The sequence below is a fragment of the Algihabitans albus genome, assembly GCF_003572205.1.
Lineage (GTDB): Bacteria > Pseudomonadota > Alphaproteobacteria > Kiloniellales > DSM-21159 > Algihabitans > Algihabitans albus.
The window spans coordinates 731530-787681 of record NZ_QXNY01000002.1 but is presented as its reverse complement, the minus strand read 5'-3'; the positions used below and the strand labels follow the sequence as shown (position 1 = coordinate 787681).

General features: G+C 65.5%; 53 protein-coding genes (2 of these 53 running past the window's edge). 38 read left to right on the top strand and 15 right to left on the bottom strand.

Translation table 11 applies throughout. The features are described from left to right. The 3 genes from DBZ32_RS05330 to DBZ32_RS05320 all read right to left on the bottom strand — a co-directional run. On the bottom strand, positions 1-1205 hold the 5' portion of the coding sequence (locus DBZ32_RS05330) for an MFS transporter (RefSeq protein WP_119166034.1). Its footprint begins 361 nt before the window's first position; only the first 1205 of its 1566 coding nucleotides appear in the window; the start codon lies at positions 1203-1205; its stop codon lies off the left edge, out of view. 121 nt (positions 1206-1326) lie between these two features. Then, positions 1327-1950, bottom strand: a complete 624-nt coding sequence (locus tag DBZ32_RS05325; RefSeq protein ID WP_119166033.1) for an NADPH-dependent F420 reductase — start codon at positions 1948-1950, stop codon at positions 1327-1329. A 27-nt stretch (positions 1951-1977) separates the two neighbouring features. Further along, a complete protein-coding gene (locus DBZ32_RS05320) occupies positions 1978-2691 on the bottom strand; it encodes an SDR family oxidoreductase (RefSeq protein ID WP_162906576.1) in 714 nt (237 codons plus the stop codon). Between the two features lie 87 nt (positions 2692-2778). Between DBZ32_RS05320 and DBZ32_RS05315 the strand changes: the two genes are divergently transcribed. Continuing rightward, complete coding sequence (locus tag DBZ32_RS05315; RefSeq protein WP_119166031.1) at positions 2779-3684, top strand: LysR family transcriptional regulator; 906 nt, start codon at positions 2779-2781, stop codon at positions 3682-3684. A gap of 27 nt (positions 3685-3711) precedes the next feature. On the opposite strand, the gene DBZ32_RS05310 is transcribed toward DBZ32_RS05315, so the two are convergent. After that, complete coding sequence (locus DBZ32_RS05310; protein WP_119166030.1) at positions 3712-4461, bottom strand: GntR family transcriptional regulator; 750 nt, start codon at positions 4459-4461, stop codon at positions 3712-3714. Beyond that, positions 4458-7418, bottom strand: a complete 2961-nt coding sequence (locus DBZ32_RS05305) for an FAD-binding and (Fe-S)-binding domain-containing protein (protein WP_119166029.1) — start codon at positions 7416-7418, stop codon at positions 4458-4460. Before DBZ32_RS05305 ends, DBZ32_RS05310 begins: the two co-directional genes overlap by 4 nt. Positions 7419-7657: 239 nt before the next feature. Here DBZ32_RS05305 and DBZ32_RS05300 point away from each other — a divergent pair, with 239 nt between their 5' ends. The 23 genes from DBZ32_RS05300 (at position 7658) to DBZ32_RS05195 (ending at position 33223) form a co-directional block, all read left to right on the top strand. After that, positions 7658-8866, top strand: a complete 1209-nt coding sequence (locus DBZ32_RS05300) for a pyridoxal-phosphate-dependent aminotransferase family protein (RefSeq protein WP_119166028.1) — start codon at positions 7658-7660, stop codon at positions 8864-8866. A 127-nt stretch (positions 8867-8993) separates the two neighbouring features. Then, positions 8994-9971, top strand: coding sequence for a TRAP transporter substrate-binding protein (locus DBZ32_RS05295; RefSeq protein ID WP_119166027.1), 978 nt, complete (start codon positions 8994-8996; stop codon positions 9969-9971). A 133-nt stretch (positions 9972-10104) separates the two neighbouring features. Then, the gene (locus DBZ32_RS05290) at positions 10105-10743 is read left to right on the top strand and encodes a TRAP transporter small permease (RefSeq protein WP_119166026.1); all 639 of its coding nucleotides are present in this window, start codon (positions 10105-10107) and stop codon (positions 10741-10743) included. Next, positions 10740-12023 carry a TRAP transporter large permease gene (locus tag DBZ32_RS05285; protein ID WP_119166025.1) on the top strand — a complete coding sequence of 428 codons (1284 nt, stop codon included), beginning with the start codon at positions 10740-10742 and terminating at the stop codon, positions 12021-12023. Before DBZ32_RS05290 ends, DBZ32_RS05285 begins: the two co-directional genes overlap by 4 nt. 8 nt (positions 12024-12031) lie before the next feature. Then, complete coding sequence (locus DBZ32_RS05280; RefSeq protein ID WP_119166024.1) at positions 12032-12820, top strand: enoyl-CoA hydratase/isomerase family protein; 789 nt, start codon at positions 12032-12034, stop codon at positions 12818-12820. 5 nt (positions 12821-12825) lie between these two features. Beyond that, entirely contained in the window at positions 12826-14049 is a 1224-nt protein-coding gene (locus DBZ32_RS05275; RefSeq protein WP_119166023.1) for a CaiB/BaiF CoA transferase family protein, read from the top strand. 78 nt (positions 14050-14127) lie between these two features. After that, a complete protein-coding gene (locus DBZ32_RS05270; RefSeq protein WP_119166022.1) occupies positions 14128-15378 on the top strand; it encodes a cytochrome P450 in 1251 nt (416 codons plus the stop codon). 39 nt (positions 15379-15417) lie between these two features. Further along, positions 15418-16440, top strand: a complete 1023-nt coding sequence (locus tag DBZ32_RS05265; protein WP_119166021.1) for a TRAP transporter substrate-binding protein — start codon at positions 15418-15420, stop codon at positions 16438-16440. After that, the gene (locus DBZ32_RS05260; protein WP_119166020.1) at positions 16437-16976 is read left to right on the top strand and encodes a TRAP transporter small permease; all 540 of its coding nucleotides are present in this window, start codon (positions 16437-16439) and stop codon (positions 16974-16976) included. Before DBZ32_RS05265 ends, DBZ32_RS05260 begins: the two co-directional genes overlap by 4 nt. Then, positions 16973-18271: a TRAP transporter large permease gene (locus DBZ32_RS05255; protein ID WP_119166019.1), complete on the top strand. Its 1299-nt coding sequence runs from the start codon at positions 16973-16975 to the stop codon at positions 18269-18271. The genes DBZ32_RS05260 and DBZ32_RS05255 overlap by 4 nt, the downstream gene beginning before the upstream one ends. 176 nt (positions 18272-18447) lie before the next feature. Next, positions 18448-19509: a substrate-binding domain-containing protein gene (locus DBZ32_RS05250; protein ID WP_119166018.1), complete on the top strand. Its 1062-nt coding sequence runs from the start codon at positions 18448-18450 to the stop codon at positions 19507-19509. A gap of 63 nt (positions 19510-19572) precedes the next feature. After that, on the top strand, positions 19573-20577 hold the full coding sequence (locus tag DBZ32_RS05245; protein ID WP_119166017.1) for an ABC transporter substrate-binding protein: 1005 nt from the start codon (positions 19573-19575) through the stop codon (positions 20575-20577). Positions 20578-20674: 97 nt separating this feature from the next. Beyond that, positions 20675-21493: an ABC transporter permease gene (locus tag DBZ32_RS05240; protein WP_119166016.1), complete on the top strand. Its 819-nt coding sequence runs from the start codon at positions 20675-20677 to the stop codon at positions 21491-21493. A gap of 4 nt (positions 21494-21497) precedes the next feature. Beyond that, a complete protein-coding gene (locus DBZ32_RS05235; RefSeq protein ID WP_119166015.1) occupies positions 21498-22397 on the top strand; it encodes an ABC transporter permease in 900 nt (299 codons plus the stop codon). Continuing rightward, positions 22394-23458, top strand: coding sequence for an ABC transporter ATP-binding protein (locus DBZ32_RS05230; RefSeq protein ID WP_119166014.1), 1065 nt, complete (start codon positions 22394-22396; stop codon positions 23456-23458). The genes DBZ32_RS05235 and DBZ32_RS05230 overlap by 4 nt, the downstream gene beginning before the upstream one ends. Positions 23459-23717: 259 nt before the next feature. Then, on the top strand, positions 23718-24590 hold the full coding sequence (locus DBZ32_RS05225; RefSeq protein ID WP_119166013.1) for a methylenetetrahydrofolate reductase: 873 nt from the start codon (positions 23718-23720) through the stop codon (positions 24588-24590). Continuing rightward, positions 24590-25321, top strand: a complete 732-nt coding sequence (locus DBZ32_RS05220; protein WP_119166012.1) for a hypothetical protein — start codon at positions 24590-24592, stop codon at positions 25319-25321. The genes DBZ32_RS05225 and DBZ32_RS05220 overlap by 1 nt, the downstream gene beginning before the upstream one ends. A gap of 36 nt (positions 25322-25357) precedes the next feature. Further along, on the top strand, positions 25358-26458 hold the full coding sequence (locus DBZ32_RS22925; protein WP_208539104.1) for a homocysteine S-methyltransferase family protein: 1101 nt from the start codon (positions 25358-25360) through the stop codon (positions 26456-26458). Then, positions 26455-29115, top strand: coding sequence for a methionine synthase (gene metH / locus DBZ32_RS05215; RefSeq protein ID WP_208539103.1), 2661 nt, complete (start codon positions 26455-26457; stop codon positions 29113-29115). The genes DBZ32_RS22925 and metH overlap by 4 nt, the downstream gene beginning before the upstream one ends. Positions 29116-29312: 197 nt before the next feature. Next, a complete protein-coding gene (gene argC, locus DBZ32_RS05210) occupies positions 29313-30260 on the top strand; it encodes an N-acetyl-gamma-glutamyl-phosphate reductase (RefSeq protein ID WP_119166011.1) in 948 nt (315 codons plus the stop codon). 202 nt (positions 30261-30462) lie between these two features. Continuing rightward, a complete protein-coding gene (locus DBZ32_RS05205; protein WP_119166010.1) occupies positions 30463-30777 on the top strand; it encodes a hypothetical protein in 315 nt (104 codons plus the stop codon). A 206-nt stretch (positions 30778-30983) separates the two neighbouring features. Continuing rightward, complete coding sequence (locus DBZ32_RS05200; RefSeq protein ID WP_119166009.1) at positions 30984-32369, top strand: tetratricopeptide repeat protein; 1386 nt, start codon at positions 30984-30986, stop codon at positions 32367-32369. 110 nt (positions 32370-32479) lie between these two features. Continuing rightward, entirely contained in the window at positions 32480-33223 is a 744-nt protein-coding gene (locus DBZ32_RS05195; protein ID WP_119166008.1) for a Crp/Fnr family transcriptional regulator, read from the top strand. Positions 33224-33325: 102 nt separating this feature from the next. On the opposite strand, the gene DBZ32_RS05190 is transcribed toward DBZ32_RS05195, so the two are convergent. Further along, positions 33326-33877 carry a phosphoribosyl-AMP cyclohydrolase gene (locus DBZ32_RS05190; RefSeq protein ID WP_119166007.1) on the bottom strand — a complete coding sequence of 184 codons (552 nt, stop codon included), beginning with the start codon at positions 33875-33877 and terminating at the stop codon, positions 33326-33328. Between the two features lie 149 nt (positions 33878-34026). Here DBZ32_RS05190 and DBZ32_RS05185 point away from each other — a divergent pair, with 149 nt between their 5' ends. Together DBZ32_RS05185 and DBZ32_RS05180 are read left to right on the top strand one after the other, a co-directional pair. Beyond that, positions 34027-34932 (top strand): LysR family transcriptional regulator, encoded by a 906-nt coding sequence (locus DBZ32_RS05185; RefSeq protein ID WP_162906575.1) that lies wholly within the window; start codon positions 34027-34029, stop codon positions 34930-34932. A 125-nt stretch (positions 34933-35057) separates the two neighbouring features. Further along, entirely contained in the window at positions 35058-35273 is a 216-nt protein-coding gene (locus tag DBZ32_RS05180; protein WP_119166005.1) for a helix-turn-helix domain-containing protein, read from the top strand. A gap of 210 nt (positions 35274-35483) precedes the next feature. Here DBZ32_RS05180 and DBZ32_RS22015 read toward each other — a convergent pair whose 3' ends face one another. From DBZ32_RS22015 to DBZ32_RS05150, 7 genes are all read right to left on the bottom strand, one after another. Beyond that, on the bottom strand, positions 35484-36197 hold the full coding sequence (locus tag DBZ32_RS22015; protein WP_162906574.1) for a hypothetical protein: 714 nt from the start codon (positions 36195-36197) through the stop codon (positions 35484-35486). Between the two features lie 214 nt (positions 36198-36411). Beyond that, a complete protein-coding gene (maiA, locus tag DBZ32_RS05175) occupies positions 36412-37065 on the bottom strand; it encodes a maleylacetoacetate isomerase (protein WP_328587474.1) in 654 nt (217 codons plus the stop codon). Then, a complete protein-coding gene (locus DBZ32_RS05170; RefSeq protein ID WP_119166004.1) occupies positions 37062-37274 on the bottom strand; it encodes a DUF2783 domain-containing protein in 213 nt (70 codons plus the stop codon). The genes maiA and DBZ32_RS05170 overlap by 4 nt, the downstream gene beginning before the upstream one ends. A 4-nt stretch (positions 37275-37278) precedes the next feature. Beyond that, complete coding sequence (locus DBZ32_RS05165) at positions 37279-38934, bottom strand: FAD-dependent oxidoreductase (RefSeq protein WP_119166003.1); 1656 nt, start codon at positions 38932-38934, stop codon at positions 37279-37281. Positions 38935-39000: 66 nt separating this feature from the next. Beyond that, positions 39001-39990, bottom strand: a complete 990-nt coding sequence (locus tag DBZ32_RS05160; RefSeq protein ID WP_119166002.1) for an MBL fold metallo-hydrolase — start codon at positions 39988-39990, stop codon at positions 39001-39003. A 44-nt stretch (positions 39991-40034) separates the two neighbouring features. Beyond that, positions 40035-41051, bottom strand: a complete 1017-nt coding sequence (locus DBZ32_RS05155; RefSeq protein ID WP_119166001.1) for a fumarylacetoacetate hydrolase family protein — start codon at positions 41049-41051, stop codon at positions 40035-40037. A 4-nt stretch (positions 41052-41055) separates the two neighbouring features. After that, entirely contained in the window at positions 41056-42204 is a 1149-nt protein-coding gene (locus tag DBZ32_RS05150) for a homogentisate 1,2-dioxygenase (RefSeq protein WP_119166000.1), read from the bottom strand. Between the two features lie 170 nt (positions 42205-42374). On the opposite strand from DBZ32_RS05150, the gene DBZ32_RS05145 reads away from it, so the two are divergent. From DBZ32_RS05145 to paaE, 7 genes are all read left to right on the top strand, one after another. After that, entirely contained in the window at positions 42375-42857 is a 483-nt protein-coding gene (locus DBZ32_RS05145) for a MarR family winged helix-turn-helix transcriptional regulator (protein WP_119165999.1), read from the top strand. Beyond that, positions 42854-43834 (top strand): phenylacetic acid degradation operon negative regulatory protein PaaX, encoded by a 981-nt coding sequence (paaX, locus tag DBZ32_RS05140; protein WP_119165998.1) that lies wholly within the window; start codon positions 42854-42856, stop codon positions 43832-43834. The genes DBZ32_RS05145 and paaX overlap by 4 nt, the downstream gene beginning before the upstream one ends. A gap of 120 nt (positions 43835-43954) precedes the next feature. Next, positions 43955-44974: a 1,2-phenylacetyl-CoA epoxidase subunit PaaA gene (paaA, locus tag DBZ32_RS05135; protein ID WP_119165997.1), complete on the top strand. Its 1020-nt coding sequence runs from the start codon at positions 43955-43957 to the stop codon at positions 44972-44974. Positions 44975-45026: 52 nt separating this feature from the next. Further along, positions 45027-45314 (top strand): 1,2-phenylacetyl-CoA epoxidase subunit PaaB, encoded by a 288-nt coding sequence (gene paaB / locus DBZ32_RS05130; protein WP_119165996.1) that lies wholly within the window; start codon positions 45027-45029, stop codon positions 45312-45314. 15 nt (positions 45315-45329) lie between these two features. Continuing rightward, on the top strand, positions 45330-46115 hold the full coding sequence (gene paaC / locus DBZ32_RS05125) for a 1,2-phenylacetyl-CoA epoxidase subunit PaaC (RefSeq protein WP_235830051.1): 786 nt from the start codon (positions 45330-45332) through the stop codon (positions 46113-46115). Positions 46116-46129: 14 nt separating this feature from the next. Beyond that, positions 46130-46645, top strand: a complete 516-nt coding sequence (gene paaD, locus DBZ32_RS05120; protein WP_119165995.1) for a 1,2-phenylacetyl-CoA epoxidase subunit PaaD — start codon at positions 46130-46132, stop codon at positions 46643-46645. A gap of 20 nt (positions 46646-46665) precedes the next feature. Further along, positions 46666-47751: a 1,2-phenylacetyl-CoA epoxidase subunit PaaE gene (gene paaE, locus DBZ32_RS05115; protein WP_119165994.1), complete on the top strand. Its 1086-nt coding sequence runs from the start codon at positions 46666-46668 to the stop codon at positions 47749-47751. A gap of 28 nt (positions 47752-47779) precedes the next feature. Here paaE and lipB read toward each other — a convergent pair whose 3' ends face one another. Next, positions 47780-48481, bottom strand: coding sequence for a lipoyl(octanoyl) transferase LipB (lipB, locus tag DBZ32_RS05110; RefSeq protein ID WP_119165993.1), 702 nt, complete (start codon positions 48479-48481; stop codon positions 47780-47782). 22 nt (positions 48482-48503) lie between these two features. On the opposite strand from lipB, the gene DBZ32_RS05105 reads away from it, so the two are divergent. The 4 genes from DBZ32_RS05105 to DBZ32_RS05090 all read left to right on the top strand — a co-directional run bounded on the left by DBZ32_RS05105 (position 48504) and on the right by DBZ32_RS05090 (position 54767). Further along, a complete protein-coding gene (locus tag DBZ32_RS05105) occupies positions 48504-50804 on the top strand; it encodes an NADP-dependent malic enzyme (RefSeq protein WP_119165992.1) in 2301 nt (766 codons plus the stop codon). 135 nt (positions 50805-50939) lie between these two features. Further along, positions 50940-52349, top strand: coding sequence for a magnesium transporter (gene mgtE, locus DBZ32_RS05100; RefSeq protein ID WP_119165991.1), 1410 nt, complete (start codon positions 50940-50942; stop codon positions 52347-52349). A 131-nt stretch (positions 52350-52480) separates the two neighbouring features. Further along, the gene (locus tag DBZ32_RS05095; RefSeq protein WP_119165990.1) at positions 52481-53173 is read left to right on the top strand and encodes an SDR family oxidoreductase; all 693 of its coding nucleotides are present in this window, start codon (positions 52481-52483) and stop codon (positions 53171-53173) included. 460 nt (positions 53174-53633) lie between these two features. Next, positions 53634-54767 (top strand): acyl-CoA dehydrogenase family protein, encoded by a 1134-nt coding sequence (locus tag DBZ32_RS05090; RefSeq protein WP_119166366.1) that lies wholly within the window; start codon positions 53634-53636, stop codon positions 54765-54767. A gap of 156 nt (positions 54768-54923) precedes the next feature. Here DBZ32_RS05090 and DBZ32_RS05085 read toward each other — a convergent pair whose 3' ends face one another. Continuing rightward, a complete protein-coding gene (locus DBZ32_RS05085; protein WP_162906573.1) occupies positions 54924-55886 on the bottom strand; it encodes a LysR substrate-binding domain-containing protein in 963 nt (320 codons plus the stop codon). 148 nt (positions 55887-56034) lie between these two features. Here DBZ32_RS05085 and DBZ32_RS22010 point away from each other — a divergent pair, with 148 nt between their 5' ends. Further along, a protein-coding gene (locus DBZ32_RS22010; RefSeq protein WP_162906572.1) for a hypothetical protein crosses the window boundary here: on the top strand, positions 56035-56152 show its 5' end (the start). Its footprint extends 674 nt past the window's final position; the window shows 118 of its 792 coding nt (coding positions 1-118); the start codon lies at positions 56035-56037; its stop codon lies off the right edge, out of view.

Here is a 56152-nt window from a genome sequence, read left to right as displayed (position 1 = left end):
ACCGCGTTCATCACCGTCGTGGTCAGAGGCGAGACGCAGGCGGCCATGCCGAGCCCCATCAGCACCATGGCCGGGAAGAAGGTCGTCCAGTAGCTGCCGTCCTGTCCCGGCAGGGCCAGCAGAGCGTAGCCGGCGCCCGCGATCAGCGGCCCCAGGGTCAGGAGGCGCCGGGTCCCGAAGCGTTCCACCAGAGTGCCGCTGGCGCGCGACAGCAGCCCGATCAGCAGGGCGAAGGGCAGGAAGGCGGCGCCGGCCTCCGTCGCGCTGTAGCCCTGCACCTGGATCAGGTTGAAGGGCAGCAGGAAGAGCGCGCCGCCCAGGGCGAAGTAGAGAAAGAGCGTCAGGCCGTTGGCGCCGCTGAAGTCGGCGGAGCGGAAGAGATGCAGCGGCATCATGGCGTTGCTCCGCTTCGCCTCGACCGCCAGGAAGACCGCCAGTACCGCGAGCCCGGCCAGCAGCAGGCCGCCCGACTGGAGGGCCGCGAAGCCCTGTTCGCCGACGGCGATCAGGCCGTAGGTCATGAGGCCGAGACCGAGCACAGCCAGCGCGGCGCCCCAGCCGTCCAGGCGCGCCGCCGCCTGCAGATCGCGGCTCTCCGGGATGTGGCGCCAGCTGATCGCCAAGACGGCCAGGGAGAGCGGAACGTTGATGTAGAAGATCGCCCGCCAGGAGAAGTTGTCGATCATCCAGCCGCCGATCAGCGGCCCGGCCGCCGTGGTGATGGCTGCCGCGCCGGCCCAGGTGCCGAAGGCCCGGCCGCGCAGCTCGCGGGGGAAGCTGGCGCTGATGATCGCCAGGCTGCCGGGGGTCAGCAGCGCGCTGCCGACGCCTTGCGCCGCCCGCGCCGCGATCAGGGTCTCGGTATTGGGGGCGAGGGCGCAAGCGACCGAGGTGACCGCGAAGATCACGACCCCCAGGTCGAACATGCGCCGCCGGCCGAAACGGTCGCCCAGCGCGCCGCCGGTCAGTACCAGCGACCCCATCATCAGGGTGTAGCCGGTCAGGATCCACTGGAGCTGGGCCATGCCGGCGCCGAACTCCTGCTGCATGATCGGCAGGGCCACGATCACGACGGAGCCGTCGATGAAGGCCATCGCCGAGGCCAGGATGGTCGCCGCCAGCACGTAGGGCCGCGCCCGCTCGGCGCAGTGCGCGGCCTTGGTCGGCGGCGGCTGCGCGGCCGCGCCTGCACAGGCTTCCGTCATGGGGCCTCGTCAGAAAGGGAATCGACCTGAAGCGCCAGCTTGCCACAAGCGGGCCGCCGATTGCATAGCCAGGATCTGTGACGTTTACAGTGCGGCGGCGCTTCCGGTCGTTTGCTCTGGCTTACGCCTTGGCCTTCAGCGCCGCCAATTCCGCCTTGGCGGTCTCGGCGTCCCAGAGTTTCGCGTAGAGCGGCGCCCCGTTCTCGAAATAGCGGCCGTTGCGCAGCGGGCCGGCGTCGATGGGAACGAAGTGGGCGGCCTCGATCAGTCGCGCGGCGATCGACTTGGCGTCCGCATCGTCGCCCGCGAGGAAGATGGCGCGTCCGGGCGTGCCCTGGCCGTTCGCCAGAGCCTCCATCTCGGTCGCGAACATCATGTTGAAGGCCTTGACCAGCGTCGTCCGGGGCAGGTGGCGGGCCAATGCTTCCGTCTGCGACAGCCCGCCGAGATCGACCTGCCCGTCTCGTGGGGGATAGTAGTTGGCGGCGCTGATCACCATCTTGTCCGCCAGCGCCTCGGCGGGCAGGTTCATCGTCGTGCTGAAGGGCAGCGCTTCGAGGATCACGTCGGCGAAGGCCATCGCCTCCTCCAGCGATCCGGCCCGGGCTCCCGCGCCGGCTTGCGCGACCAAGGGCGCCAGGCTGTCCGGGCTGCGCGAGGCGAAGCAGATCTCGTGCCCCGCTTTCGCCCAGAGCCGCCCGAGCGACCCGCCGATGTTTCCGCTTCCGAGGATGCCGATCTTCATAAGTCCGCTCCCGATGCTGGTTTCGCGTCAAAGATGCGCGCCGCCGTCGACCTCGATTTCGGCGCCGGTGATATAGCCGTTCCGCACGACCGCGACGATGGCGGCGGCGATGTCCTCCGCTTGCCCGACCCGTCCGACCGGCAAGGTGTCGGCGGTAGCCCGCAGCATGGCGGCGCGCGCCTCCGCCGGCATACCGGCATAGGCTGGCGTGTCGACCAGGCCGGGGGCGATCAGGTTGACCCGGAGAGGCGCCAGCTCCTTTGCCAAGGCCGACGCCAGGGCTTGCAGGCCCAGATTGGCGACGCCGACCGCGATCATTCCGGGGAGCGGCCGGCGCCCCGCGACACCGCCGAGGAAGGTGATGGTGCCGTCGTCACTCAAATGTTCCAGCGCAGCGTGGGCGAGGCGCGCCTGCGCCATCAGCTTCGTCTCCAGGGTCTGCGCGATGGCCGAGACCCCGACGGTCTCGAATGGCCCCATCGCCGCGCCGGCACCGACGGTCAGGACCAGATCGTGGAGCGGACCGAGACGCCCGAAGAGCTCGGCGACCGAGGCGTCCGACAGGGCATCGACCCGTTCGGCCGTAACGCCAATCGGCAAGCTCTTCTGCGCCGCCGCCAGCTTGTCCGGCGAGCGGCCCGCGATGGTGACATCGTCGCCGGCCTCGGCGAAGGCGCGGGCCGTGGCCAGACCGATCCCCGAGCTGCCGCCGGCAACCAGAACTCTGCGTTTGCGATCCATCCTCACCCTCCCGAACGGCCTGTCCGGTATCTGGGTGGCCCGCATGAATTGTTGAAATAGATTGTCGTTATATGCGTCATTGACCGCATGAATTTGGCAACGGTCGACCTCAATCTGCTCAAGGCCTTCGATGCGCTCTACCGGGAAGGCAGCGTCACCCGGGCCGGGACCCGGATCGGTCTCGCGCAGCCCTCCATGAGCAACGCGCTTGCCCGCCTGCGCCAACTCTTCGGCGACGCGCTCTTCATCCGGACGCCCCAGGGCATGGCGCCGACGGAGCAGGCCCAACGCCTCGCGCCGAAGATCGCGGCGGCCCTGGCCCTGATCCGGGAGGCGGTCGAGCCGCCCGCGCCCTTCGACCCGACAAGCGCGGCGGCCGAGATCGTGATCGCCACGAGCGACGACATCAATCTGACCTTGAGCCCGCGGCTCGCCCAGCGACTCGGCGCGGCGGCGCCGAACTTCAATCTCCATCTGAGACCGCTGGACAAGGACCGGATCTTCGCGGAGCTGGACGCGGGAGGCGTCGACATGGCCATCGGCCGGTTTCCCGACCTTCCCCCGCGCTTCCTTCAGCAGACCCTGCGGCAGGACGACTTCGTCTGCATCGCCCGCAAGGACCACCCGGCGCCGGTCGCGGATCTGTCGCCGCGGCAGTTCGCGGAGCTGCCCCAGATCCTGATGACTCTGCGCGCCGACGAACGCGGTGTCGTCGACGCGGCGCTGCAGAAACTGGGATTGAGACGACGCGTCGCCCTGACCGTCGGGCAGTTCATCGTCATCCCCGACATTGTCGGTCGAACCGACTACATCGCCGCGATCCCGCGCAGCGTCGCGGAAGCTCTGGCGGAGCGGGCCGGCTGCAGCCTTCACCCTTTGCCGATCGCGATGGAGCCCTGGACCGTCTCCCTGATCTGGTCGCGGGCGACGGAGACGGCGCCGGCGAAGCGCTTCGCTGTCGGCGAGGTCGCCCGGATCGGACAGGAGCCGTAGCGCGGAAAGACGCGCGTCAGGGCAGCCTCAGCCTGCCACGCTCTCCGCAGGCGTGTGGGTTTCCGTCTCGGTTTCCGTCTCGGCGGCGGTCATGTTGGCGATCACCACCTCGGCCTTGTGGGCCAGGTGCCGGCGCAGGATGTCGGCGAGGCCCGCGCCGTCGCGGGCGGTCAGCGCCGCCAGGATCTGCTCGTGCTCCTCGACCGCCTGCTGCCAGCGTGGCGGACTCATGTTGGCCATGAAGCGCGCGCGCCGCACCCGGCCGGCGAGTCCGCCGTGCAGGGCCGTGAGGGTGGCGTTGCCCGCCGCCTCAAGGATGCGCTCGTGGATCTGCTGATTGAGCCGAAAGTACTCGGCCCGCTCCTTACGGTGATAGTGCGCGACCATCTGGTGGTGCAGGGCGGTGATTTCGGCGACGCCGGCGGCGTCGATGTTGGCGCAGGCTAGCTCGCCGGCGAGCGCCTCCAGCGCGCCCATGACCGGAAACATCTCCTCGACATCGCCGCGGGAGATCTGCACCACCGTCGCGCCGCGGTGCGGCGAGATTTCCACCAGACCGTCGGAGGCCAGCACCTTCAACGCCTCGCGCAGCGGGGTCCGGGAGACGCCGAACTGGCTGCAGAGTTCCTTCTCCGGCAGCCGCGCGCCGGGCCGCAGCTCGCCCTCGACGATCATGTTGCGCAGCCGCGCCACCAGTTCGTCGTGCAGGGAGCGCCGGGCGATCGGTGTCACGGCCCGCAGCTCGGTCGTTTGTTCTCCGGCGGTCGGCTCACTCATGCATCCAGCGCCTCTTCCAGGATCAGGGCGACATGCCGGGCCTGCCGTCCGGCTCCATCCGCGATCTGATGACGGCAGGAGGTGCCGTCGGCCACCAGAATCGCATCGGCCGGCGCCGCGCGCATCGCAGGCAGAAGAGCAAGCTCGCCCATCGCGCGGGAGGAGTCCAGGGTCTCCGCCTGATAGCCGAAGCTGCCGGCCATGCCGCAGCAGGAGGACTCCACGGTCGTCACTTCGAGATCCGGAATCAGCCTCAGGACGCGTTCGACCGGCTTGACGGCGCCGAAGGCCTTCTGGTGACAGTGGCCGTGCAGCAGGGCGCTCTTGCCGAGCGGCTTGAGCTTGGGCGCGAAGTGCCCGGCCTCGGCCTCGCTGTCGAGAAACTCCTCCAGCAGCAGCGCCTTGTCGGCCAGTGCGGCGGCCTCCTCGCCCGGAAGCAGCGACAGAAACTCGTCGCGCAGGGTGAGCAGGCAGGAGGGCTCGAGCCCAACCACCGGCAGGCCCTGGCGCACCAGCGGCAGCAGCGCATCCAGGGTGCGCCGCGCCTCGGCCCGTGCCTGCTCGACAAGGCCGGCCGACAGGAAGGTGCGCCCGCAGCAGAGCGGGCGATTCGGTTGGTTCGCCGCACGGGGCAGGTGCACCCGATAGCCGGCGGCGGTCAGCACCTTGACGGCGGCGCGCGCGTTCTCCGGCTCGAAGTGGCGGTTGAAGGTATCGGCGAAGAGCACGACGGGACGGCCGTCCTCCGGCCCGACGGCCGTTTCGCTCGGGTAGTAGGCGTCGTCGCGCCATTCCGGCAGCGGGCGCTCCGCCGCCAAGCCGAGCCAGGCTTCGCCGAGACGGCGCAGCAGGCCGACCCGATTGCGCAGGTTGGCGAGGCCGGCGATGTGCCGCAGCCTGGGCGCGTAGCGGGGCAGGTAGGCGACCAGTCGCTCGCGCAAGGGTACGCCCCTGGTCCTGGCGCGCTGGTGCAGCACCTCGATCTTCATCTTGGCCATATCGACACCGGTCGGGCACTCGCGCTTGCAGCCCTTGCAGGAGACGCAGAGTTTCAGGGTCTCCAGCATCTCGTCGCTGGCCAGAGCCTCGGGTCCCAATTGGCCGGAGACGGCGAGACGGAGTGTGTTGGCCCGTCCACGCGTCAGGTCCTGTTCATTCCGGGTGACCCGGAAGCTGGGACACATCACGCCCGCGTCGAACTTACGGCAGGCGCCGTTGTTGTTGCACATCTCGATGGCACCGCCGAAGCCGCCCCAGTCCGACCAGTCGAGACCGGTTTCGATGGGTTCGACTTCGTAGCCCGGCTTAAAACGGAAGAGGTTGCGGTCGTCCATCTTGGCGGGGCGGACGATCTTGCCGGGGTTCATCCGCCAGTCCGGATCAACCAGCGTCTTCACCTCCTCGAAGCTCTTCACCATGCGTGGGCCGAACATGGCCTCGTGGAACTCACTGCGCACGAGACCGTCGCCATGCTCGCCCGAGTGCGAGCCCTTGTAGTCGCGCACCATCTCGAAAGCTTCCTCGGCGATGGCGCGCATGGTCTTGACGTCTTCGTCGAGTTTCATGTTGAGGACCGGGCGGACGTGCAGGCAGCCGACCGAGGCGTGGGCGTACCAGGTACCCCGCGTCCCGTGCTTTTCGAACACCTGGGTGAGGCGGTCGGTGTATTCGGCCAGGTCCTCCAGCCGCACGGCGCAGTCTTCGACGAAAGAGATCGGCTTCCCGCTGCCCTTCATCGACATCATGATGTTGAGCGCCTGCTTGCGCACCTCCCAGATCGCCTGCTGGAAAGCCGGCTCGGTCGCCTCCACGACCGCGTCCGGGAAGCCGAGATCGCCCATCAGGTCGACCAGGTTCTTGAGTCGGCGCAGATTCTTCTCCGCGTCGTCGCCGGCGAACTCGACCAGCAGCAGGGCATCGGGCTCGCCGCGCAGGAACCGCACCATGGTATCGCGGAACAGCGGATTTTTCAGACCCAGCTCGATCATCGTGCGATCGACCAGCTCGACGGCGGTCGGCCCCAGTTCGACGATGTGCCGGGTGTTGTCCATCGCCTCATAGAAGGTCGGGAAGTGGACCACGCCCAACACCTTGTGGCGGGGCAGGGGAGACAGCTTCAACTCGATGCGGTTCGAGTAGGCCAGGGTGCCCTCGGAACCGACCAGCAGGTGCGCGAGGTTGATCTCCCGATCCGCCGTAGCGGGGGGCATCAGGGCATCGATGTTGTAGCCGCCGACCCGCCGCATCAGGTCGGGAAAGCGCGCCTTTATCTCCTCCGCCTCACGTGCGCCCAGGTTCAGCAGGCTGGCGGTGAGGTCGCGGATGCGGTCGGGTTCGTTGGAGACGAGCTTGGCCGGATCGACGCTGCCGAAACGCATGGGTGTGCCGTCGGGCAGCAAGGCCTCGATGGCCGCGACGTTGTCGCGCATCGGGCCGTAGTAGAGGGAGCGTGCGCCGCAGGAATTGTTGCCGGTCATGCCGCCGAGCGTCGCGCGGCTGGAGGTCGAGACGTCCACCGGGAACCAGAGGCCGTGGGGTTTGAGCTGCCGGTTCAGACGGTCCAGGGTGAGCCCCGGCTGAACGACGGCGCGGCGCGCCCCGACATCGAGGTCGATGAGTCCGGTGAGGTGTTTGGACAGATCGAGGACCAGCGACTCGCCCACCGTCTGACCGCACTGCGAGGTCCCGCCGCCGCGCGGCAGGACCGGAAGGCCTTCCTCCGCCGCGATCTCGAGAACCGAACGGACATCGGCTTCGGTCTTCGGCACCACGACGCCCAGTGGATCGATCTGATAGATCGAGGCGTCGGTGGCGTAGCGCCCGCGGCTGAAGGCATCGAAAAGTACTTCGCCCTCGACCGCGTTCCGCAACCTGCCGCCAAGGGCGGAACTGCCGCGCGCGGGCCGCTTCGGCTGGGACGCGGACTCTGCGGGCCTGGGGTCTGTCGCGACGGGCATGGCGCTTCCTCGTTACCATCGAATGTCACCAGGATACGGCAGATTGCATGCAAGATGCAACTCGACCGCGGAAAGGGGAGTATCCCATATCATGCTGATAATAATCGATCATTATCAGAAGCATTGGTTTGTTATGGATAAAAAGAACCTTGCCGCTTTGCATCTTGCATGCATAATGACAAGATCAAGTGCGCATTAAACGCGCACCGACAACGACAAGAGGGAGGCTCGCCGCGATCATGGCTCTGCACACCGGCCGTCATTTTCTACAGATCCCGGGACCGACCAACGTACCCGACCGGGTGCTGCGGGCCATGGATCATCCGACCATGGATCATCGCGGCCTGGAGTTCGCGGACCTGGGAGCCGAGGTCCTGGCGGGGACGAAGCGGGTGTTCCAGACCGAGGGCACGGTGGTGATCTACCCGGCTTCCGGGACCGGTGCCTGGGAAGCGGCGTTGGTGAACACGCTGTCGCCCGGCGACAAGGTGCTGATGTTCGAGACGGGTCACTTCGCCACGCTCTGGATGAAGATGGCCGGCAGTCTGGGCATCGACGCCGAGTTCGTGCCCGGCGACTGGCGCCGCGGCGTCGACCCGGCCTTGGTCGAGGAAAAGCTGCGCGCCGACAAAGGCCATGCCGTCAAGGCGGTCTGCGTCGTGCACAACGAGACCTCGACGGGTGTCACGAGCCGTATCGCCGAGGTGCGCAAGGCTATCGACGCAGCGGGACATCCGGCCTTGCTGCTGGTCGATACGATCTCCTCGCTCGCCTCCATCGACTATCGTCACGACGACTGGGGTGTCGACGTCACCGTTTCGGGGTCTCAGAAGGGCCTGATGCTGCCGCCGGGGCTGAGCTTCAACGCGGTCAGCGACAAGGCCTTGGCCGCCGGCAAGACGGCGAAGCTGCCCCGGTCCTACTGGGCCTGGGACGACATGCTCGGCCCCAACGCCAAGGGTTTCTTCCCCTACACACCGGCCACCAACCTGCTCTACGGCCTGCGCGAAGCGCTGAAGATGCTGCTGGAGGAAGAGGGGCTGGAGAATGTCTTCGCCCGCCACGACCGCCACGCCGAAGCGACGCGCAGGGCCGTGCGCGCCTGGGGACTGGAACTGCTGTGCCAGGAACCGCGCGAGTATTCCTCCGCGCTCACGGCCGTGGTGATGCCCGAGGGCAGCGACGCGGACGCTCTGCGCAAGGTGATTCTCGACCGCTTCGACATGTCGCTCGGCGCCGGTCTCTCCAGGCTCGCGGGCAAGGTTTTCCGGATCGGTCACCTTGGCGCCTTTAACGACCTGATGCTGGCCGGGACCTTGGCCGGAGTGGAGATGGGACTCGCGGCGGCCCGCGTTCCCTACAAGGCGGGCGGCGTGCTGGCCGCGATGGACTACCTGGCCGGCGCCGAAGAGGTCGCCGCGCCAAAAATGGCTGCAGCCGGCGACTAGAAGTGCCGGTTACGATCCTGCGGCCGCGGAGTGGACGCCGCAGCCCAGTCAAGACGCAACCTTGCGAAGACAAAGAAGGCCGAAGCACGGCTCGAGACGAAAAGACGAAACCACGGGAGGAATTGCCATGAAGATGTTGAAATTCGCCGGTGCCTTGCTGGTGTCCGCCAGCCTCGTTGCGCCGGCGGCGGCCAAGGAACTGAAATTCGGTCACGTCGGAGCGCCGGGATCTCTCTTCGCCGTCTCCGCCGAGCACTTCGCCGAGCAGGCCAACGGGCGGCTGCCGGACGGCTGGTCCGTCGCCGTTTTCGGCTCCAGCCAGCTCGGCAAGGACCGCGAGATGCTGCAGAAGCTGAAGCTCGGCACGATCGACTTCGCGCTGCCCTCGACGGTGATGTCGTCCGTTACGCCCGAGTTCGGGTTGTTCGAGATGCCCTACCTGGTGAAAGACCGCGATCACATGCGGCTGATCGAGGCGGAGGTCGTGCAGCCGACCCTGCTTCCGGCCGCCGAGCGCGAGGGCTACAAGATCCTGGCGCTTTGGGAAAACGGCTTCCGCAACATCACCAACAACGCCAAGCCGATCAATACCCCGGACGACCTGCAGGGCGTCAAGCTGCGTACCCCGAACGGCGAGTGGCGGGTGAACATGTTCCGTTCCTACGGCGCCAATCCGACGCCGATGGCATTCTCGGAGGTCTTCGTCGCCCTGCAGACCGGTGTGATCGACGGCCAGGAAAACCCCCTGGCGCAGATCGCCTCGGCGAAGTTCAACGAAGTTCAGGATTATCTCTCCATGACCGGCCACGTCTACACGCCGGCCTATGTGACCGTCAGCGCAAATCACTTTACGAAGTTGCCGGAAGACGTTCAGTCGGTGCTCATGGAAGTGGCGCAAGAGACTCAGGACTTCGTTTATGAGACGGCGGCACAGATGGATATCGATCTGCTCGATCAGCTCAAGGCGGGCGGCATGCAGGTGAACGAGCCTGACAAGCAGGCCTTTATCGATGCCAGTGCCTCGATCTACGAGGCCTTCGCCGAGCAGGTCGATGGCGGCGCAGAAATGGTGGAAACGTCCATCAGCCTGGGCGCCGGCTCCTAACGGCGGTTCCGCGCGCCCGGGCCCGACGGCTCGGCGCGGAGCGTGAGACGGACGGTCGCGGCGGAAGTCCTTTGCCGCCGTGACCGTTCCGCACCGCCGTCCCTGACAATCCGCTTTCGAAGAGTGCTGCGCCATGTCGTCTGTCCTGGCTTCGTCTCCGAGTCTGCTCGAGCGGATCTCGAAAGTCGTCGAACGCTTCCTCGAGATCGTGGTGATCGGCCTGATGGTCATTCTGACGGCCCTGATCATCGTCTCGGTGGTCTATCGCAAGCTCGATGCTTCGCTCAGCTTCGCCGACGAGGTTGCTTCCATCCTGCTGGCCTGGCTGACCTACTATGGTGCGGCCCTGGCGGCCCTGAAGCGGGGGCATATAGGCTTCGATGGGCTTCTGCTCTCGCTGCCGCCGTCGATCCGCTTGCCCCTTGCCGCTGTTTCGGAAGCACTGGTGATCTTTTTCTTCGGCCTGATGGCCTGGATGGGTTGGAAGGTCTTGGTCGTCCTGGAGGGCATGACGCTGGTCAGCCTGAACTGGGTGCCCGTGCAGCTGACGCAGTCGGTCATTCCGATCGGCGGCGCGCTGTTCATTCTCTGCGAGCTCTTGAGCCTTCCGGCGCACTGGCAGCGCGTCAAGGCCGGCGTCAGTCACGAGCGTGAGGAAATCGAGGAGATCGCGCGCCATCACATGGATGAGAACAGCGCTTTGCCGGCGGCGGACGGCCCGTTGGGACAGGGCGAGGCCGCTACGGCAGCGCTACGGAGGGCGCAGTCATGATCCTCGGCGTCATGCTCTCGGGGCTCTTCGCCCTGATCCTCATGGGAATTCCCATCGCCGTCGCCCTCGGCCTCGTGGCGGTCGGCGCCATCTGGTATTCGGACGGCTTCGATGCCCTGGTGAACGTGGCGCTCGTCATGTACGACGGCGCCACCAAGTTCCCGCTGCTCGCCATTCCCATGTTCGTGCTGGCCGGCGCCATCATGAACGCCTCCGGCATTTCCCGCCGTCTCATCGCCTTCGCCTCGGCCCTGCTCGGGTTCATCCGGGGCGGCCTGGCGATGATCAACATCGGCGTGTCGATGTTCTTTGCCGAGATCTCTGGTTCCGCCGTGGCCGACGTGGCGGCGACGGGCTCGATCCTGATTCCGGCGATGAAGAAGCGCGGCTACCCGAAGGCCTTCGCGGCTGCCGTCACCTCCTCCTCGGCCTCGCTGGCGATCATCATCCCGCCGTCGATCCCGATGATCCTCTACGGGGTGATGGCCGACGCCTCGATCGTTCAACTGTTCGTCGCCGGGATCGTACCGGGCGTGCTCGGCGGTTTCTCGCTCATGCTGATCTCCTACCTGCTGGCGCGGCATTATGGCTGGCCGGTCGAGGAGATCTTCAATCTCCGCCGGGTCTGGGTCACCTTCAAGGAGGCTCTGGCCGCGCTGTTCCTGCCGATCATCATCCTGGGCTCGATCTTCGGCGGTGTGGTCACGGCCACGGAGGGGGCGGGTCTGGCGGTGGCCGCCGCGCTCTTCATCGGCGGCGTGATCTACCGCGACCTCAACCTGACCTTCCTGCGGGCCGCGTTGCTGGACGGCGCGATGCAGACGGCGGTCGTGATGCTGTTGGTCGCGTCTTCCGCCCTGGTGGGTGTCTACCTGACCGAACAGCAATTGCCGCAGCAGCTTGCCGCCTGGGTACTCTCGATCACGGAGAACCCCACCGCGATCCTGGCCATGATGAACGTCTTCTTCCTCATCATCGGCCTGTTCCTGCACTCCGCCGCCGCCATCATCCTGGTGGTGCCGGTGGTCGTTCCTTTGATCTCCATGGTCGGCATCGATCCGGTTCACTTCGGACTGATCGTCTGTCTTAATCTGGCCATCGGCCAGCAGACGCCGCCCGTCGCGTCGGTGTTGATCACCGCCTGCTCGATCGCCCGCGCCAACGTCTGGGAGGTCAGCAAGGCCAACATCTGGTTCATCGGTGTGCTGCTGGCGGTCTTGATGCTGGTGACTTACGTACCCGCCGTGCCCATGACCCTGGTCGAAGTTCTGTACCGCTAAGGAGAGACATGTCCGCACCAGAGGAGACCGTTCTGGTTCAGCGCGACGGCGCCATCGCTACCGTCGTGCTGAACCGCCCGCACAAGCTCAATGCCATGACCAAGCCCATGTGGGGCCGTCTGGGCGAGGTGCTGCGGGAGCTGGAGGCCGACGACAGCCTCCGCTGCGTGATCCTGCGCGGTGCCGGGGAGAAGGCCTTTTCGCCGGGCAACGACATCTCCGAATTCGAGACGGAGCGCTCCAACCCCGAGCAGGCCAAGGACTACGGACGGCTGATGCACGGCACCCTCACGGCGCTGCGGGAGATGCGTCATCCCACCCTCGCGCAGATTCACGGGATCTGCGTCGGCGGTGGGATGGAGATCGCCGGCCTCTGCGATCTGCGCATCTGCGGTGAGTCGAGCCGCTTCGGCGCGCCGATCGCCAAGCTCGGTCTGGTCATGGCCTACCCGGAAATCCAGGCCTTGCGGGATCTGGTCGGAAAACAGACGGCGCTGGAGATCCTGTTGGAGGCGCGCATCTTCGACGCGGCCGAAGCGAAGGAGAAGGGTGTGGTGACGCGCGTCCTGCCAGACGCGCGTGTCGCCGAGGAGGTGGCCGAGACGGCGGCGCGCATCGCGGCGGGGGCGCCCTTGGTTGCACGTTGGCACAAGGCCTTCCTGAAGCGCCTCGAGGACCCGACACCCTTGAGCGAAACGGAGTTCGACGAGGGCTTCGCCTGCTACGGCACGAAAGATTTCGAGATCGGCTACAAGGCCTTCCTCGCCAAAACCGAGCCCGACTTCGAAGGCCGGTGACGGACATGACAGGGCAGGATAGGGCAGCGCAGGGGCCGCTGGCCGGCGTCAAGGTGATCGAGCTGGCACACATCATGGCCGGTCCGGTCTGCGGCCTGATGCTGGCCGACCTGGGCGCCGAGGTGATCAAGGTCGAGAAGGTGCCGGGCGGCGACGATACGCGCCGGATGACGCCGCCCGAGCAGGCGGGAGAGTCCTCGGCTTTCATGATGGTCAACCGCAACAAGCGCGCCATCGCCCTGAATCTCAAGGAACCGGAGGGTCTGGCGGTCCTGCGGCGGTTGTTGGCCGACGCCGATATCGTGATCGAGAACTACCGCCAGGGCACGATGGAACGGCTAGGTCTCGGCTACGAAGCGCTACGCCAGGACAATCCCGGGCTGATCTACGTCGAACTCTCCGGCTTCGGACGCAGCGGTCCCTATGCCGAACGCGGCGGCTTCGACCTGATCGCGCAGGGCATGAGCGGCCTGATGTCGATCACGGGCGAGGGCCATGGCCGGCCGCCGGTCAAGGTCGGCGCGCCGGTGTCCGACGTTGTCGCCGGCATCCTGGGTGCCTTGGGCGCCGTCTCGGCGCTGCAGGCGCGAAGCGGGACGGGGCGGGGACAGCGGGTCGATACCTCGCTGTTCGAGGCCGGAATCGTTCAGACCTACTGGCAATCGGCCATCGCCTTCGCGACAGGCAACTCGCCGGGCCCGCTCGGCTCGGCGCATCCGCTGAACGCGCCCTATCAGGCCTTCGCGACCGCGGACGGCTATATCAACGTGGGTGCGGCGAACCAGGCGAACTGGCTGCGCCTGCTGGAGGCTCTCGGCGCGCAGCCCTTGGCGGAGGATCCCCGCTTCGCCGAGAATAAGGCGCGCATGGCGCATCTGGACGAACTGGTGGCCGCGCTGGAGACCTATTTCAAGGCAAAGACGACGGCCGAATGGCTGGCGATCTTCGAGCAGGCTGGCTTCCCGGCCGGACCGGTCCTGAGCGTCGGCGAAATGCACAGGGACCCCCAGGCCCTCGCGCGCGAGATGGTGGTGGAGCTAGAGCATCCGACCGTCGGCCCGATGAAGACGCTCGGCCTGCCGATCAAGCTGTCCGAAACGCCGGGCGGCGTGACCCGACCGGCGCCGCTTTACGGCCAGCACAGCCGGGAGGTCCTGCGTGAGGCCGGCTACGACGCCGAGCAGATCGCCGCGCTGCTGACGAGCGGCGTGCTGATTGCCGAAGATTGAACACCCAGGATTGACCGCAAACGATCCTCTGCCGAGAATGGCGCCAACGAAAAAGGATAAATACCGGGAGGAGGCGGCATGGTCGCGCTGGCGGCCGAGCTGAGCGAGCGGGAGGCGCGCGCACGGGCGCTCGCCTTCGATCTGCGCGAGATCGACAGAGCCTTTCTGGACGATCCCTATCCGACCTATCGTCTGTTGCGGGCCTTCGACCCGGTCCACCGCCAGCCCGACGGCGGTGTCTTTCTGACCCGTTACGACGACGTGGCGGCGGTCTATCGCGACCGGCGCTTCAGTTCCGACAAGAAAATCGAGTTCGCCCCGAAGTACGGCGACTCTCCGCTTTTCCTGCACCACACCACTAGCCTCGTCTTCAACGATCCGCCGCTCCACACCCGGGTGCGGCGGCTTCTGGCGCCGGCCTTCACGCCGCGTGCCTTGAATCTGCTGGAGCCCCGCTTCGTCGAGATGGTCGAGGAGATGCTGGACGAAGCCGAGGTACGGGGCGGCATGGACGTGGTGACCGACTACGCCGCCGGCCTGCCGGTGCAGATCATCGGCGACATGCTCGGGATTCCCAAGAGCGAGAGAGGCCCTCTGCGCGACTGGTCGCTTGCCATTCTGGGCGCGCTCGAGCCGGTGCCGAGCGCGGCGGCGCTGGAGTGGGGCAACCGCTCGGTCACCGCGTTCAGCGACTACCTGGCCTTCCACATCGACCGCTACCGCAAGGGAAAGCTGGCCGAGGGGGGCGAGGTGCTGGGCATGCTGCTGGCCGAGACGACCGATGCCGGCGAGCGGTTGAGTGAGGTGGAGCTGGTGCAGAACTGCATCTTTCTGCTGAACGCCGGCCATGAGACCACCACCAACCTGATCGGCAACGGCATCGCCGCCTTGCTGGAATACCCCGACCAGATGGTGCGCCTGCGCGCCGAGCCGGACCTGATCGTCACGGCCGTCGAGGAGTTCCTGCGCTTCGAAAGTTCCAATCAACTGGGCAACCGCCGTCTGCTGGAACCTGCCGAGATCGACGGTGTCGCCCTGGAGGCCGGGACACTGGTCACGCTCGGCATCGGCGCCGCCAACCGGGACCCAGCGCAGTTTCCCGAACCGGACCGACTCGATATCGGGCGTACCCCCAACCGTCACCTGGCTTTCGGCGGCGGCATTCACGCCTGCGCCGGCATGACCCTGGCGCGACTGGAGGGCAAGATCGCCATTGGGCGGCTGCTGGCCCGCATGCCGGAGATCCGCCGCGCCGGAGCCTATCGGCGCGGCGGACGCGCCCGCTTCCGAGGCTTCCTGTCCTATCCGATCGCCTTCGGCCGCGCCTAGACCGCGACAAACTGAACAAGAGGGAGGTTCGATAACACCATGCGGATCGCACAGCTTCTGGTGGGGACCGTCTTCGCGGTCGGCTTGACCGTGAGTACGCTCCAGGCCGCCGAGTACGAGCTCAAGCTCAGCCACTTCCTGCCGCCGGTGCACGGTATTCACACCGATTTCCTCCAGCCTTGGGCCGAGGACCTGGCGACCTGCAGCAACGGTCAGGTCGCCGTCGAGATCTTTCCCGGCGGCACCCAGCTCGGCAATGTCGCCAAGCAGCAGGAACAGGTTCTGGCCGGTGTGGTCGATATCGCCCATGGCCTGCACGGCATCCCGCGCGGGCGCTTTCCGCGGACTTCGGTGATCGATCTGCCCTTCCTGACGGAGTCCGCCGATGCCGCGTCCCGCACCCTCTGGGCGCTCTTCCCGGACTATCTGGCCGAGGAGTACGAAGGCCTGAAGGTCCTGGCGCTGCACGCGCACAACGGCGGCCTGATCCACACGCGTGGAACGCAGGTCGGGACGATGGAGGACATGCGGGGTTTGCGCATCCGGACACCCAGCCCGGCGATCTCCATGATGCTCGAATCCCTGGGCGCGATTCCCCAGGGCATGCCGCCGGGTCAGGTTTACGAGAATCTCGAAAAGGGTGTGATCGACGGAACCGTCTTCCCGTGGGATCCGGTCCGTTCTTTCCGGCTCGCGGAGGTGTTGGAGCACCATCTCGACGCGCGCGCCTACACGGTTTCCTTCTTTCTCGTGATGAACCAGCGCAGCTACGACCGCCTGCCGGCCGATGTGCAGGCCTGTATCGATGGTGCCTCCGGTGACGCCTTGACGGCCAAGTTCGGCGACTGGTGGAATGCCTGGGACGCGCCGGGACTGGCCGCGGCCAAGGAGAAGGGCAATGGCGTCACGACCCTCGGCGACGCCGAGCGCGCCCGCTGGCGCGAAGCGCTCGCGCCGATGATCGAGGCCTACCTGGACGAGTTGGAGGGGCAGGGCGTCGAGAACGCTCGTGAGATCTTCGCAAAGGCCCAGGACTACGTCGCACAGTTCGAAGCGAAGTGACCGGAGATCGGCCGAGCGGGGCTACGCTCGCGCGTCTGGACGATCTGCTCACCCGCTTCGCCCGCATCGTCGCTCTGCTCGGGATGCTGGGGCTGGGCGGGGCGATGGCCGTGACCGTTGTCGACGTGGCGCTCCGTCCGACCGATAGCGCCATCTTCGGCGTGGTCGATCTTGTGCAGCTTGGCGTCATGGCGGCGGCCTGGTTGGCGATTCCCTATGCCTTCCTGACCGACTCTCATGTGTCCGTCGACCTGCTGGCGCAGAGCCTGCCGTCCCGGTTGTCGGCCTTGCTGAGGGCACTGGGGGCGGGGCTTGCCGCAGGGTTGATGGCGCTGATCCTGATTTACGGCTGGCAGGCGGCGGCGCAGCAGGCTCAGTTCGGCGATGTCTCCCAAACTCTCGGCCTGCCGAAGACCTGGTATTGGGCGCCGCTGCTGTTCGGGGCCGCCCTCTCGCTGCTGGCGACCTTGCTGATTGCGATCACGGCCTTGCTTGCGGCCCTGCAGGGGGCGGATCGGGGGAGGGAGCAGGCGTGAGTGATCCCTTTTTCGGTCTCGTCGCCTTTCTCGGTGCCTTGCTTCTGGTGCTGTTGCGCGTGCCTGTCGCAATTGCCATGGGCGTCGTTGGCGTCGGTGGCTTCGCGCTGCTGAACGGCTGGTTCGGCGCCGGCTTCGTGCTCGGTGCCGCGCCCTTCGAAGCGGTCTTTCCCTACAGCCTGTCTGTAGTGCCGCTGTTCGTCGCGATGGGTGTCTTCGCGGCGCGTGCGGGCCTGTCCCGGAGTCTCTATCAGGCGGCGGGTGCCTTCGTGGGCCGGGCGCGGGGCGGTCTCGCCATGGCGACCATCGGGGCCTGCGCGGCCTTCGGGGCGATCTGCGGGTCCAGCCTTGCCACCGCTGCCACCATGGGCAAGGTTTCCCTGCCGGAGATGCGCCGTTTCGGCTATGCCGATTCCCTGGCGGCGGCCTCCATCGCCGCCGGCGGCACGCTCGGCGTCCTGATCCCGCCCTCGATTCTGCTGGTGATCTACGGACTGCTGACGGAGACCTCGATCGGGCAGCTTTTCGTCGGCGCGCTGATCCCCGGTCTGCTCGCCACGCTGCTCTACATGGCGGCCGTCTTCGTGCAAACCCGGATCGATCCGAAGCTGGCGCCGGCGACCGGGAAGCCGGAACGCGGCCATCGCCGGGCATCGCTCAAGCGGGTTTGGGCCGTGGCACTGCTGTTCTTCCTGGTGATCGGCGGCATCTACTGGGGCTGGTTCTCGCCGACCGAAGCGGCGGCGATCGGGGCCTTCGGCGCCATTGCACTGACGGCCGTCACCGGGCAGTTCACCTGGCGGATGCTGCTCGACGCGGCGGAGGAGACGGCGCGCACCACCGGCATGATCTTCCTGATCCTGGTGGGGGCGGCGCTGTTCAACTACTTCATCGAAACCAGCGGCCTGCCGCGTCTGCTGACCGGCTGGGTCGAGGGTGCGGGGCTGGCACCGATGACCGTGCTGCTGCTGATCATGCTGTTCTACCTGCTGCTCGGCTGCTTCATGGACTCCCTCTCCATGATCCTGCTGACGGTGCCTTTCGTCTTTCCGGTCGTCGCGGCCTTGGGGCTCGATCCCGTATGGTTCGGCATCCTCTTGGTCACCGCCGCCGAGATCGGCCTCATCACACCCCCGATCGGTATGAATCTCTTTGTGATCCAGGGTGTCGTTCCGGGTTTGCGCCAGTCCACCATCATCCGCGGTATCTTGCCGTTCCTGGCAGCCGACGTCCTGCGGCTTGCGCTGCTGATCGCCCTGCCGGCACTCACGCTCTGGTTGCCCGGTCGACTGTGAGTCCTGTCCTTCCTGGACGTCATCAAAATTTCACGCCGCCGAGTGGGGCAAATTTCGGTTTCCGGTCAAAGCGTTACACGTTGTTTCACGGTCCGTAAGAAAACGTTTACGTGACCGCGGCTCGGCGCGCGCTCACAGGGAAGGCCAAGGCTTCTCTGGCATGGCGTCTCCGCCCCATGAGCACGGTCAAGACTCCACCCACCATCCGCACGGTCGCCGCGCGCGCCGAAGTTTCGGTTGCGACCGTCAGCCGGGTGGTCAACGGCCTGGCGCCGCCGCATTCGGCGGCGACGCAGCGCGTGCGCGAGGCGATCAAGGAACTCGGCTTTCGGCCGAACCGTCTGGGTCGGGGTCTCAAGACCGCGCGCAGTTCGACGATCGGCTTGATGATTCCCTCACTGGCCAATCCGGTCTTCGCGGGTTCGGTACAGGGCGTCCAGGGCGCGGCCCGGGCCGCCGGCTACGGCGTGCTCCTGACGGCGACCAACTACGACAAGGGCGAGGAAGCGGAGGCGGTCGAAACGCTGCTCAGCCACAACGTGGACGGCCTGATCCTGACCGTCGCCAAGTCCGACGACAGTGAGTTGCTGGATGAGCTGGACGAGCGCGGGGTGGCCTATGTGCTGATCTACAATCAGCCGAGCGTAAGACACCGCGCCGCGGTTACCGTCGACAATGTCGCCGCCGCCCGCGAGGTGGTCGAGTTGTTGAAAAGCTACGGTCATCATCGCATCGGCATGGTCGCCGGTCAGTTCGCCGACAGCGACCGCGCGCGCCTGCGCTGGCTCGGCTACGACGATGCCATGTTGCGCGCCGGGCTGGAGCCGGATCCGGTGATCGAGGTCGCCTTCGAGGCGACGGACCTGACACGGGAGCTCCGAAGCGCCCTGACGACGCCGGAGTCGCCGACGGCGCTCTTCTGCTCGACCGACCTCATCGCGGTCGCCGTGATGGCCGCGGCGACCCGTCTTGGGCTCGAGGTGCCGCGCGATCTTTCCCTGGTCGGCTTCGACGGAATCGCCATGACAGCGGCGCTGCGCCCGCAGCTCACCACGATCGTCCAGCCGACCGAGGCGATGGGGCGCGACGCCTTCGGGTTGCTGGCCAAGCTGATGGCCGGCGGTGAAGAGGCCGAGAGCCTGCGCGCGCCTGTCCTGCTGACCCACAGCCTGCGCCGGGGGGAGACGGTGGGGCCGGCTCGGTCCGGGCCACTGCCTCTGTCCGGCCGGACGTCTTGAGCCAGAGGTCTTGAGACTGCCGGCCCGTTGCATCTTTTGAAGACGAGGAAAGGATAAGGATCGATGCGTAACGTGATGTTGGGCCTGGCGACCGCCGGGGCCGTGGTTGCCTTCATGCCGAGTGTCGAAGCGGCGGACGCGATCTGCTACAACTGTCCGCCGCAATGGGCCGACTGGGCCTCCCAGCTCGACGCGATCGAGGCGGCGCTGGGGTACGAGATTCCGCACGACAACAAGAACAGCGGTCAGACGCTCAGCCAGTTGCTGGCGGAGAAGGGCAATCCCGTCGCCGACATCGCCTACTACGGCGTCACCTTCGGGATCAAGGCGAAGGCCGAGGGTGTCACCGAAGCCTACAAGCCGGCTGGTTTCGAGGAAGTCCCCGACGGCCTGAAGGACCCCGAGGGCCACTGGTTCACGACCCATTTCGGAACGCTCGGTCTCTTCGTCAACGTCGATGCCCTGGGCGATGCCGCAGTGCCGCAGTGCTGGGCCGATCTGACCAAGCCGGAATACGACGGCATGGTGGGTTATCTCGATCCCTCCAGTGCCTTCGTCGGCTATGCCGGCGCCGTGGCGGTCAATCGGGCGATGGGTGGCGATCTGGACAACTTCGATCCGGCCATCGCCTACTTCCAGGATCTGGCCGAAAACGATCCGATCGTGCCGAAGCAGACCTCCTACGCCCGCGTCGTCTCGGGCGAGATTCCCATTCTCTTCGACTACGACTTCAACGCCTATCGTGCCAAGTACACCGAAGACGGCAACTTCGAATTCGTGCTGCCCTGCGAGGGCTCCGTCGTGGTGCCTTACGTGATGAGCCTGGTCGCCGATGCGCCCAACATGGAAAAGGGCAAGGAGATTCTGGATTTCATCATGTCGGACGCCGGCCAGGCGATCTGGACCAACGCCTTCCTGAAGCCGGCACGCCCAATCGAGTTGCCGGCGGAGATCGCCGAGAAGTTTTTGCCCGACAGCGATTACGAGCGGGCCACTCCGGTGGACTACGCCAAGATGGAGCAGGTTCAGAGGGACTTCGGCGAGCGTTACCTTAACGAGGTGCGCTGAGCGGAGTCCGAATCCTAGTTCCGACTTCTGGTTCTGCGCGACCGGCGGGTGTCCAGGTAGGACGGCCGCCGGCCTTTGCCGTTCGGATTGTCTTGCGATGTCCCGCGATTTGTCTCGTCACCTCCTTCTCTTGCTGCCGCTCGTCATTCTCATCGGCGCCTTCTTCCTGCTGCCCATCGCAAGGCTGATCCTGGTCGGCGCCAGCGGTGACGCGGGCGTCGCCGCCTATGCGGCGGTGGTGACGACGCCGCGCTACTTCGAGAGTTTTCTCAACACTATTCTCCTGTCCGCAGGGGTCACGCTCATGACTTTGGCGATCTCCACCGCGGCCGGTCTTTTTCTTCAGCGCAATGCCTTTCCCGGACGCGATCTGCTGGTGGCGCTGATGACCTTTCCACTCGCTTTTCCGGGCGTGGTCGTCGGCTTCATGGTGATCATGCTGGCCGGCAGGCAGGGTGTGATCGGCGGCATCACGGATGCGGTCTTCGGCGACAAGCTGGTCTTCGCCTACTCGATGGCCGGCCTCTTCATGGGCTACGTCTACTTCTCGATTCCGCGAGTCATCCTGACCATCATGGCCGCGATCGAGAAGCTGGACCCCGCGTTGGAGGAGGCGGCCCGCTCCCTGGGTGCGGGCCCCTGGACCGTGCTGCGCGACGTCGTGTTGCCGGCTCTGAGGCCGGCCTTTCTGGCCTCCGGCGCGATCTGTTTCGCAACCGCGATGGGCGCCTTCGGGACCGCTTTCACCCTGGCGACGGATATCGACGTGCTGCCGATGACCATCTACACGGAGTTCGTGCTCTACGCCAACTTCGCGACGGCGGCCGCGCTCTCCATCGTTTTGGGCGCGATTACCTGGCTGGTTCTTGCGCTGTCGCGCAGCCTGGCCGGCAACAGCGTTGCGGCGGCGGGATAGTAGAATGCTGGGCGGTTCTGCGAAACGGCGCGGTTGGGGGTTCTGGGTGCAGCTTGCCTTCACCCTTCTGGTCTGCAGCTTCCTGATCCTGCCGGCGCTGCTGTCGATGCTCGCCGGGATCACGGTGAACTTCTTTCAGGGTCTGTCCAGCGGCCTGACCCTGAAGTGGGTGCTGCAGGTTTTCGAGCTCTACAGCGATACGCTGCTCTTGACCCTGGGCATCGCCTTGGCCTGCCTGGCCGTCACGTTGCTGATCGGCATTCCCGCGGCCTATGTCCTGACCGTGCGGCAGACCTGGTTGACGCGGCTGGTCGAGGAGGTCGTGACCCTGCCAGTCGCAATCCCCGGCCTGGCCATTGCCCTGGCTTTGCTGCTGACCTACGGCGGCCTGGGGGAGTTTCGACGCTCCTGGGGTTTCATCCTCGTCGGCCATGTCCTCTACACGCTGCCCTTCATGCTGCGGGCCGTGATGGCGGTGCTGGCCTCGATCGACGTGCGCACTCTGGAGGAGGGAGCGGCCAGCTTGGGGGCCGGCTTCTGGACCCGCTTCTTCACCATCGTCCTGCCCAACGCCCGCTCCGGCATTCTCGCCGGCTCGCTGATGGTGGTGACCCTTTCCATCGGAGAGTTCAACCTGACCTGGATGCTGCATACACCGCTCACGAAGACCCTGCCGGTCGGACTGGCGGACTCCTACGCTTCGATGCGGCTGGAAGTCGGCAGCGCCTTCACGCTGGTCTTCTTCGTCATGATCGTCCCGCTGCTGGTCGCGATGCAGGCCATGAGCCGGCTGGAACGCCGCGCCCGCGCGGCCCGGCCGCTTGCCGATGACAACGCGGGCAACACGGCCGACGCCTCCGCGGCCGGGTTGTCCGGGGACCGGGTTCCGGAGGCGCCGCGATGACGCTTGGCGAGACGCCGCGCACCCCCGTGCACTTACGGGGCTGTTCCAAGACCTTCCCCGACGGCACGCGGGCGTTGGAGCCGTTGGATCTGGAGATCGCGGGGGGCGAAACCGTTGTGTTCCTGGGCCCCTCGGGCTGCGGCAAGACGACGACGCTGCGTCTCGTGGCGGGGCTGGAGGCGCCAGATCCCGGCGGCCGCGTGCTGTTCGATGGGCAGGACGTCACGCCGCTCCCGATCGAAAAGCGCCGGGTTGGCATGGTCTTCCAGTCCTACGCGCTCTTCCCCAACATGGATGTGGCCGGCAACGTGGGCTATGGCCTGCGGGTCCGGCGAGTCTCCGAGGCCGAGCGGCAAAGCCGGGTTGCCGGGGTGCTCGAGATGATGGCGATCGGCGATCTGGCTCACCGCAGGATCGACCAGTTGTCCGGCGGTCAGCGCCAACGGGTCGCGCTGGCGCGTGCTTTGGCCGTGCAGCCCCGAGTGCTCTTGCTCGACGAGCCGCTGACCGCGCTCGACGCCGCGTTGCGCGAACGGCTGCGCGTGGAAATCGACGCGCTGCTGCGCCGGCTGGGCATCACGGCGATCTACGTGACCCACGATCAGTCGGAAGCCATGGCCTTGGGCGACCGCATCGTCGTCATGAGTCGTGGGCAGGTGGCGCAGATCGGACCGCCGAGAGAGATCTACTTCCGGCCGGCCAGCCGCTTCGTTGCGGAGTTCATCGGGACCATGAACCTGCTGCGCGGCTCTCGGCGCGGCGGATGGCTGCAATTGCCCGGCGGCCGGGTGCGGTTGCCGGCCTCGGATGAAACTCCCGACGCTGCCGAGGCCGACTATCTCTGCCGCCCGGAAGCCCTGCTTGTCACGGACTCCCAAGACGCGGTCCTGTCGGGCCGCGTTGCCTCGGCCCTGTTCCTGGGAAATCGCACGCGGCTGATCGTCGAGGGCCTCACCGAGCGGCCCGTCGTCGCGGAAGCGCCGGGACGGCGTGAGTTTCGTCCCGGAGAGCGGGTCGGATTCGCGCTCGACCCGCAGGATGTCATCCGGCTGCCGGACTGACCCTGTCTCCGTCGCCTTGTCCCGCCGAGGGCGCCTGGGGCACCGCGATGCCGCCGGACGGCGAATCGCAGCTTGTCATTTCCAGCCAGGTGGGCCTGCCGCCTGCCGTCTTCATGAAGTCGCAACTTGTCTATATAACAATATGCTGATATGGATATCGAGGTCGAATTGCCGTCACAAGCTGGCGCTTTTGGATCAGTTAATCTCTTGCTGCTAGCTTCGTGCCACGCAAGACCGAGAGCTGAGGAAGGCCTGCCTCATGTCGCGGATGCCCCAAGTTTCCTTCGAGGTTTTCCCGCCTGCGCCAAAGGCGGAAGAGCGCTTCTGGACGACGGTGTCCCGCCTTTCGGCGCTGCAGCCGGCTTATCTGTCGGTGACCTACGGTGCCGGCGGGTCCGCCAGGGACCGCAGCGACCGCGTTCTGCGGCGTATGCGGCAGCAGAGGGGAACGGTTCCAGCGGCGCACCTGACGACGGTCGGCGCCAGCCGGGCCGAGACGGACGACCTGGCGAAGAGTTGGATCGAGGCCGGGATCTCGCACTTCGTGGCCTTGCGCGGCGACATGCCCGAGATGGGGGATGCCTTCACGCCGCATCCGGAGGGCTATGCCGGAGCGGCCGAACTGACCGAGGCGCTCAAGCGCCTGGGCGCCGGACATGTCTCGGTCGGCGCCTACCCGGAACCGCACCCGGACTATCGCGGCGGTGAGTCCGATTTGGTGCACCTGCGGTGCAAGTTCGCGGCAGGGGCGGACGACGCCATCACCCAGTATGTTTTCGAGCCGGAGATTTTCCTGCGCTACCGCGACCGGGTCACGGCGGCGGGGATCGACGCGCCGGTGATCGCCGGCATCATGCCGGTCTTCGACTTCGCCAAGGTCTCCAACTTCAGCCGTAGGTGCGGCGCCAGCGTCCCGGCCTGGCTGGAGGCGCGCTTCGCACCCTTGGCCGACCAGCCCGACGCGCATCACGAAGCCGCCGTCGAGACGGCCGTTTCCTTCTGCCGCCGGCTGCAGGGCGAGGGGGTCGAGGGTTTCCACATCTACACGCTGAATCGGCCCGAGTTGACCATCGACATCTGCCGCGATCTTGGCTGGGCGAGTCCCGCCAAGCTGCGCGAGGCGGCGGCCTGATGGCGACGGCAGCGATATCGCCGCGCCGTCTGGAGCAGGCGCTCGAGCTGCGTGTTTTGCTGGCGGCCGATCCTTGCGCCCTCGCGGCACAGCAGGACGCGACGGATCCGGCGCGCGACCTTCTGGGCTTGGTCGATTGCACCCAGGCTCTGGCTGTGACCCGTGCCCTGCGGGTGCGCGCGGCCGCCGTCCGCGCGCTCGAGGCTGGCGTCGATTTGCTGTTGGTCGAAACGCCGCGGCTCCGGGACACGGATCTGGCCGATGCGGGTTTCGCCTTGTCCTATGCAGCGGCGGACCTGGCCTGTCAGGCTATCGATTCCGTGCCGGGGCAGGGCCGGCGGCGATTTCTGCTGGGCCGGGCGGAGGCCGCGACCGCCTCGCAGATTGCCGGCCTGCTGGCCGGCGGTGTCGACGCGCTGATCGCCGACGATACGGCCTCGCTGGCTGCGGCCGCCGCCGCCGCGGAAGCGGAAACCGGACAGCGCGTGCCTCTGCTCGACGGCCGGCGTTTGCCTCTGGTCGAGCTGGCGCCGAAGGATCTGCCGCGGGCGGTGGCCACGGGTGCGCGACTGGTCGTCGGTCTCGACCCGGCCGGTCTCGATGCCGCCCTGCGCCGGACGGCGGCAGACGGCTTCCGGCCGTCGGTCCCGGGCGTGGTGCAGGAGGAAGCACAGACCCCCTCCAGCCTCCACCACGCCAGCGCTCTGGGCGACCCACGCAGCGCTGCCTAGCAGCGTCGACCCAGCCTGGCACCCGATAGGAGTCCCATGTCCCTCACCCCCGAGTCCGATCGCCAAGCCGCGCTGGCCGATGCCCTGACGAAGCGCATCCTCGTCCTGGACGGGGCCATGGGTACCGAAATCCAGCTCCTGAAGCTGGAGGAAGCCGACTATCGGGGCGAACGCTTCGCCGATGCGCCCGGAGATCTGAAGGGCGACAATGACCTGCTGGTCCTGACCCAGCCCAAGATGATCCGCTCGATCTACGACGACTATCTGCGGGCCGGTGCCGATATCCTGGAGACCAACAGCTTTAACGCCACCCGTCTCAGCCAGTCGGACTACGACCTGGAAGACGCGGTGCCCGACATCAACTACGAGGCGGCGCGTATCGCCCGCGAGGCCGCGGAGGCTTTCAGCACGGCGGACAAACCCCGTTTCGTCGCCGGCGTGCTGGGGCCGACCTCACGGACCGCCTCAATCTCCCCGGACGTCTCGGATCCCGGCAAGCGCAACGTCGATTTCGAGGAACTGCGGGCGAACTACCGCGAGGCGGCGGAGGCGCTGCTGCGGGGCGGCAGCGACCTGATCATGGTGGAAACGGTGTTCGACACGCTGAACGCCAAGGCCGCGCTCTTTGCCCTGGACGAGCTTTTCGATGATCTCGGCGCCAAGTGGCCGATCATGATCTCCGGCACGATCACCGACCTCTCGGGCCGCACGCTCTCCGGTCAGACGGTCGAGGCCTTCTTCTATTCGGTGCGGCATGCACGGCCCTTCAGTGTCGGCCTCAACTGCGCGCTCGGCCCCAGCGAGCTGCGGGCTTACCTGGCCGAACTGTCGCGCATCGCCGATACGCCGGTCTCGGCGCATCCCAACGCGGGTCTGCCCAACGAGCTGGGCGGCTACGATCTGAGTCCGAAGGATATGGCTGCGCAACTCGAGGAGTGGATGGCTTCGGGGCTGCTCAACATCGTCGGCGGCTGTTGCGGCACGCGTCCCGACCATATCGCGCGGATCGCCGAGGCTGCCGCGAAGCACAAACCGCGCGCGGTTCCGGTGTTGAAACCGGCCCTGCGACTGTCGGGCCTGGAGCCCTTCGTCGCGCAAACCGCGGATGACGATAAGGCAGCAGAGGTGGCGGCATGATCGGCAGTTTCATCAACGTCGGCGAGCGGACCAACGTCACCGGCTCCGCGCGCTTCAAGAAGCTGATCATGGAGGACGACTACGAGGCCGCTCTCCAGGTCGCGCGCCAGCAGGTCGAGAACGGCGCGCAGATCATCGATGTCAATATGGACGAGGGTCTGCTCGATTCCGAAGCGGCGATGGTGCGTTTCCTCAATCTGATCGCCGGCGAGCCGGATATCGCCCGCGTGCCGATCATGATCGACTCCTCGAAGTGGAGCGTGATCGAGGCCGGCCTGCGCTGCGTGCAGGGCCGGGCGGTGGTGAACTCCATCTCCATGAAGGAGGGCGAGGAGGCCTTTCTGGAGCAGGCGCGTCTCGTGCGCCGCTACGGAGCGGCTGTCGTGGTGATGGCCTTCGACGAGCAGGGTCAGGCCGACACGATCGAACGCAAGGTGGAGATCTGCCAGCGGGCCTTCGAGCTCTTGACCGGCAAGGCCGGTTTTCCGGCCGAGGACATCATCTTCGACCCGAACATCTTCGCCGTCGCCACGGGCATTGCCGAGCACAACGACTACGGCCGTGCCTTCATCGAGGCGACGCGGCAGATCCGCACGTCGATGCCGGGCGTCCACGTCTCCGGCGGCGTGTCCAACGTCTCCTTCTCGTTCCGCGGCAACAACGCGGTGCGCGAGGCGATGCATTCCTGCTTCCTCTATCACGCCATCGCGGCCGGCATGGACATGGGCATCGTCAACGCCGGTCAGATGACGCTCTACGACGATATCCCGGAGACGCTGCGGGATGCGGTGGAGGACGTGATCCTGAACCGCCGCGAGGACGCGACCGAGCGCTTGCTGGAGGTCGCGGAGTCCTACCGGGGGCAGGGCGCGCAGAAACAAGAAGCGACGCTGGAGTGGCGCGAGGAAGACGTGCAGGCACGTCTCAGCCACGCGCTGGTTCACGGCATCCAGGAGTTCATCGAAGAGGACGTGGAGGAGGCGCGGTTGCAGGCCGAACGTCCGCTCCACGTGATCGAAGGCCCCCTGATGGCCGGCATGAACGTGGTCGGCGACCTCTTCGGCGCGGGCAAGATGTTCCTGCCGCAGGTGGTGAAGTCGGCGCGCGTGATGAAGAAGGCCGTGGCCTACCTGCTGCCCTACATCGAGGCCGAGAAGTCCGGTGCCCAGGACAAGAAGGGCAAGATCCTAATGGCGACGGTGAAGGGCGACGTCCACGATATCGGCAAGAACATCGTCGGCGTGGTTCTGCAGTGCAACAACTACGAGGTCATCGACCTCGGCGTCATGGTGCCTGCAGCCAAGATCCTCGAGACCGCGAAGACCGAAGAGGTCGACATTATCGGCCTCTCCGGCTTAATCACGCCAAGCCTCGACGAGATGTGCTTCGTTGCCTCCGAGATGCAGCGCCTGGGCTTCGACACCCCTCTGCTGATCGGCGGCGCGACGACCAGCAAGGTCCACACGGCCGTCAAGATCGACCGGAACTACGACAACGCCGTGGTCTACGTGCCCGACGCCTCGCGTGCCGTCGGCGTGGCCGGTCATTTGCTGTCGCAAGAGCGGCGTGCGGACTACGCCGCCGAGATCGCGGCCGACTACGTCAAGCTGCGCGACGGCTACAGCCGCAAGGGCGAAGGCCCGGCCCGCGCGCCCTTCGCCGAAGCGCAGGTGAACCGCGATCCGATAGACTGGGCGGCCTACGATCCGCCGCAGCCCGCGTATCGCGACATACAGGTTCTCGACGACTACCCGCTGGAAGAGCTGATCGAGCGGATCGATTGGACGCCCTTCTTCGCGACCTGGGAACTGCACGGCCGCTATCCCGATATCTTGCAGGACGCCACTGTGGGCGAGGCCGCGCGCGGGGTTTTCGCCGATGCCCAGGAGCGGCTTAAGGACTTGCTTAAGGGCGGTTGGGTGAAACCCCGTGCAGTCTTCGGCTTCTTTCCGGCCAATGCCGTCGGCGACGATATCGAGCTTTACGCCGACGAGACGCGGACGGACGTCCGCGCGGTGGCCCATTGCCTGCGCCAGCAGATGAAGCGCGACGGCAAGCGTCCGAACCTCTCCCTGGCCGATTTCGTCGCGCCGAAGGACAGTGGCAAGGCGGATTGGCTCGGAGCCTTCGCGGTGACGGCCGGCGCGGAAATCGAGGCCGAGGCCCGTCGTTTGAAGGCGGCCGGCGACGACTACGAATCGATTCTGCTGCAGGCGCTCGGCGACCGCCTTGCCGAGGCTTTCGCGGAGCGGCTGCACGAGCGGGTGCGGAAGGAGTTCTGGGGCTACGCCGCCGACGAGTCCCTGAGCAATCTCGACATGATCTCCGAGAGTTATCGCGGGATTCGCCCAGCCCCCGGGTATCCCGCTTGCCCGGACCATACCGAGAAGCAAATGCTCTTCGAGTTGCTGGATGTCCCCAAGCGTGCCGGGATTTCGCTGACCGAAAGCTTCGCCATGACACCGCCTTCCTCGGTCTCCGGCTGGTACTTCGCCCACCCTCAGGCGCGCTACTTCGGGGTCGGTCGGATCGGCCGCGATCAGGTCGAAGACTATGCGGACCGCAAAGGCTGGAGCCTCGAGGTGACCGAGCGCTGGCTGGCGCCGAATCTCGGCTACGAGCCTGCCGCCCGGACCCGCGACCGCGAAGCGGCCTGAGGCCGGCGTTTCTCCGACGAAGCTCTGCAGCCTTGGCGCTGCGGGGCAATTGAGGCTATGTCTAGACCGACGCGTCTTCGGGCCGACCCGCGCGAAGGCTTGTAAGTTGGTCGATTGCTTGACGTCGGGGCAGTCAGTCCACGGTCTTTACGACGGCGGTCCCTCCTGACGAGGCGATCATTTCGGAGGCAGGTTTCATGGGCCCGAAAGTCTTCATCGACGGCGACGCCGGTACGACCGGCCTGCAGATCGTTGCGCGGCTCGAAGGCCGTCGCGACCTGAGCCTGCTGCGCCTGCCCGAAGACCGCCGCAAGGATCCCGAGGCTCGGCGCGAGGCCCTGAACGCCTGCGACCTGGCGGTGCTCTGCCTGCCGGACGCGGCTGCGCGGGAGGCCGTTGCCATGATCGACAATCCGGAAACGCGGGTGCTCGATGCCAGTACCGCGCACCGCACCGCCGAGGGCTGGGTTTACGGTCTGCCGGAGATGGATGCCGCTCAGGCGGAGGCCGTGCGCGGCAGCAAGCGGGTGGCCAATCCCGGCTGCTATCCGACGGGTGCGATCCTTATCCTGCGTCCGCTGGTGCGGGCTGGTCTGCTGCCGGCGGACACGCCGGTGACGGTCAATGCCGTCTCGGGCTATTCCGGCGGCGGCAAGGCCCTGATCGCGCGCTATGAAGGCGAGACGGCGGACGGTCCCGACTTCTTCGCCTATGGCCTGGACCTGAAGCACAAGCATCTGCCCGAAATGCAGGCCTGCAGCGGCCTGAGCCATGCACCGATCTTTCAGCCGTCGGTGGGGCGCTTCCGCCAGGGCATGCTGGTCTCGGTGCCGCTGCATCTTTGGTCCTTGCCCGGGCGGCCTGCCGCTCCGCAGATCCACGAGACGCTCTCTTCGGCCTATGCCGGCCAGCGGTTCCTGCGCGTCGAGCCGCTGGCGGCGGCGGGCACGCTGGATCCGCAGGCGCTGAATGGAAGCAACGATGTGGCGTTCCACGTCTTCGCCGATGCCTCGGGGGAGCGTTGCCTGATCTCGGCGGTGCTGGACAATCTGGGCAAGGGGGCGTCCGGGGCCGCGGTGCAGAATCTCAATCTGATGCTCGGCCTCGAAGAGGTCGCGGGCCTGGAACCGGCCATAGCGGCTTGAAGGGGGCCCCTCAACGGGTCTAGATGCCGCTTCCGGGTTTGCTTGTCAGCCGGTCGTGTCTCCGTTTGTGATCTGCGCCACCTTTTCCGGGCGGGCTGCGGCCTGCCGGTGAGCGCGGTCGCAGCGGACCGGCTCCTGCTCCTCGAACGTCGTTCCGCCGTCGCCTGCCAGGCGCGGCGAAACGGAATCGAGGAGTATCGGAATGACGCAGGCACTTTTTCCACGGAAGGCTGTTGCCGCTCTCCTGACAACGGGCTTGACCTCTTTCGGCGCGGCCGCTCAGGACGAACACCGCGACGCATTGCGGGAACCGGCACCGGAGATCGTTTTGGCCGAGCCGGGCGTGCCTCATGTCGTGACAGGCAGGGTCTACTGGAGCGATCATCGACTGGCGGGTCTTTGCCGCGCCTTCGATGGCCACTTCGCCAAGCTTGCCGGGTCCGCGGTTTACCTCTGCACGCCGCGGCGTTCCGGAGTTCCCGAGCCGGAAACCGGCGGAAACGTCGTCCGGCGCTGATCGAAGCCTGACTCGCCTTTCGAGCGATGGAAGTGCCAGTGTCAAAGTGTGAAATTCAACACAGCCGGCACGATGACCTTCACGCGCTTGTGAGCGGTCTCACAGCGTGCGGCCCGCCGCGCCTAGACCTTGACGTCAGCGCCGCTTCAGGACGGCGGATCGGTCGCGGCAGGCCGACAACGACAGTCTCATAGGGAGAAACTGCCATGCGCGACGCTCGCGGCATGACGCTCACCACCAGCAACCGCTCGGCAGCCGACTGTTATGACGCGGCTGTTCTCGAGTTCGCCTCCTTCACCGACGATCCGGTGGTGACGCTGGACAAGGCGCTTGAGGCCGACCCGAACTTCGCCGAGGCGCTGGCGGCCAAGGCCGCCTTGTTCTGCACGACCAGCGAACAGCCCCTCGAAGCGGAGACGGTGGCGCTGGTCGCCGCCATCGAGGGGCAAGGCTCGGCCGCCGGAGAGACGGCGCGCCGTCACGCGGCGGCGGCCAAGACTTGGATTTCCGGCGATTGGCACAAGGCCAACGCACTTTGGGGATCCTTGGCGATGGATCATCCGCAGGATCTGGTTGCCGTTCAGACGGCGCACCTGACCGACTTCCTGCTCGGCCAGAACCAGATGCTGCGCGACCGCATCGCGGCGGTTCTGCCGGCCTGGAGCGAGGACATGCCCGGCTACTCCTACCTCTACGGCATGCGTGCCTTCGGCGAGGAGGAGAGCGGCCGCTATGCGGAAGCCGAGGCGAGCGGCCTGCGGGCGCTGGAGATGCAACCGCGCGATCCCTGGGCAGTCCATGCCGTGACGCACGTGATGGAGATGCAGGGTCGTACCGCCGACGGCATTGCCCATCTGCGGGGGCGCGAGGGCGACTGGGCGCCGGACAGCTTTCTAGCCTATCACGTCTGGTGGCATCTGGCGCTGTTTCATCTCGATCGCGGGGATACCGAGGAGGCCCTGAAGCTCTACGACAGCGGCGTCCACCCGCGGCACACCGAGGTGGCGATGGAGATGCTGGACGCGGCGTCGCTGCTCTGGCGGCTGCGCCTGATGGACGTCGAAGTCGGCGCGCGCTGGAAGGATCCGCTGACGCTCTATGAAGCCCAGGCGGAGGACGGCTACTACGCCTTCAACGATATGCACGCCATGATGACCTTCCTGGGAAGCGAGCGCTTCGACCTGGCGGAACGGCTGGTCGCAACCATGGAAAGGCGGGCCGCCAAGGGGGGCAGCAACGGCATGATGGCGCGCGACGCCGGCCTGCCGACCGTTCGGGGCCTCCTGGCCTTCGCCAGGGGCGACTACGAGACGGCGGTGGAGCACCTCGAACTCGCGCGCCCCGCGGCGCACCGCTTCGGGGGCAGTCACGCTCAGCGCGACGTGATCGCCTGGACGGCCACCGAGGCGGCGCTGCGCGGCAACCTTTCGCCCAGGGCGCAAGGCCTGCTTGCCGAGCGTCTTGCCGCCAAGCCGCAGAGTCCTACGATCCTGCGTCAGCAGGCGCGTCTCTACCGTATGACCGGGCGGACTGCCGAGGCGGAGCGTACGGACAGTCAAGCTAGCAACCTCGCGGCGACCCTGGCCGCCTAGCTCGATTTGTCGGTCTTCTTGGAGACGAGGTCCTCTAGGGGAACACCTCGGGTGACCCCTTTTCCTTGCTCCCCCGGCCCCTCCGGTCCTAAGACTATGGAAAGACTCAAATGTTGGGAACGGCACAGATGGTCGCCGCGACGAAAACCGCTAGCACTTTAGGCCCCGAGGAACGGGCCGCGCTGATCCGCGGGCACTTCCTCTTCTCGGAGATCGAACCGCGCCTGCTCGATAGCCTGGTGCGGACCAGCCGCGTGCAGCGGCTTGCCCGGGGCGAAGTTCTGTTCCGTCAGGGCGACGAGGGCGGGGCGCTCTACGCCGTCAGCTCCGGCGCGATCCGCATCTCCGTCTCCGGCGCCGAGGGCAAGGAGCTGACCCTGGCCCTGATGGAGCCGGGCGACGTCTTCGGCGAGATCGCGCTGCTCGACGGTCTGCAGCGTACGGCGGACGCCCGTGCGGTCGAGAAGAGCGAGATGGTGGTGATCCACCGCGCCGACTTCCTGGCCCTGCTGGAGCGCGAGCCGAAGCTGGCCCGCCCGATCATCGAGATGCTCTGCGAGCGGCTGCGCCAGACCAACGAGTTCGTCATCGACGCCGCCTTCCTGGACCTGCGGGCGCGGCTGGCCAAACGCCTGCTCTCCCTCGCCATCGCCCATGGCTACGAGACCGACGACGGTCTGCGCATCGGTCTCAAGCTGTCGCAGTCGGAGATCGCCCAGCTTCTCGGCGTGACGCGGGAGGCGGTCAACAAGCAGCTCAATATCTGGGCGCGCGACGGCATCCTGACCTTCGAAGCCGGCTACCTGACGCTGCAGAAACAGGACGTGCTGAAGGCGCTCTCGGCGCCGCGGTGACGGGGTTTTGGAGGGAGACGTGTTCCAACCCTCGCTTCCGTCCGACTTGTGCAACGGTTGCGTCGAGCGAGGTGGCGGTCGCCACCTCGCTCGACGCTTTTATCAGTCTGGCGTGAAGGGCAGCGATGAGTGGTGCAGGACGATTTTTAGGTCTCCGTCAGCCATCTGCTCGAAACCAAAGGTGTATTCAACTTTCACTTCGGACCCGTCGGTGGTCATGAAGTAGTAGTTGCCCATCGCCAGAGCTGTGTCGCCGTTAATGAGCGTCCCTTCGTTTTCCCAGCGGACCGCGATGTAGGGTGCGGTCGCGAAGCCGCCGTCCTCACTAATGCTTCCACCGATAAAGTAGGATAGCGCTTCGTCGAAGGTGCCCCGGAACTGGTGCTCGCTCGCGAGCGTCGGTTTAAACAGAACGGTGTTGTCCTCGTAGGCGTAAAAGGTCGAGATGTGTTCGCGCGCCGCTGCCTCGTAGTCTCCGCCATCGCTATGGACCGCGCCGATATCGACGATGCTTTCGCCCCAAGCGGTCTTGAACTCCGAAACGCGATCTTTAGTCAGTTCCGCTGTGGCTGACGCAAAAGCGGCTCCGGTAGGGACTGCGATGACAAGGGAGAGGGGCGCGGCAAGGGAGAGGGCAGCGAACGTCTTGATCATGAGCGGTCTCCTGGCAAGTGGCTGGTTTGTTTCTCTGAACGACCAGCACATGGGGAGACCGAACTGATAATATTAATTGATTTTTTTCCCACCATTCATAGCCTGTAGGCATGAATGCGGAGTTGCCTTCTCGCCCAAGTCTACGACAGTTGCAGTACTTCGTGGCGGTCGCGGATCACGGTGCCTTTGGTCTCGCGGCTCGGGCACTGGCGGTCAGCCAACCCAGTCTGTCCAAACAACTTGCCACCATGGAGCAAGAGCTGGGCGTGATCTTGTTCGAACGCACGTCCCGCAGGGTCAAATTGACATCGCCAGGCGAGAAGCTGCTGCCACTCGCGAAGGTCATCTTGCGCGAAGTCCGCGAGTTCAAAGCGGTTGCACGCGGAGCGGTCGGCCTGTTCGGCGACAAACTGACAATCGGTGTATTGCCCTCCATCGGTGCGTATTTCATGCCGATCGCCAACAAAAGGCTGCATCGGCAATACCCGAAGTTGCGCCTGATGGTTCAAGAAGGATCGACCTTGCTGCTGCTTTCGATGCTCAAGGAAGGTCGTCTCGACGCTGTTATCGGCACTCCAACGAATGATCTCGATGTCGCCAGCAAGATCCTTTTTTCCGAAACGCTGTGGGCCTGTGCGGCGCCTGACGACATCTTGAGCGGAGCGAGAACTCCGATTTCCCTGGCCGATCTGGCCAACAGGCCGCTTCTGTCTTTGAGTTCCGAATATCGGCTGGCGCAGATCGTCGAGCGCCTCGCCGAACAGGCGGAGACCTACGTCAGCCGCGACTATCAGGGAGCGAGCCTCGATGCGGTGCGCCAAATGGCAGTCATGGGCGCAGGTGTTGCCGTGCTGCCCTCGCTCTACGCGCTTGCCGAGGCAATCCGGGACCCGGACTTCGTGGTGCGGCGCATCGATCACGCCGAGGCGAAACATGAGATCGCGCTGCACTGGCGACGCAATTCACTCCTGCAGAACGATTGCTTCGAACTCGCCGAACACTTGATTGCCGCAAAGCGCGAGATCCGCGCGTCGCGGGCAGCGTCGTTTCAATAGAGGACGGCAAAGGTACTCGATCAGCTTCCGATCTGTGAGCGTTCCGGGCTGTCATTGGGCCGAGGTCGGCTTAGTTGTACGGAGCGGACGACGTACCGCTCGCGCGCCGTCGCCGCATTCGGTGCATGAGAACTGAAACCGGGAACAGTCGAACGCGGGACGGCAGGCACATCGGTTTCAAGCTCTCCCAGTCGGAGATCGCCCAGCTTCTCGGCGTAACGCGGGAGGCGGTCAACAAGCAGCTCAACGCCTGGGCCCGCGACGGCATCCTAACCCTCGAGGCCGGCTACCTCACGCTGCGGAAGCAGGACGTTTTGAAGGCGCTCTCGGCGCGTCGGTGACGCGTTTTTACCGGCCCTGGCAGGCTGAACCGTTGCGTCCCGCTTTGCCGTTTGGACTGTGCAATCGTGGCGTTGAGAAGGGGAGGGAAACTGCCACTTCTCTCGCCGAGTAGGGGACGCAATCCCGTTGGACCAGTCCACGGCTGCTTGGAGCCGGTTGTGGACGTCTCCATCTAAGATGTTAGGAAAAGTATGTGGATTTGCGCGCTGCTAATTCTGCTGCGCGAGAACTCTGAGCTTTCCCACTTCGCGAAAGCCCACAGATCGCGCTGTGGCAAGACCTTGTCCCGATTCATATCCGACAACCGGAGTCCCTGGACTGATTGCTGAGACAGCCTGCTTTGCTTGTGCAAAGACATCGCTATCTTCGTGCACTGTGAACACGTTCGACAATCCGGTCACACTGTCAGAAAGGTTTGCGATGCAACCAGCTTCTATGGTGGCACCTGATCCGCGAGCCAGGAAGACGAGGCTAGGATCGTCCAGAGATGAGGCTGGAAAGATCACTTGTTCTGTCGGTGATCCGGCCGCACACCAAGCCCTGTGCCAAATAGAAAGATCGGTCGCTTCGCTAACACGGCGCCACGCGTCGGGTTTCTCTTCGTGTCCGCCATCATGCCATATCCAAGAAGCCTCAAAGAGAACCGCCATATTGAGGGCGGCATAATCCAAGGTGGCAAAGCTGTCCTTGATCGCAGTAACGGGTTGTCCTGCTTCTACGACTTCTTGAATAAGCATCATCTGCTGAGCGACCGAATTCGGTTCGAGAGTAACCAGCTTTGGGTAATAGTCTGGCGGATCATCGACACTGAGCAATATCGATAGGTCGCGTTTAAAGCGAATTCCATGTGCGCCTAGTATGGCGGCGCATAGGTCAGCGTTGTTGCCGACCGCTATCTGCGCCTCGCTCCGCGATTGGGTCATGACGGTGACTTTCTAATGCCAATTGCGGTACGAGCATCGAAAGCTGCCCAATAGAAATAGCCATTCGGAATAGCGTTACAATCGGTCGGTTTGTCCGCAAAGCGGACGGTAGGCTGACAACGCAACTTGCACTGAATCTCTTCGGCTGGGACCGGTCGAGAGTGGGAGCGGGACGGAACCATGCGGCGACGCGAGACGTTTCAAGCCAGCTCCTTCAGACCTCGCTGTCCGGCTGGTTGGCCGGGTGGGCCGCCCGAAAGGCCGGGTGCTCGGCCAGCAGCGCATCGATCTCCACCAGGGTCGGGCAGAGGCTGGTGTCGCAGTCGAAGCGGCGGGCGTTGTAGAGCTGCGGGATGACGCAGAGGTCGGCGAGGCCCGGCGTTTCGCCCAGGCAGTAGGGACCGCTCTGGCCGACGTTGAGGACGAGGGTCTCGACGGCGGCCAGTCCCTTTTCGACCCAGTTGCGGATCCAGGCGAGCTTGGCCTGCTGATCGACGCCGAGTTCCTGTTCCAGGTAGCTGAAGACCCGCAGGTTGTTGAGCGGGTGAATGTCGCAGGCGACGGCCAAGGCGATGCCGCGGGCCTGGGCGCGGGCCAGCGGCTCCGACGGCAGGAGGGGCGGGGAGGGCTGTATCTCCTCCAGATACTCGACGATGGCCAGGGACTGCACCAGCGGGGTGCCGTCGACCTCCAGGGTCGGAACCTGGGCCTGGGGATTGCGGGCGCGATAGTCCTCGAACCAGTTCTCGCCGCCCTGGCGGACCAGATGGATCGGCACCTGCTCCGCCTCCAGCCCCTTGAGGGCCAGGGCGATGCGGACCCGGTAGGCCGCCGTGGAACGCCAATAGCTGTAGAGGGTCAGGCTCATGGGGTTGCATCTCCGGACGATGACTTGCGGGCGATGGCGAGCGCGTCCCGCACGACCTCGGCGTCGCCGATGTGATTGGCCAGCAGCAGGATCACTTTGGCGTCCAGCTTCTGCGCCTCGCCATCGTCCAAATCGCGGTGGGCCTCGATGATGGCCTCGTAGAGCGCGTCTGGGTCCGGGATGCGGGGATCGGTCTTGAGTCGCGCCATGGGTCTAGCCTGCCATCCGCGCCGCTTGCACGGCCGCCTTCGTCTTGCCCAGCGCCCGGTCGCGGGCGCCGCGAACCAGATCCAGCTCGAGACGCTCGCCACGCGCCGCGACGTGCTGGTCCGGACGGATCAGAAGCCACTGTCCCGGCGTGAGCTCGAGGCGTTCGGCGACCAGGCCCTCCATATCGATCAGAAGACCGGCCGCGCTTCGGTGTGAGGGCGGCGCCATCCGCAGGACCTTAACCGGTACCTCGTCGCTCGAGAGCGCGTCGATGTCCGAGGCGGCGGGCATCCGATCGCCGTAAATCAGCAAGACGAAGCCGTCGCCGAGCTGCGGCAGTAGCCAGGCGCTCGCGCCCGCCGTCTCGATGGGCGCGTCGGGGATCGGCATGCCGGCGCCCTCCGTGCTGCTCAAGGTCGAGGCGCGCAGGACGGCTGGCTTCGACAGTCGCCCGGAGTTGACCCAGCTTCGCGCGAAGGGCTGGCTTTCCGAGAGTTCGAGGACCGCATCCCGGAACGCGCGGCTCGCCGCGTTCTTCGGGGTGATGAAGTCGGTCGAGCGCGTCGAGTTGAGAAGGTTTTCGTCGGTCGCCGGAACCCGCTCGGCATCATAGGAGTCCAGCAGGCTGTCCGGCGCCTTGCCCTGCAGAACGTAAGCCAGTTTCCAGCAGAGATTGTCCGTGTCTTGAACCCCGCCGTTGCCGCCGCGTGCGCCGAAGGGCGAGACCTGATGCGCGGCGTCGCCGACGAAGAGAACGCGGCCGTGCCGGAAGCGGTCGAGCCGGCGGCACTGGAAGGTGTAGACGCTGACCCATTCCAGATCGAACTCGACCTCGGGTCCGAGCATGGCCTGCAGGCGCGGAATCACCCTTTCCGGCTTCTTCTCCTCGTCCGGATCGGCGTCCCAGCCGAGCTGCAGGTCGATGCGCCAGACATCGTCCGGCTGCTTGTGCAGCAGGGCCGACTGACCTCTGTGAAAGGGCGGGTCGAACCAGAACCAGCGCTCGGTCGGAAAGGCCGCCTTCATCACCACGTCGGCGATCAGGAAGCGGTCCTTGAAGACCTGGCCTTTGAACTCCAGCCCCATCGCATGGCGGACGAAGGACTTGGCGCCGTCGGCGGCCAGCAGCCAGTCGCAGCTCAATGGGTAGGGACCGTCGGGCGTCTCGACCTGCAGGGTCACACCCTCGTCTCGGGTATCGATCCCCGTCACCCGGTTCTTCCAGCGCAGGTCGACCAGACCGGTTTCCTCGGCACGGCGGACGAGCCATTCCTCGGCGTAGTACTGCTGCAGGTTCACGAAGGCGGGAAACTGGTGGCCGCTTTCGGGCAGCAGATCGAAGCTGTAGACGCGGCGATCGCCGAAGAAGACGCGCCCGACGTTCCAGGTGATGCCCTTGTCCAGCATCGCCTGGCCGACGCCCAGGCGGTCGCAGATTTCCAAGGTCCGTTTCGAAAAGCAGATGGCGCGACTGCCGAAACTGACGGTCTCGTCGTCGTCGAGCACGACGGTGGCGATACCACGCTGAGCGAGATCGACGGCGGCGGCCAGACCGACCAGGCCGGCGCCGACGATCACCACCGGGTGGCGGGCGTCCGTTCCGTCCTGATCCGGAGAACGCCGGTAGGGAAAGACGGGATTGCTATAGGTTTTCGGCATCGGGCGTCCTCCCTGACGGACCCGGTTTCAAGCTGTATCGGGCTGCCGCCGTCTTCGGCGCGGCGGTCAGCCCTGCTGCTGTCGTGCGGCCTCTGCGGCCTTGTCGGCCTGTTCCAGGGTTTTCCACATCTCCACGTCGCGCTCGGCCGTCCAGATGCGCGGGTCGTCGAAACCCGAAGCCTCGTCGTAGGCGCGGCTGACGTCGAAGGGCATGCAGTGTTCGAAGATGACCCAGTCGCCGTAGGCCGGCTGCATGGCCGTGAAGGTCGCGTCGTAGATATCCTTCAGCGGCTTGCCGGCCTCCACGCCCTGCGCGACGGTCTGGTAGAGCGTCGTCAGGAAGGCTTGGGTCCCGGCGATGCTGGTTTCGCAGTCCGCCGCCGTCTTGAGGGCCGCGCCGCGACCGGGTATCAGCTTCTCGGGACCGAGCGCGCGCAGCGCCGCCAGCGTCTTGGGCCAGTCGCGCAGATAGGCGTCCCCGGTGTAGGGCGTGGCCCCGAACTCTACCAGGTCGCCGGCGAAGAGCACCTTTTCCTTCGGCAGCCAGACCACGGTGTCGCCCTTGGTGTGGCCACGGCCCAGGTGCATGATCTGCACCTCGCGCTCGCCCAGGAAGAGCGTCAGCTTGTGGTCGAACACCATCGTCGGCCAGGTCAAGCCGGGGATCGATCCGACGTCCTGGAACAGACGCGGGAAGCGGCCGACTTCCGACTGATAGTCCTGCTGGCCGCGCTCCACGATCAGGTCGTAGGTCCCCTGACTGGCGAGAATGTGCCTGGCCCCGTATGCGGACGCGCCCAGGACGCGGACCGCGTGGTAGTGGGTCAGACAGACGTAGTCGATCGGTTTGTCGGTGACCTGACGGATCCGGGCGATCACGTCCGCGGCCATGGCGGGCGTTGCCTGCGTGTCGACTACCATGACGGAGTCGTCGCCGACGATCACCCCGCTGTTGGGATCGCCTTCGGCCGTGTAGGCGTAGAGGCCGTCCGCCAGCTCCTCGAAGGTGATCTGCTTTTCTTCCAAGTCGGCTTGTGAAGCGAAGGCGCGGGCCATGGCGGCTGTCTCTCCTTGGGACCTGTGGTCTCTGCGGTTCTGGGTCAGGGGCCGGCGTAGCGCCGCACCTCCTGGTCGATGGCGCCGAACAGGCTCTGGCTGTCGGCATCCAGCATCTCGATGCGCACCCGATCGCCGAAGGCCAGGAAGTCCGTCGCGATCTCGCCGGTCCGGATCTTCTCGACCATCCGCACTTCGGCGAGGCAGGAATAGCCACGCCCGCCCTCGGCGACCGGTTTGCCGGGACCGCCGTCGTGGTCGCGGTTGGAGACGGTTCCGGAGCCGATGATGCTGCCGGCCGTCAGCGGCCGCGTCTTGGCGGCATGGGCAATCAGAGTCGGGAAGTCGAAGGTCATGTCCTCGCCGGCATCGGGCTTGCCCAGCACCTTGCCGTTGACCCGGCTGAGCAGGGGCAGATGCAGCCTGCCGCCGTCCCAGGCCGCGCCCAACTCGTCCGGAGTCAGGGCAAGCGGCGAGAAGGCGGTCGAAGGCTTGGCCTGGAAGAAGCCGAAGCCCTTCCCCAGCTCGCCGGGGATCAGGTTGCGCAGCGAGACGTCGTTGACCAGCATCACCAGCTTGATGTGCCTGGCCGCCTGCTCCGCCGTGACGCCCATGGGGACGTCGTCGGTGACGACGGCAACCTCCGCCTCCAGATCGATGCCCCAATCCTCCTCGGCCACGTCGACGGGGTCATGCGGACCGAGGAAGGCATCTGAGCCGCCCTGGTACATCAGCGGATCTTCCCAGAAGCTCTTGGGGAGGTCCGCACCGCGCGCTTGGCGCACCAGCTTGACGTGGTTCACGTAGGCCGAGCCGTCGGCCCATTGGTGGGCGCGGGGCAGGGGGGACGCGCAGGTATTCTCTTCGAACGTGAAGGCGCCTGCCGCATGGCCGTCTTCCAGGGCTGCGGCTTCCTCCACCAGTTTGGGCGCGACTGCCGCCCAATCGTCGAGCGCGGCCTGCAGCGTCTCCACCGCCTGCGCCAGCACGGCGCGGCTCAGATCGCGGGTGACCAGAGCGAGCCGTCCGTCGCGGCCCTGCTTCAAACTTGCCAGTTTCATGAGGCTACTCGGCCGCCCGGGCACTGTCGGGCGCCGACTTCCAGGACTCTCTGTAGCCTTCGAACTCGACGCCGCCGGGGAGGGCTGCAATCTCCAGCGGGTCGCGGGTGTCCAGCATCACGGCGTATTCGTCGGTTGCGGCGGACTTCTGCTTGAAGGCGTTCTGCAAGGCCTTGGGATGCGGCCCGTGCGTGAAGCCGCAGGGGTGAAAGGTCATCATGCCGGGGTGGATGTTGTCGCGACTGAAGAAGTTGCCGGCGTGATAGAAGATCACCTCGTCGTAATCGTCGTTGTTGTGGAAGAAGGGCACCTTCAGGGCCTCGGGGTCGCTCTCGAAGGGGCGCGGCGCAAAGGTGCAGACGACGAAACGCTCCGCCACGAAGGTCGTGTGTGCCGAGGGCGGCAGATGGTATCGGTCGCTCATTAAAGGGCGGATGTCGGAGACGTTGAGGCGCACCGGCACCAGGTCGCCCTTCCAGCCGACCGCGTCGAGCGGGTTGAAGGGGTAGGTGACGGTCGAGATCTGCCCGAGCCGCTTGATTCGAACCTGCCATTCCGTTTCGGACTTCTGCGCTTCGAAGGCTTCGTCGAGGAGCGGCGTGTCGAGCACCGCCGGATCGAAGATCGCATGCGGTCCGACCAGGCCCTTCTCGGGCAGCATGTAGCTGCCGTTGGTCGCCTCGATCAGCAAGGCCGTCACAGGCTCTTCGCTGTCCAGCCGCCACATGGTGGAACGCGGCAGCATGACGTAGTCGCCGGCGCGCAATTCCAGATGGCCGTAGTCGCAATAGAGATGGCCGCGCCCGCTATGGAGGAACAGCAACTCGTCGCCGTCGGCGTTGCGGGCCAGGTGGTCCATTCCCTTGGGCGCGCGCCAGAAGCGCAGCTTGCAATGGGCGTTGTGCAGCAGCGCTTGGGCGTCCCAGGGGGAGGCCTGCTCAGCATTCATTTTCGTGAGGTCGAAGGCGCGCGGCGCCAGCGGCCCTTCCCAGGCAACCCAGCCGGTCGGCGGGTGATCGTGATACATATGGGTCGCGGGCCCGAAGAAACCCTCCTTGCCCAGCTCGCGCTCGTAGGTGCCTTCGGGCAGCGCGACATGGGCCTGTCGGCTGGCGCGCCCCTCGGTTCGCGGAAAGGCGATGTACTTGCGCATGGCGCTCCCTCGATTTCTTGCGTCAAGGACAAGGACGCAGAGACATTTTTCAACGCCTCTTCGGCTCTGTCGTTGATCTTGCCTTTGCATATCAGTATCGTTTCAAACGAAACGACTGTCAAGAAGCGCAGGCCCCTCCCGGCGGGACGGCATCCGCTTCGGGAGGGGCCATGAGACCTGCGGCAAGCGTCGATCTTCAGGCCGAAGAGACGGAGGACTTCCGTCTCGCCGGCTTTCTCCCCTATCGCCTGTCGGTCACCACCAACCGGGTCAGCCGCGTCTTCGCCGCGCGCTACACCCGAGAGTTCGGTATCTCCATCCCCGAGTGGCGGGTCATGGCGGTTCTGGGGGAGAGGGCGCCGATCTCCTCCAACGAGGCTTGCGACGCGACGGCGATGGATAAGGCCAAGGTCAGCCGGGCACTCGCCACGCTGCTGCACCGGGGGTTCGTGAAGAAGGCGCCGCATCCGGACGATCAGCGTTTGCTGCGTTTGTCGCTGACGGCCAAGGGCCGGAAGGTCTACGCCGCGATCGTCCCGCGTGCGCGACAGCTCGAGGCCGAGTTGATGTCGGGTCTGACGGCTAGCGAGCGCGGTCAACTCGACCGTTTGCTGGACAAACTGCAGGCCCGGGTCGTAGATCTCGAGGGGTGAAGGAGCTGCTCCAGAGCCGGGCCCAGAGTGCCGCAGGGACCGCAGCCGATCCCGCAGCCGATCCGGTCGCGGTGTTGGTCGCGGGCTTCGCGGCGCGGCGGCCTGTCCGTGCCGGCTCGGTGATCGTCACGGTCTACGGCGACGCCATCGCGCCGCGCGGCGGCGAAGCGGCGGTCGGCAGCCTGTTGCCGCTGCTCGACAGCCTCGGGATCAACGGCAGCCAGGTACGAACGGCGCTGTCGCGCCTGTCGGCGGACGGTTGGTTCGATCGGTTTCCCGTTGGCCGGCGCAGTTACTACGGTCTTTCGCCCCTCGGCCGCCGGCGCTTCGAAGAGGCGACGCGCCGGATCTACGGCGGTCCGCCGTTGGGTTGGGACGGCGCATGGCGCCTCGTCGTAATCCCCGGAGGTCCCACGGCGCGGCGCGAGATACTGCGTAAGGAGCTGAACTGGCTCGGCTTCGGTGAGCTTTCTCCCAACGCCTTGATCCATCCCAGTCCCGACCTTGCGGCCCTTGCCTCCATCGTCGAGGACTTGCCGCCGCCGGAGCGCCCCGTGGTCATCGCCGGCGAAAGCATGGCCGGCAGCGATCCCGAAGTCCTGCGGCGGCTCGTCGAGGACTGCTGGGATCTCGCGGGCTTGGCTGCCGAGTACGAAGCGTTCTGCGCGCGCTTCACAGCCTTGGCCGAGGATTTGGCGACGGGAAGGAGCCTCGCTCCCTTGCCGGCGATGCAGGCCCGTATCCTGTTGATCCACGACTTTCGGCGCCTGGTGCTGCGGGATCCCATGCTGCCGTCCGAGCTGTTGCCGGACGGTTGGATCGGCTGGCGTGCTTACGGCCTGACCGCCGGCGTCTATCGGGCGCTGCTTGGTCCCTCCGAGCGCTGGCTGGAAACCGAGGTGAAGAGCCGGGACGGCGCGCTGCCGGCGCCGGGGCAAGGCTTTCGTCGGCGTTTCGCCGGTTCGTCCGGTCGCTAGGTCGAGCCCGGTTCACGTCACCGGAACGTGTCACAAAAATCCTTTACGATTTAGGAATCAGTGACATATATTTATGGGTAATAGAGCTGGCGGCCAAGTCGGTGTAAGGGAGAAGTGTGGATGTATACCCAGGGCCTCGACGTTCAGAAGGGTGACGGTTCGATCCCGCTGGAGCAGGGCGACAGCGAGTTGGAGCGCCGCTTCCAGTCCAAGATCGACGGCGACGAGAAGATCGAGCCGAAGGACTGGATGCCGGAGGGCTATCGCAAGACCCTGGTGCGGCAGATTTCCCAGCACGCCCATTCGGAAGTCGTCGGCATGCTGCCGGAGGGCAACTGGATCACCCGGGCGCCGAGCCTGCGGCGCAAGGCGGCACTGCTGGCCAAGATCCAGGACGAAGCGGGCCACGGCCTCTATCTCTACAGCGCCGCCGAGACGCTGGGCGTCAGCCGGCAGCAGCTGGTCGACCAGCTGCTGGAGGGCAAGGCCAAGTACTCTTCGATCTTCAATTATCCCTCCACCACTTGGGCGGACATGGGTGCCATCGGCTGGCTGGTCGACGGAGCGGCCATCATGAACCAGGTGCCGCTGCAGCGCTGCTCCTACGGCCCCTATTCCCGCGCCATGATCCGGATCTGCAAGGAGGAGTCCTTCCACCAGAGGCAGGGCTACGAGATCATGTTGACGCTGGCGCGCGGCACGGCCGCACAGAAGCGCATGGCCCAGGACGCCTTGAACCGCTGGTGGTGGCCCTCGCTGATGATGTTCGGCCCGACCGACACGGATTCGCCCCACTCCGCGCAGTCGATGCGCTGGAAGATCAAGCGCGTCTCGAACGACGACCTGCGTCAGAAGTTCGTGGACGTGACGGTGCCTCAGGCGGAGTTCCTGGGCCTGACGATGCCCGACCCCGATCTGCGCTGGAACGCCGCCACCGGCCACTACGAGTTCGGTGAGATCGATTGGGAAGAGTTCAAGCAGGTGCTGCAGGGCAACGGCCCCTGTAACCGCGAGCGCATGCGCGACCGCCGCCGGGCGCACGACGCGGGCCGCTGGGTGCGCGAAGCTGCCTTGGCCCATGCGGAAAAACGCCGGGCCCGCACCGCCGCCGCGCAGGCGACGTCGGTGGCCGCGGAGTAAGTGGCCGAACAAGAGAACGCGGCATAACAAAACACAGTTGGGAGGATGCAGGATGAGCGAGCAGGATTGGCCTTTGTGGGAGGTTTTCATCCGCGCGAAGGCCGGTTTGGCCCATAAGCACGCCGGGTCGCTCCATGCCGCCGATGCGCAGATGGCGCTGGAGAATGCTCGCGACGTCTATACCCGGCGAAACGAGGGCGTGAGCCTCTGGGTCGTGCCTTCGACGGCGATCACGGCCAGCGATCCGCAGGACAAGGAGGCGTTCTTCGAGCCGGCCGGCGACAAGATCTATCGCCATCCCACTTTTTACGAGATCCCCGACGAGGTGAAGAACATCTAGGCCGGAGGATAGGCGATGACGCTGGATACCCCAGAGACCATGACCGAGCAGCAGGCGCTGTTCGCGTATCTTCTGCGTCTCGGCGACAATGCCGTCGTGCTGAGCCACAGGCTGGGCGAGTGGTGCGGGCATGCACCGGTCCTGGAGGAGGATATCGCGCTGATCAACGTGGCGCTGGATCTGCTCGGCCAAGCCCGTTCGATTATGACCTATGCCGGGGAGGTCGAGGGCCGGGGCCGCGACGAAGACGCTCTGGTTTATCGGCGCGACGGCCTGGACTATCGCAACCTTCTGCTGGTCGAACAGCCGAACGAGCAGAACTTCGCGGTCGCCATCGCCCGGCAGTTCCTTTTCGACGCCTGGCACTATGAGCTTCAGACCGCGCTCCTGCAGTCGCGCGACGCCCGGTTGGCCGCCATCGCAGCCAAGTCGGTCAAGGAGGTCACCTACCACCTGCGCCACTCCTCCGAGTGGATGATCCGCCTGGGCGATGGAACGGCGGACAGTCACGCAAGGATTCAAGAGGCGCTCGACGACTTATGGCGCTACAGCGGAGAACTGTTCGAGGCCGATGGGGTGGACGAGGCGATCGAGGCCGCCGGCATCGGGCCGCATCCACAGAGCCTTTATCCGGTCTGGTCGCGGACGGTCGATCGCGTGCTGCAGGAAGCCACTCTGGCCCGGCCGCAAGACGGTTGGATGCAGAGCGGTGGGCGCAGCGGCCGGCACAGCGAGCATCTGGGTTACATCCTCGCCGAGATGCAGTTTCTGCAGCGCGCCTACCCGGACGCCCGCTGGTAGAGGAGAGCAGGACCATGCCGGTCGAAGCGTTCGAGACCCGTCCGCCGGAGTTGACCAAGCTCTGGCAGGTTTTGGAAGCGGTGGTCGACCCGGAGATCCCGGTCCTCACCATCGCGGACCTGGGTCTGCTGCGCGATGCCGACATCGCGTCGAACGGTGCGGTAACCGTGACCATCACGCCGACCTACTCGGGCTGCCCGGCGATGAACATGATCGAGCGGGAGATCAAGGAGGTGTTGGGCGCTGCGGGCTACGGATCGGTCGAGGTCAAGACCGTGCTGCACCCGGCCTGGACCACCGACTGGCTGAGCGAGGCTGGGCGCGAGAAGTTGCGCGCCTACGGCATCGCACCGCCGGTGACGGGCTCGCCCAGCAAGCGCGCGCTCTTCGGCGCGGAGCCGGAGGTGGCTTGTCCGCATTGCGGTTCCCAGCAGACGGAGCAGGTCAGCGCCTTCGGCTCGACGGCTTGCAAGGCGCTTTGGCGCTGCCGGGCCTGTCTGGAGCCCTTCGATTACTTCAAGTGCATCTGAACGGGAAGGCGCAGAGCCCCATGCATCCGCGGTTTCACAGTTTGAAGGTCGCCGAGGTCCGGCAAGAGACCGACGACACCGTCTCCATCGCTTTCGATGTGCCGGCCGAGGTCGCCCGGGATTACGACTATAAGCAAGGACAGTATCTCACCCTGCGCACCGAGATCGACGGCGAGGATGTCCGCCGCAGCTACTCGATCTGCTCCGGCCTGGACGAAGGCGAGTTGCGCGTGGCGGTCAAGAAGGTCGAGGGCGGCCTCTTCTCGACCTACGCCAACGAGACTCTGAAGTCCGGGTCCCTGCTGGACGTGATGACGCCCAACGGGCGTTTCACCTCCGAGATCGATCCGGCGGAGAGCCGCACCTACGTGCTTTTCGCGGCCGGCAGCGGCATCACGCCGGTCATCTCCATCGCCAAGACGCTCCTGGCGCGCGAGCCGCAGTCCAAGGTTCTGCTTTTCTACGGCAACCGGACGGTGGCCTCGATCATCTTCCGCGAGACGCTCGAGGATCTGAAGAACCGCTACCTCGGGCGCTTCGGGCTCTATCACTTGCTCAGCCGGGAGACCCAGGAGGTCGAGCTGTTCAACGGCCGGCTCGACCGCGATAAGGTCCAAGCCCTCTGCCGCAGCTTGATCAACCCGGCTGCGGTCGATGCTTTCTTCGTCTGCGGTCCGGACACCATGATCGCCGACGTCACCGGGGCGCTGGAGGAAATTGGAGTTCCGGAGAAGAAGGTGCATCGGGAACTCTTCAACACCCATCCCGACGGTCTCGTGAAACCCAAGCCGCTGGAACACGGTCGCCGCGAGGCCAAGGGCGACCGCGCCCAGGTCACCGTGATCCTCGATGGCGTCAGCCACGACTTCGACCTCGGCTTCGACGGCACCTCGATCCTCGATGCGGCCACCGCCGAAGGGCTGGATCTGCCGTTTTCCTGCAAGGGCGGAGTCTGCTGCACGTGCCGTGCCAAGCTGCGGGAAGGCAAGGTGGACATGGCTGTCAACTACGCACTTGAGCCGGAAGAGGTTCAGCAGGGCTTCGTGCTGACCTGTCAGTCGCGCCCACTCACCGACCGGGTCGTGCTGGACTACGATCAGGTGTAGCTGCGGCCAGATGTAACCGCCGCGCGGATCAGCCGAAGACCTCGAGAAACCGGATCTTGAGCGCGGCGTCTGCCTCCGGCAGCTTGGCCGGCCGGCCAAGGTCGGCCAGCGAGGTCACGCCGTGTTCGCGGATGCCGCACGGCACGATGCCGGCGAAGTGATCCAGATCCGGTTCGACGTTCAGCGACACGCCGTGATAGGTCACCCAGCGCCGTACGCGTACGCCGATCGCGGCGACCTTGTCCTCGCGGCCCGTCTCCCGCTCGACCCAGATCCCGACTCGTCCCGCGCGGCGCTCGCCGATAACGTCGAAGTCGGCGAGCGTGCGGATCAGCCAATCCTCCAGCCGACAGACGAAGGCCCGTACGTCGGGCTGCCGCCGTTTGAGGTCGAGCAGGACGTAAGCCACCCGTTGGCCGGGGCCGTGATAGGTGTATTGTCCGCCACGCCCGGTTTTGAAGACCGGAAAGCGCGAGTCCAGCAGATCTGCGGCATCGGCGGAGGTGCCCGCGGTGTAGAGCGGGGGATGCTCCAGCAGCCAGACGCACTCCGGGGCCGTTTCGGCGTGGATTGCGGCCGCCCGTTCTTCCATCCAAGTCACGGCCGGCGCGTAGGGTACCGGCGCCTCGGAGACGATCCACTCGAGCGGACCGTACCGGGTGGCTAGGATTTCGCCGTACGGCGCCTTCCCGAGGTCCGGCGCATCGGCTAACGTCTCGGCGCTCATCATGGAGGGAGGAACGGCTTTCGGTATGGCTGACGATTTCAAGGACGCGGCCCTGGCATATCACCGGGATCCAAAGCCCGGCAAGTTGGAGGTAGTTGCAACCAAGCCGCTCGGCAACCAGCGCGACCTGGCGCTGGCCTATTCGCCGGGCGTGGCGGCCGCCTGCGAGGCTATCGTCGAGGACGAAGCCGCGGCCGCCGAGATGACCGGGCGGGCCAACCTCGTCGGCGTGGTCACCAACGGAACGGCGGTCCTCGGCCTCGGGCAGATCGGGCCTCTGGCGTCGAAGCCGGTGATGGAAGGCAAGGCCGTCCTTTTCAAGAAGTTCGCGGACATCGATGTCTTCGATATCGAGATCGATGCACGCGACCCGGAGAAGCTGATCGAAATCGTCGCCGCGCTGGAGCCGACCTTCGGTGGAATCAATCTTGAGGATATCAAGGCACCGGAATGCTTCGTCGTGGAGCGCGAGCTGCGCCAGCGCATGGGAATCCCCGTGTTCCATGATGACCAGCATGGCACGGCGATCATCGTCAACGCGGCGATCTACAACGGCCTGAGGCTGGTCGATAAGCAGATCGAGGAGGTGAAGGTCGTCACCTCCGGAGCCGGCGCTGCCGCCATCGCCTGCCTGGACCTGCTGGTGGCGCTGGGTGTCCGGCGCGAGAACATCTGGGTCAACGACATCGCCGGACTGGTCTACGAGGGCCGGGTCGAGGAGATGGACCCCTGGAAGGCGGCCTATGCCCAGAAGACAGACCTGCGCAGTTTGGATCAGGCCATCGAGGGGGCGGATATCTTCCTCGGGCTTTCGGCGCCGGGCGTCCTGAAGCCGGAGATGGTCGTCAAGATGGCGCGCGACCCTATAATTCTTGCGCTCGCCAATCCGGTGCCGGAAATCTGGCCCGAGGCGGCGCGCGAGGCGCGGCCGGACGCGATCATCGCCAGCGGCCGCTCCGACTATCCGAACCAGGTCAACAACGTGCTCTGCTTTCCCTTCATCTTTCGCGGCGCGCTGGATGTCGGCGCGATCACGATCAACGAGGAAATGAAGGTCGCCTGCGTCAAGGCCATCGCCAATCTCGCGATGGCGGAAGTCTCCGAGGTCGTGGTCAAGGCTTACGGTGGCCAAGCCTACAGCTTCGGGCCCGACTATCTGATTCCGCGTCCCTTCGACCCGCGTTTGATCCTGGAAATCGCGCCTGCGGTTGCCAAGGCCGCGATGGACAGCGGCGTGGCGCGCCGGCCCATTGCGGACTTCAAGGTCTACCGGGAGCGTCTCAATCAGTTCGTCTTCCGCTCCGGCCTTCTCATGAAGCCGGTGTTCGAGCAGGCCCGCGGCGAAGCCAAGCGCGTGTTCTTTGCCGAGGGCGAGGCCGAGCGCGTACTGCGCGCGGCTCAGATCATGATCGACGAAGGCCTGGGCCGACCGGTCATCTGCGGCCGGCCGCGCGTGGTCGACAAGCGGTTGAAGGAACTGGGGCTGCGCATCCGCCCAGACCAGGACTTCGAACTGGTCGATCCGCTCGACGATCCGCGCTACCGCGACTACTGGAGCGAGTATCACCGCCTGACCGAGCGGCGGGGCGTCACGCCCGACGAGGCACGCACCATCCTTCGGACCAATGCCACCGCGATCGGCTGCATCGCGGTGCTGCGCGGCGATGCCGATGCCTTGATCTGTGGGGTGGAGGGACGTTACCAGCGCCATCTGCGCCAGGTTGAGATGACGATCGGCCTGGCCCCTGGCGCCCGGGACTTTTCGGCCCTCAGCCTGCTGATCACGGCGCGCGGCGCGCTTTTCATCGCCGATACGCAGGTCAGCAGCAACCCCGAGGCCGAGGAGATCGTCGAGATGGCGCGTCTCGGAGCCGAGGCGGTGCGCCGCTTCGGCATCGAGCCCAAGATCGCTTTGCTCAGTCACTCCAACTTCGGCAGTCACGACGATGCCAGCGCCCAGAAGATGCGTCAGGCCCTCAAGCTGTTGCACCGGCGTCATCCGGAGCTGGAGGCCGAGGGCGAGATGCATGCTGACGCGGCACTCTCCGAGGACATACGGACGCGGCTGTTTCCCAATTCGCGGCTGAGCGGGGCGGCGAACCTGATCATCATGCCGACGTTGGATGCGGCCAACATCTCCTTCAATCTGCTAAAGATCGCAGGCGAAGGCTTGCCCGTTGGCCCTCTTTTGCTAGGAGCCGCTGCGCCGGTGATGATCCTGACGCCCTCCGTGACGGCACGTGGCGTCGTCAATGCCTCGGCGGTCGCCGCGGTCGATGCGCAGGCGCGTCAGCAGAGCGCCGCACCGGCCGAAGCGACCCGCTAGAGCGCGATCGTCCGAGGTGAAGGTTGATGCGCGGCCGCCTAGGACGTGAATCGCTCTCTAAACGTAGGAGAGAGCAGATTCCTTTTGGAGATCCCATCCAAAAGGAATCTGCTCTGGAGGATTTGAGGAGGTGCCATGGCCGATCCCGTCACCGAAGGTCGCACGCAGGACTCGGCCGGCCCTGAAGGCCTGAGCGAGAACGTCGTCGGACTGGCGCCGGCGCAGCTCGACGCCATTCAGAAGGCGCTTGCCGAAAGCGACGTGGAACAGGTGGAGCGGCTGGTCGAGCCTCTGCATCCGGCCGATACGGCCGATCTGCTGGAAGCGCTCAGCCGGGACGAGCGCAAGCTGCTGCTACGGATCATCGGGGCGGCGCTCGAGGCCGAGGTCTTGACCTACCTGGAGCCGGAACTGCGCAACGCCGTGGTGGGGGACCTGGGGGCCAAGACCGCGGCACAGCTGCTGCGCCAGCTGGAAAGCGATGACGCGCTCGAGTTCTTCGAGGATCTGGACGAGGACCAGCGGACCCAGATCCTCAGCCTCGTGCCACGCACCATCCAGCGTCTGCTGACCGAGGGCATGACCTTTCCCGAGGACTCCGCCGGGCGCCTGATGCAGCGCGAGGTGGTGGTGGTGCCCTCGATCTGGACGGTGGGAGAGACCATCGACTGGATGCGCAACAACAAGAAGCAGATCGTCAGCGACTTCTACGATCTTTATGTCGTCGACCCGCGCTACAAGCCGATCGGCAAGCTGCCGCTCAGCCGGGTCCTGCGCTCCAAACGCCCGGTCAAGATCTCGGCCTTGATGAGCGAGGACTTCTATCCACTCCAGGTGGCTCTGGATCAGGAGGACGTCGCCTATCGCTTTCGCCAGTACTCCCTTCTGTCGGCGCCGGTCGTCGACGAGGCGGGGCGGCTGGTCGGCGTCATCACGCTGGACGACATCGTGCACGTGATCGACCAGGAGGCGGAGGAGGACCTGTTGAAGATGGGTGGCGTCAGCGAAAGCGACGTCTACTCCGACTTTCTGCGCACGGCGCGCAGCCGCTTCTCCTGGTTGGCGGTCAATCTGTTGACGGCGATCTCGGCATCGCTGGTCATTGCCCTGTTCGAGGCGACGATCCAGCAGATTGTCGCCCTGGCCGTCCTGATGCCCATCGTTGCCTCCATGGGCGGCAATGCCGGCACGCAAACGCTCACCGTCGCCGTGCGGGCGATTGCGATGAAAGACCTCGCCGGGCGCAGTATGAGGCGCTTCATCACCAAGGAGTTGCTGGTCGGGCTGTTGAACGGCGTGCTCTTCGCCGTCCTTATGGGGATCATCGCCTGGCTCTGGTTCGGCGATCCGCTGCTTGGCGCCGTGATCGCCACGGCGATGGTGATCAATCTCGTGATTGCCGGTCTCTTCGGCGCCTTGATTCCGATCGTGCTGGAGAGGTTCGGGGCGGACCCTGCCATCGCGTCCTCCGTGTTCCTGACCACGGTGACCGACGTTGTCGGCTTCTTCGCCTTTCTCGGGCTTGCCGGCCTGGTGCTTCTTTGAAGCATGCGACCTGGAGCGGGATCGCCCTAGATGAGACCGTTTCCTAGCCGCGCCAGATTCTATCTTGGCGCGCAGCCACGGCGGAGCCATCTCCGCGCGATACGGTTTCAAAGGGCAGAGGAGGGCGGCGGGTGCCGACAGCGCTGATTACCGGTGCCAATCGTGGCTTGGGGCTCGAACTGGCGCGTAGTATCGCGGCGGAGGGCTGGCAGGTGCATTCCTGTTGCCGCATGCCCGACAAGGCGCCGGAACTGCGGGCAACAGCGGATGCGGCCGACGGCCGCATTCAGGTGCACCGCCTGGACGTCACCGACGATCTTCAGGTTCGCAGCCTGGCCCGCTCTCTAGAGGGCAAGCCGCTGGATCTGCTTTTCAACAACGCCGGGATTTATGGCCCGCGGGACGGCTTCGGCAGCCAGGACTTCGAAGCCTGGAGCAAAGTCTTGGCGATCAACCTGATGGCCCCCATGCGGATGGTGGAGAACTTCGTCGAACTGGTCGCGGCGAGCCAGCACAAGCTTATTGTCAACATGAGTTCCCGGCTGGGGTCGATCAGCGAAAACGACGCCGGCGGGGGCTATCCCTATCGCTCGAGCAAGGCGGCGCTGAACATGGTGACGCGCGGCCTGTCGGTCGATCTGGCGCCGCGCGGCATCACCGTGGTGTCGGTTCACCCCGGATGGGTACAGACGGACATGGGCGGCAGCGATGCGGCGCTGACGGTCGCGGACTCTGTGGCGGGTTTGCGACGCGTGATGGAGAAGCTGACGCCCGAAGACAGCGGGCGGTTCTTCGATCACAGCGGAGCGGAGCTGCCTTGGTAGCAGCACACGTTTCAATGGCTCCGACTCCCGAACAGCGGGAGCCCCGCTGCCTGCTGGGTCCCGCCTCCGGGTGTACTGAGCGAGTCTACGGCCGTCGGGGGCTTCACCGGAGACTCTTCGGACCGACGAGTGTTTCCGTCGACGGCAGGGCTGGATAGCTGACGGCTCCAGCCGCCGGTCCTTCTATGCCGTTACACCAACAGCATGAAGACGTTAGCATACATTTGAATTTGGCGTTTTGTCCATAGCTTTTTTCTGGATACCATCACTCTCTTGTATCCCTGTATATCTACGGTCTTCAATAGATTCCGCAAGAATATCCTAGTGAAAAAGTAGGTTTTAGAGTCCGCGGAATTGCGCCTCTGTGATCGGTCGAGAGCGGATGACTTGAAAGCGGGCTCGAGAGCGGCAATTCTGTTGAACGCCCTTCAGGATACGATTGAAAGTCGAGCTCAACGCCATGCTGACCGAAGAGCAGACGCTAATCCGCGATACCGCCCGGCAGTTTGCGCGCGACGTGCTGGCCCCCAACGCTGCGGACTGGGATCGCGAGGCCCGCTTCCCGCGCGAGGCGATCGCCCAGTTGGCCGAGCTCGGGTTCATGGGCATCACCGTGCCGGAGGAGTACGACGGCGCGGGTGCTGATGCGGTGTCGAACGCCTTGGCGATCGAGGAGATCGCGGCCGGCGATGGCTCCGTCTCGACCATCATGGCGGTGCACAACTCGGTCGGCTGCATGCCGATCTCCAACTTCGGCTCAAATGACCAGAAGGAGCGCTTCCTGCGGCCGATGGCGCGCGGTGAGAAGCTCGGCGCTTTTTGCCTCACCGAACCTTCGGTCGGCTCCGATGCCGGCGCGATCAGAACCTCTGCGCGCAAGGTGGGCAACAAGTGGGTGCTCAACGGGACGAAACAGTTCATCACCAGCGGCAGCACGGCGGACGTCGCCATCGCCTTCGCCGTCACCGATCCGGAGGCGGGCAAGAGAGGCATTAGCGCCTTCATCGTTCCCACCGAGACCGCTGGTTACCAAGTTGCGCGGATCGAGAAGAAGCTTGGGCAGCGCGCGAGCGATACCTGCCAGATCGTCTTCGAGGATCTGGAGCTGACCCCGGATCTGCTGCTGGGCGAAGAGGGCCAGGGCTACAAGATCGCCTTGTCCAACCTCGAAGGCGGCCGTATCGGGATCGCGGCACAGGCCGTGGGTATGGCCCGGGCCGCCTACGAGGCGGCGCTAGGTTACGCCAAGGAGCGGGAAGCCTTCGGCCAGAAGATCATCGACCATCAAGCCATCGGGTTCCGGCTGGCCGATATGGCCACGCAGATCAAGGCTGCCGAACTGATGGTTCTGCATGCCGCGGAGCTGAAGGATGCAGGCAGGCCTTGCCTGCAGGAAGCCTCCATGGCCAAGCTTTTCGCTTCTGAGGCGGGGGAGCAGATCTGTTCCGCGGCGCTCCAAATCCATGGCGGTTACGGCTATCTGGAAGACTATCCGGTCGAACGGATTTACCGCGATGTCCGCGTTTGCCAGATCTACGAGGGAACCTCGGACATCCAGCGCCTCGTCATTGCCCGTCAACTGGCGACAGACTGATGGAGACGGGCTACCGGTGGCTGACTGATGGCGATTAGCTGACGACGACGGACCGCTCAGTAACGGGGTGCCGCTAAGGCCGTCATGCTATCCCGATGGTTTTACGTGCCAGATGAATTTACGTGAGTGAGCGAAACCGGATTGCCTTCGGCCGAATTATCTTCGGATCGACGACCGTTGTGCTACGTCGTCGTGCTGCCTGCCGTCGAACTCTGCGTAGAAGAGCTCCGACACCTCCGCGTTCGACATTTCAACTTCCTGTCTTATCCAGGTCTCGAAGGCGGAGATCTTGTAGAGATCGCTGTGCCCGGGAGGATAGACGAGATACCAGCCGCTCGTGTTGGGATGCTGCAGTTTGAAGGGCGCCACAAGGCGGCCTGCCCGAATGTCCTCGGTGACATAGGGCCTGTTCGCAACGGCAAAGCCAAGGCCGACGTTGGCTGCCTGAAACGAAAGCATGCAGGTGTCGAAAAACATGCAGGACGCCTGATCGATCACATTCGGCGCGCCGGCGAACTCCAGCCAGGACTTCCAATTCAAGCTGCAGGTGTCCGAGTGGAGCAGCGTAAAATTCTTCAGGTCTCTCGGTTGTAATTCGTCCGTCCTTACGCCGGGCATGACGCGATGCAAGAGATCCGGCGTGCAGACCGGCACCAGATCTTCGCAAAACAGCAATTCGGATTTCAGACCGGGAAAAACCCCGTCTCCGTAGCGGATCGCCAGATCGAAGCCTTCTCGGTCGAAGTTGATCGGGCGATAGGCTTGGGAGACGTGCAGTGTGATATCGGGGTTTTCTTGCGTGAATCGTTCCAACCTCGGCAGTAGCCAGCGGACGGCAAAGGTCGGCAGAACGCTTATCTTAAACAGGTGTTTCCGGTGCTTGTCGGTGATTTCCAGGCCGGCTGCGAGTATGGTGTCGAGTGCTTCGCGAACGTGCGCAATGAACTCTTCACCTTCGGGCGTTAGAACCACGGCGTTGCTTTGCCGGTGAAAGACCTTGAACTGGAGCTGCTCTTCCAGCGCTTTCACGCGCTGGCTCACCGCCGAACCGGAGATCAGATTTTCCTCGGCCGCGCGCGCGAAACTCCCCAGCCGCGCCGCACTCTCGACGATGCGCAAGGAGTTGAGATTGATCTGACGAAGATGTTTCATTTTTGTTCACGCCGCAAGTTCAGCTAATGCTACCCCAGGTGTTTCTTAGTTTACACTCTCAATTTGAAAGCGACAATGGCTCTATCGTCCGCTGGTTGGTAGGGGTAGGGATGCGATGGAAAGAGTCAACTTGAACGGAATTCGTCACAGCGTAAGCCGTGAGGCTTTGCTTGGCCATGAGTCTGCTTGGAAGGTTTCGGACCTCGGCCTGGTCCAATTCAAGCATGAGTACG

Coding starts and splice junctions, on each gene's coding strand:
- DBZ32_RS05325 (WP_119166033.1), bottom strand. CDS start 1,950: ATGAAGATCGGCATCCTCGGAAGCGGAAACATCGGCGGGTCGCTCGGG.
- DBZ32_RS05320 (WP_162906576.1), bottom strand. CDS start 2,691: ATGGATCGCAAACGCAGAGTTCTGGTTGCCGGCGGCAGCTCGGGGATC.
- DBZ32_RS05315 (WP_119166031.1), top strand. CDS start 2,779: ATGAATTTGGCAACGGTCGACCTCAATCTGCTCAAGGCCTTCGATGCG.
- DBZ32_RS05310 (WP_119166030.1), bottom strand. CDS start 4,461: ATGAGTGAGCCGACCGCCGGAGAACAAACGACCGAGCTGCGGGCCGTG.
- DBZ32_RS05305 (WP_119166029.1), bottom strand. CDS start 7,418: ATGCCCGTCGCGACAGACCCCAGGCCCGCAGAGTCCGCGTCCCAGCCG.
- DBZ32_RS05300 (WP_119166028.1), top strand. CDS start 7,658: ATGGCTCTGCACACCGGCCGTCATTTTCTACAGATCCCGGGACCGACC.
- DBZ32_RS05295 (WP_119166027.1), top strand. CDS start 8,994: ATGAAGATGTTGAAATTCGCCGGTGCCTTGCTGGTGTCCGCCAGCCTC.
- DBZ32_RS05290 (WP_119166026.1), top strand. CDS start 10,105: ATGTCGTCTGTCCTGGCTTCGTCTCCGAGTCTGCTCGAGCGGATCTCG.
- DBZ32_RS05285 (WP_119166025.1), top strand. CDS start 10,740: ATGATCCTCGGCGTCATGCTCTCGGGGCTCTTCGCCCTGATCCTCATG.
- DBZ32_RS05280 (WP_119166024.1), top strand. CDS start 12,032: ATGTCCGCACCAGAGGAGACCGTTCTGGTTCAGCGCGACGGCGCCATC.
- DBZ32_RS05275 (WP_119166023.1), top strand. CDS start 12,826: ATGACAGGGCAGGATAGGGCAGCGCAGGGGCCGCTGGCCGGCGTCAAG.
- DBZ32_RS05270 (WP_119166022.1), top strand. CDS start 14,128: ATGGTCGCGCTGGCGGCCGAGCTGAGCGAGCGGGAGGCGCGCGCACGG.
- DBZ32_RS05265 (WP_119166021.1), top strand. CDS start 15,418: ATGCGGATCGCACAGCTTCTGGTGGGGACCGTCTTCGCGGTCGGCTTG.
- DBZ32_RS05250 (WP_119166018.1), top strand. CDS start 18,448: ATGAGCACGGTCAAGACTCCACCCACCATCCGCACGGTCGCCGCGCGC.
- DBZ32_RS05245 (WP_119166017.1), top strand. CDS start 19,573: ATGCGTAACGTGATGTTGGGCCTGGCGACCGCCGGGGCCGTGGTTGCC.
- DBZ32_RS05240 (WP_119166016.1), top strand. CDS start 20,675: ATGTCCCGCGATTTGTCTCGTCACCTCCTTCTCTTGCTGCCGCTCGTC.
- DBZ32_RS05235 (WP_119166015.1), top strand. CDS start 21,498: ATGCTGGGCGGTTCTGCGAAACGGCGCGGTTGGGGGTTCTGGGTGCAG.
- DBZ32_RS05230 (WP_119166014.1), top strand. CDS start 22,394: ATGACGCTTGGCGAGACGCCGCGCACCCCCGTGCACTTACGGGGCTGT.
- DBZ32_RS05225 (WP_119166013.1), top strand. CDS start 23,718: ATGTCGCGGATGCCCCAAGTTTCCTTCGAGGTTTTCCCGCCTGCGCCA.
- DBZ32_RS05220 (WP_119166012.1), top strand. CDS start 24,590: ATGGCGACGGCAGCGATATCGCCGCGCCGTCTGGAGCAGGCGCTCGAG.
- DBZ32_RS22925 (WP_208539104.1), top strand. CDS start 25,358: ATGTCCCTCACCCCCGAGTCCGATCGCCAAGCCGCGCTGGCCGATGCC.
- metH (WP_208539103.1), top strand. CDS start 26,455: ATGATCGGCAGTTTCATCAACGTCGGCGAGCGGACCAACGTCACCGGC.
- argC (WP_119166011.1), top strand. CDS start 29,313: ATGGGCCCGAAAGTCTTCATCGACGGCGACGCCGGTACGACCGGCCTG.
- DBZ32_RS05205 (WP_119166010.1), top strand. CDS start 30,463: ATGACGCAGGCACTTTTTCCACGGAAGGCTGTTGCCGCTCTCCTGACA.
- DBZ32_RS05200 (WP_119166009.1), top strand. CDS start 30,984: ATGCGCGACGCTCGCGGCATGACGCTCACCACCAGCAACCGCTCGGCA.
- DBZ32_RS05195 (WP_119166008.1), top strand. CDS start 32,480: ATGTTGGGAACGGCACAGATGGTCGCCGCGACGAAAACCGCTAGCACT.
- DBZ32_RS05190 (WP_119166007.1), bottom strand. CDS start 33,877: ATGATCAAGACGTTCGCTGCCCTCTCCCTTGCCGCGCCCCTCTCCCTT.
- DBZ32_RS05180 (WP_119166005.1), top strand. CDS start 35,058: ATGAGAACTGAAACCGGGAACAGTCGAACGCGGGACGGCAGGCACATC.
- DBZ32_RS22015 (WP_162906574.1), bottom strand. CDS start 36,197: ATGACCCAATCGCGGAGCGAGGCGCAGATAGCGGTCGGCAACAACGCT.
- maiA (WP_328587474.1), bottom strand. CDS start 37,065: ATGAGCCTGACCCTCTACAGCTATTGGCGTTCCACGGCGGCCTACCGG.
- DBZ32_RS05170 (WP_119166004.1), bottom strand. CDS start 37,274: ATGGCGCGACTCAAGACCGATCCCCGCATCCCGGACCCAGACGCGCTC.
- DBZ32_RS05165 (WP_119166003.1), bottom strand. CDS start 38,934: ATGCCGAAAACCTATAGCAATCCCGTCTTTCCCTACCGGCGTTCTCCG.
- DBZ32_RS05160 (WP_119166002.1), bottom strand. CDS start 39,990: ATGGCCCGCGCCTTCGCTTCACAAGCCGACTTGGAAGAAAAGCAGATC.
- DBZ32_RS05155 (WP_119166001.1), bottom strand. CDS start 41,051: ATGAAACTGGCAAGTTTGAAGCAGGGCCGCGACGGACGGCTCGCTCTG.
- DBZ32_RS05150 (WP_119166000.1), bottom strand. CDS start 42,204: ATGCGCAAGTACATCGCCTTTCCGCGAACCGAGGGGCGCGCCAGCCGA.
- DBZ32_RS05145 (WP_119165999.1), top strand. CDS start 42,375: ATGAGACCTGCGGCAAGCGTCGATCTTCAGGCCGAAGAGACGGAGGAC.
- paaA (WP_119165997.1), top strand. CDS start 43,955: ATGTATACCCAGGGCCTCGACGTTCAGAAGGGTGACGGTTCGATCCCG.
- paaB (WP_119165996.1), top strand. CDS start 45,027: ATGAGCGAGCAGGATTGGCCTTTGTGGGAGGTTTTCATCCGCGCGAAG.
- paaC (WP_235830051.1), top strand. CDS start 45,330: ATGACGCTGGATACCCCAGAGACCATGACCGAGCAGCAGGCGCTGTTC.
- paaD (WP_119165995.1), top strand. CDS start 46,130: ATGCCGGTCGAAGCGTTCGAGACCCGTCCGCCGGAGTTGACCAAGCTC.
- paaE (WP_119165994.1), top strand. CDS start 46,666: ATGCATCCGCGGTTTCACAGTTTGAAGGTCGCCGAGGTCCGGCAAGAG.
- lipB (WP_119165993.1), bottom strand. CDS start 48,481: ATGATGAGCGCCGAGACGTTAGCCGATGCGCCGGACCTCGGGAAGGCG.
- DBZ32_RS05105 (WP_119165992.1), top strand. CDS start 48,504: ATGGCTGACGATTTCAAGGACGCGGCCCTGGCATATCACCGGGATCCA.
- mgtE (WP_119165991.1), top strand. CDS start 50,940: ATGGCCGATCCCGTCACCGAAGGTCGCACGCAGGACTCGGCCGGCCCT.
- DBZ32_RS05090 (WP_119166366.1), top strand. CDS start 53,634: ATGCTGACCGAAGAGCAGACGCTAATCCGCGATACCGCCCGGCAGTTT.